This is a genomic window from Paenibacillus sp. 01T443 (genome assembly GCF_056398325.1).
Map to the genome: position 1 here is coordinate 1 of NZ_JBFTPE010000035.1, position 40,905 is coordinate 40,905.

The following is a 40,905-nucleotide window of genomic DNA, read 5'->3' on the forward strand; positions in this document are numbered from 1 at the left end:
ACGTGTCGCTGATTACGTAACCTACTACAACTCCGAGCGGTATCAGTGGACATTAAAAAAGATGACCCCCGACGAATTCAGAGGTCATCTCCTTGCTAGCTAAGCTCTAGGCTGTTTTCTCAACTGTCCACAAATAAGGTCACAGTTCATACAAATGGCTTGGCTCTTTTCTTTAGATTAAATATTTTCAATAATTTTATTATATAGAGGTAGGAAAGGATAACATAATAAAAGAAAGAATTAAGGAAGTCAAAATAAAGGAGGAAGTCATGGGAAGATTAGTTCATTTCGAGATTCATGTAGATGACATGGAGCGTGCAAAGAAGTTTTATGGAGAGGTATTTGAATGGACATTTGAGGATTGGAGCAGTTATGCCGGAATGCCCTACTTTGGAGCTGTGACGGGAGATGCAAATGAACCTGGAATCAACGGAGCTTTGATGCAGCGTCACGGTGCCTCCCCAGAACCAGGCCAGACTATGAATGGTTTTGCATGCACAATGGGAGTGGAAGACTACGATTCTACTGAAGCAAAAATTCTTAATCTTGGAGGCAAGCTCGCATTGCCGAAGTTTGCACTGCCTGGGATGGCGTGGCAAGGGTATTATATTGACACCGAAGGAAATATATTTGGAATTCATCAGCCAGATGAGAACGCAAAATAGCAGCTTGCCCTTTCCGCATATATACAAAAGTCCGACCGCGTGAGGTCGGACTTTTCAGCGTGGAGGAGAAGCGTGGCTGTGCAACACCACAATTCACAAGAGCGTGATGATAAAATTGTTTGGCGAGGCGGCTTGAACATACTATAGAATATGATAATTACAAACCAATACCATCTTTCTGGCGAAAAAGGTGTAGGCGTCTCGATTGCTTATGGTTATGACAATAGGTTTGGACAAAGGTGTATATAGAAAAACAAAAGAGACACCGCTTGAGGTGTCTCTTCTGATAAGGTTTGGTGGAGGCGAGGGGATTTGAACCCCTGTCCGAAAATCACGCCACACAGGCTTCTACGGGTGTAGTCACAGTTTTGATGTCACCCGAGTATCGCCCCGTAACCGGCTATACGTTGGGTCAGCCTGATTGTCTTCTTCAGCTCACCGCAGGCGGAGATGAGACAGCGTATTCCACTACTTGTTAGCCCCTAATCCAGTCACATGGACGATGCTGGGTAGAAGCACGCACACAGTTTCTTAGGCTGCGAAAGCGTAGTTTGTTTGTTGTTTGCCGTTTAATAGGCTTTAGCGTTGATGAAGCAGACGACTCCCTGCTACCCGCAACCCGCGCTCGTACAATCCCCGTCGAATCCATAAACGCCCCCAATTTTGCATAAACGGCTAGCTGCAGATCTACACCACTTTCATGTATAGGCTCGGCACTAACGTTTAGCTCGATTGAAGCTTTAGGATTAAGGAGCAGTTACTGTCAGAATGATCAGATCATCTGGCAGGCCGTTCCGATTGTCTAGCACGAATGCACTTGCTTGCTTACTTTGTTTGTCTTGCCGTTGCTACTACCTTAGTATAACACGAATGCGCAGCATACGTGCATATTTGTTATTGGCAGCAATGGCTGTTTGCTTCCATGGAAATAACCGCTTAACGAGCGACCTTCTGTTTCTCGCGCAAGGCACGCTGGATATCACGCTGAGCGTCACGCTTAGCTGCCGTATCGCGTTTATCGTATTGCTTCTTACCTTTACCTAGTCCAATCAACAGCTTCGCGTATCCATTGCGCACATAGATCTTCAAAGGAACAATAGCGTATCCTTCTTGCTTCGACAAGCCCAAGAGCTTGTGAATCTGTGACTTGTGCATCAATAGCTTGCGAGCACGCGTTGGGTCGGTCGGATTATGGATATTCCCTTGTTCGAACGGGCTGATGTGCATATTGTTTATGAACAACTCACCGTTGCGAATCGTTGCAAAAGCATCACTGATGTTCGCCCTGCCGTTGCGGAGCGATTTGATTTCTGTACCGAGCAGCACCATGCCTGCTTCGAACGTTTCCTCAATGAAATAGTCATGGGAAGCCTTCTTGTTCTGGGCGAGCTGCTTGCCGTCACTCTTCTTACCCATGCTAGTCACCTCGACTTATTTAAGCTAAAATAGTGGTGCACGTATTCTGGTGTTCATTGTAACAACTTTAGGAACGGAAATCAAGGCAGCGGTTAAGCATTCTTCTCTAAAGCCCTGCCAAAAAAGGAGAATCCCCATGCTGCTTGAAATCATTGCTACAACAGCCGATGAAGCGGTTACAGCCTCATTGCACGGTGCGGACCGTGTAGAGCTTATCTCAGCCTTTGATCAGGGGGGATTGAGCCCCAATGAAGATACGATCGTTGCGGTAGTTAAAGCTCTTAAACGACTCGAACAATCAAACAGCACACCCTTTCCAAAAACCACTCCCATACATGTCATGGTGAGGCCACACAGCCAGTCCTTTGTCTATGATGAAGCTGATTTGCGTGACATGATTGCGTATATGGGAAAAGCCCGACGATTAGGCATTCATGCTTTCGTTCTAGGATGTCTGCGCCCGGATGGGGAGATTGATACCGTCGCTTTAGAGCGACTGCTGGAAGCAGCTGGAGACCTTCCTGTCACCTTCCACCGTGCTTTTGACGAAATTGCCGACCAAGAAGATGCTCTGTCTACGCTAATGAAATACCCGCAAATTAAATGGCTGCTCACCTCAGGCGGAAAATCAAGCGTGATTGATGCCGTCGATCAAATCATTAGGTTGAATGATCAAAGTTATGGACATGCTATAACTATAATGCCAGGAAGTGGATTAACCGTTACTTCCTTACCTGCTTTCTTGGCAGCAACGAAATCGCAAGCCGTACACCTTGGAACAGGTGTAAGAAACGGTGGAGTCACGGCATCCATCGATGGCGCACTTGTCCGGACGGCGCGTCAAATTCTAGATCAAATTCGTTAAGATACTGCCTCTACTCACTAAAAACACAAGCTTATTTATATACAAAAAAACCGCCTTCGACCCGTAAGGTCAAAGGCGGTTTTATCAACGTTCGTAAGCTACTACAGCTTTACAACGTTTTCTGCTTGTGGTCCACGGTTGCCTTGAACAACGTTAAATTCTACGCGTTGTCCTTCTTCAAGAGTTTTGAAGCCTTCGCCAGTGATTGCGGAGAAATGTACGAATACATCGTTGCCGCCTTCAACTTCGATAAAGCCGAAACCTTTTTCTGCGTTAAACCATTTAACTGTACCTTGTTGCATGTGTAAAAACCTCCAAAAAAATAATATTAATATGCGCCTGGTTTGTCTTTAAACAAAAAATTCACACATTGGAAAGGGTTTCATGACTATAATGACACCCTTTTCAATATGTGAATTCAGGTTCATATTATCGATTGATTTGAGTGTACTATACCCAGAATTAAAAAGCAAGCGACGAGCTTAAATATATTTTCCCATATTGTCCAGATCACGGCGGCTTCCAATTATGTCATAGATCGGAAACCGCCGCCCCTATTTTCTACTTGCGATTCTTGCGAACGAACGCAGCCGTAGCGTTCCCGCCGCCTTCATTTTTCTTCTTCCGCTTGCTCTTTCCTGGAGCGCCGCCGCTGCCTTCCGCGCCTGTCGCATCCGCATTTCGCTCGCCATTAAACACACCGCTCGGCGACGTATTCTTCCGCTTCGCCGCATCGCCACTGCCTTCGCTCCGCCGCTTCCCGGCTCCGCCTCGGCCATTACCGCCTTGCCCGCCGCCACCGCGGATGGGCAGGCCCCACATATCCGTCCGCGATCCGCTACCGCTTCCGCGCGACTGCTCCCTGCCTTGGCCCGGCGACATATCCGCCTCTTGCCCCGGCCCGCGATCCGCCGGCGAATTCCCGCCGTCGTTCACGCCAGCTCCGGCTTCGCCGGCGCCACCCCGACCGCGCCGCTTTCCGCCTCCGCGGCCGCTGTCAGGCGCATCGATCCGCCACGGATTGGCTTGCTCGACAATACCGACTACGCTGCGGTCGACTCCGCCGCCAAATCCCCCGCGGCCTCCGCCTTTGCCGCCGCGGCCCTTGCCGCCGCGGTTGCTCTCACTTGGTCCGCCTTGGCTGCCCGCGCCCGCACCTCGGCCACCGCGAATTCCTTCGCCTGCTCCGCCGCGGCCTCTGCCATCCTTGCTTGCTCCGCTCTCGCCTTTTCCACCGCGATTGCCCTCGCTCGCTCCGCCGCGGCCCTTGCCGCCCCGACCGCGATCAACGCTTCCGGCGCGATCACCGAAGCCGCCGCGTTTTTTACCTCCGCGATCACCGCCGAAGCTGCTTGGAATGCCTTTGCCGCTGCGCGGTTTCATATCAACAAGCTCGAAGTCGATCGTATGCTCCGTCATGCTGACACGAGTAACGCGAATCTTTACTTCATCGCCAATCCGATAAATTTTAGACGTGCGTTCGCCGACCAGTATCATATGCTGCTCATGGAAGTTGTAGTAGTCGTCTGACATATCACTCAAACGAATCAAGCCTTCGACCGAATTTTCCAGCTCAATAAACATACCGAAGCTCGTTACGCTGCTGATGATGCCCTCGAATTCCTCGCCGACCTTATCGAGCATGAATTCGCATTTCTTCAGCTGTTCCGTATCGCGCTCCGCATCAACCGCCACTCGCTCGCGCTCAGACGAATGTGACGCAATTTCCGGCATCCGCGCCGTCAACGCTTCATGACGCGCCTCGGTCAATTGGCCCTTGCCATTCAGCACCTCGCGAATCACGCGGTGAATGACCAAATCGGGATAACGGCGAATCGGCGATGTGAAATGGGAATAAAATTCTGCCGCAAGCCCAAAATGTCCTAGGCTTTCCGCATCATATTTGGCCTGCTTCATGGAACGAAGCATGACCGTCGAAATCACGGTTGCCTCCTTTGTGCCGCGGATGTCTTCGAGCAGTGTCTGCAGCGCTTTAGGATGAATCGAATTGCCTTTACCCTTCACGGCATAACCGAAGTTTGCCGCAAACTGCACGAAATTAAGAAGCTTTTCCTGCGACGGGTCCTCATGGATCCGGTAAAGGAACGGAACGCGCAGCCAGTGGAAATGCTCAGCAACCGTTTCATTCGCAACTAGCATGAATTCTTCAATGATTTGCTCCGCTACAGAACGCTCACGCTTGATGATATCAACTGCTTTGCCGTTCTCATCCACAATGACCTTCGATTCTTGAAAATCGAAGTCAATCGCGCCGCGCTTCATCCGTTTCGAACGAAGGCGCATAGCCAGGTCCTCCATGAGACCGAACATATCCAGTAAATCCGCATAACGCTCCTTGAGCTCTGTTTGCGGTTCTTCCTCATTCGCCGTCAATATTTTTTTCACATTCGTATAGGTCATCCGCTCTTTCGTACGGATAACGCTCGTAAACACATCATGGCGCACACGCTTCAGCGTTTCTGCATCAAACTCCATCTCGCAAGAAAGCGTCAGACGATCAACTTTCGGATTGAGTGAGCAAATCCCATTCGACAAACGATGCGGCAGCATCGGAATAACGCGGTCGACCAAATAAACGCTGCAGCCCCTGCGGTATGCCTCTTGATCAAGCTCTGAATTTTCTTTTACATAGTAACCTACGTCAGCAATATGTACACCCAGCAAATAGTTGCCGTTCTCCAGCCGCTTCACATGCACGGCATCATCAAGATCCTTGGCATCCTCGCCGTCTATGGTGACAATTACCTCTCCGCGCAGATCACGCCTACCCTGCTGCACGATTTCTTCATCCGTGATGGAATCCGGCGCTGCCTCAGACTCACCCATTACTTCATCCGGAAAACCCTCCGGCAGTTGATGCTTGCGAATAATCGACAAAATGTCGACGCCCGGGTCGTTTTTATGTCCTAAAATTTCGACAATTTCCCCTTCAGCCGCAGATCGTCCTTCCGGATACGAAACAATTTTCACTACAACCTTTTGACCCGATACTGCGCCTTGGTAACCGCCTTTAGGTATGAAAATATCTCGGTTAATCCGTTTGTCATCCGGCACGACGAAAGCATAAACTTCGTGATCCTCGAACGTTCCGACGATTTGCGTTACAGCCCGCTCGACAATACGGACGACCTCGCCCTCCATACGTCCGCCATGCTCGCTCCTTGAAGTGACCCGAACGAGAATAATGTCGCCGTTCATCGCGCTCTTCAGATCATTCGCGTGCAGATACACGTCGCCGTGATCCTTCTCATCCGGAATCAAGAAACCGAATCCCTTCGCATGCGACTGCAGCTTGCCGCGCAATAAATTCATCCGTTCCGGCACGCCGTAATGGTCATTCGGTGTCCGTATGATTTTCCCTTCATCCTCCAGCTTGTTGAGCAGCTTAAGGAATTCCTTGAACTCCGCAGCTCCCTCAATGCCAAAATGCTTCTCAAGCTCTTGGTAAGTCATCGGCTTATAAGCCGTTTCTCTCATAAAATCAAGCAGTTCCTGCTCGTGATTGGTCATTATTATTTATTCTCCTCAGAAACCTGTTCAAATACTCTAGCTACGCTTGCAACAGGTTGATAGATTATCATATACCATGTAGTATACACGAAATGGAACCCGCGCATCCGTGATTATGATGAAAATACAAAAAAAGCGAGGAATATCCTCGCTTTCTGCGTGTGTGTTCGTTATTGTTTTACGAAGTAAGATACAACAAGCGCTAATATAAAGAAGCCAGCAGCCAGAACTACTGTCAAACGCTGCAAGAACAAATCCAAACCGCGCGCTTTCTGTTTGCCGAACAGGTGCTCAGCGCCGCCCGTAATCGCTCCGGACAAGCCTGCACTCTTACCCTTTTGCAGCAATACTACAGCAATCAGGCCGACAGAAAATATAACGAGCACGATCTTCAATAAGATATCCATTCATTCCACCTCCAGCATAGGAGCTCCGTAAAAACACGTAAATCGAGTGTACCATAGCTGGGCACAAATTACAATAGTACAACCCCATAGTACGGCCTTTTATGCAAACCCATGCTCTTTTAGATATTTATAATTGTTGGCCGCACTCTCAAGCGAGCTCGATGCAAACTGTTCCTGCTCAACAAACATAAATTCTACGCCTGCCGGCTCAAGCTCACTAAGGAGCTGTGCATAGCCTACTTCGCCTTGGCCGATTTCCGCATCCTTCAGACCTTTGGCGAAATCCTTCAAATGAACTAAAGGAACCCGGCTTTTATATTTCTTCAAATAGTCAGCTGGCTTATATCCCGCAATATGCAGCCAGCCCAAATCGAATTCCATTATCATAAGCTCTGTCGGCATGCCAGACAATATGTGATCAATAATAGGCTTTTTTTCCACATGTTTAAACTCGAATTCATGATTATGATACCCGTACTGCATCCCCGCAGCCCTTACCTGCTGTGCGCATTTCGTAAACACATCAATTAAGTGCTTCACGTGGTCGATGTTTGGCTGTTCCGGGAGCGGCGCCCAAGGCGTAATAATGTAGGATACGCCAAGCTCCTTGGCATACTCGATTTGTCCTGCAAAATCCGACTCCATATGCTTGGAATCGCTAAAGTTTAAAGGAACATGTACAGAGGGAGCTTTTAACCCCAACTCATCCAGCTTGCTTTTTAACTCGATGGCCGGTGTTTTGAAATAACCTGCAAATTCTACGGCCGTGTAACCCATCTTGGCTACTTTCTCGAGCGTGCCCAGAAAATCAATTTCGGTCTGATCCCTAAGAGAATACATTTGAATGCCAATACCCGGTTTCGCCACGCTCTACACCGCCTAATCTCATAATCCTTTACTTGTTTATTATGTCCTACATCCGAATTCGAACTATCAGGTCAAAAAAAAGAAGGGCATGCCGATTTGGCATACCCTTCTCCACAAGCCGCAAACTGCGTCTTATTTGAAGTTTTTCAAGTTGTAGAATGCTGATTTGCCTGCGTATTGAGCAGTTGAACCCAATTGGTCCTCAATGCGAAGCAATTGGTTGTATTTTGCAACGCGGTCCGTACGGGACGGTGCGCCTGTTTTGATTTGGCCAGCATTTGTAGCTACGGCGATGTCAGCGATTGTGCTGTCTTCGCTCTCGCCTGAACGGTGAGAGATAACAGCTGTGTAGCCAGCGCGTTTTGCCATTTCGATTGCATCGAAAGTTTCAGTAAGTGAACCGATTTGGTTAACTTTAACCAGGATCGAGTTGCCCACGCCTTTGTCGATACCGTCAGCAAGGCGCTCAGTGTTCGTAACGAACAGGTCGTCACCAACAAGCTGTACTTTACCGCCAAGCTTCTCAGTAAGCAATTTCCAACCATCCCAATCGTCTTCAGAGCAGCCATCTTCGATTGTAATGATTGGGTATTTGTCAGCCCATGAAGCAAGAAGGTCAACGAACTCTGCAGGTGTAAACGATTTGCCTTCGCCTGCAAGCACGTATTTACCGTCTTTGAAGAACTCAGTGGAAGCAACGTCCATACCGAGGAATACGTCAACGCCTGGCTTGTAGCCCGCGCGCTCGATAGCGGAGATGATTGTTGTAATTGCTTCTTCGTTCGAACCAAGGTTAGGAGCGAAGCCGCCTTCGTCGCCAACAGCTGTGTTAAGACCTTTGTCATGCAATACAGCTTTCAAGTTATGGAAGATTTCAGCGCCGATACGAAGCGCTTCTTTGAAGCTTTCAGCACCGACAGGAAGAACCATGAATTCTTGAACGTCGATGTTGTTGTCAGCGTGCTCGCCGCCGTTGATGATGTTCATCATTGGAACTGGAAGCACTTTAGCGTTGAATCCGCCAAGGTAAGTGTAAAGAGGCACATCAAGCGCGTCAGCAGCTGCGCGAGCGACTGCCATCGATACAGCTAGAATCGCGTTAGCTCCCAGCTTAGCTTTGTTAGGCGTACCGTCAAGTTCGATCATTTTACGGTCGATTGCTACTTGGTCAAGAGCGTCCAAACCGATGATTTCAGGAGCGATTTCAGTGTTAACATTTTCAACAGCTTTCAAAACGCCTTTACCTAGGTAACGGGATTTGTCGCCGTCACGAAGCTCAACAGCCTCGTATGCGCCAGTGGAAGCGCCGGATGGAACGATTGCGCGGCCTTTGCCGCCGGACTCAAGAGAAACCTCTACTTCTACAGTTGGATTCCCGCGGGAATCAAGCACTTCGCGTGCATATACATCAACGATAATTGACATGAGAGAAAACACTCCTTTTAAAGTTTTATTTTTAATTCTTGTTGATTAATGTAATGCCAGTCATTTCACTTGGCTTCGCCAGTTCAAGAAGATCAAGAAGCGTCGGAGCGATATCGGCAAGAATGCCGCCCTCGCGAAGCGTCTCGCCTGCTTTCGTTACGATAAGCGGAACAGGATTTGTCGTATGCGCCGTAAACGGACGGCCATTCTCGTCAAATACCATATCAGCATTACCGTGGTCAGCCGTAATGATGCAAACGCCGCCTTTGGCAAGTATCGCTTCCACTACTTTGCCAAGACATTCATCCGTCGCTTCAACCGCTTTAATCGTAGGCTCCAGCATGCCGGAGTGACCAACCATATCAGGGTTAGCGAAGTTTAAGATAATCACGTCATGCTTGTCTGATTCAATCTCGCGTACCGTGGACTCTGCAAGCTCGTAAGCGCTCATTTCCGGCTTCAGGTCGTACGTTGCGACCTTAGGGGAATTGATAAGCACACGAGTTTCGCCAGGAAGCTCATGGTCGCGTCCGCCGCTAAAGAAAAACGTAACATGCGGATATTTTTCCGTTTCTGCAGTGCGTAGCTGTGTCTTGTTGTTTTGCACGAGTACTTCGCCAAGCGTATTATCAAGGTTCTTTGGTGAATACGCAACGAATCCCCCTACAGTTTCACTGAATAGCGTCAAACAAACGAAATACAGATTAACTGGATGGTTCACGCCGCGGTCAAAGCCTCGGAAGTCCTCGTTTGTGAATACTTGCGACAATTGAATCGCACGGTCAGGACGGAAGTTAAAGAAAATAACGGCGTCCTCGGATTCCACAAGACCAACCGGCTTGTTTTCTCCATCCACAATAACCGTTGGCATAACGAATTCATCATAAACCGATTTCTCGTAGGATTCAACTACTGCTTGAATCGGATCGAAATATTGAGGGCCTTCGCCGTATACCATTGCACGGTAAGACTTCTCTGTACGCTCCCAGCGTTTGTCGCGGTCCATTGCATAATAACGGCCTTGAACCGTTGCAATGCGGCCTACGCCAACCTCTTCAATCTTCGCCTGCAGGCGTTCTAAGTAACCTTTCGCGCTGTCCGGAGACACATCGCGTCCATCCAAGAAAGCATGGATGTAAACTTCCTCGAGCTCTTCCTTCTTCGCTAGATCCAGCAAAGCGAATAAATGCTCAATATGACTGTGTACGCCGCCGTCCGAAAGCAAACCGTACAGATGAAGCTTCTTGCTATTTGTTTTTACATGACGCACAGCGCCAAGAATAGTTTCATTCTCGTAAAACTCGCCGTCGCGGATCGATTTGCTGATTCGGGTCAAATCCTGATATACGATACGGCCTGCGCCGATATTCAAGTGGCCAACCTCGGAGTTGCCCATTTGACCTTCCGGCAATCCGACCGCTTCGCCGGATGCCGTTAGTGTCGTATGCGGATAAGTCGACCAATAACGGTCGTAATTTGGTTTTTTTGCTTGTGCAACGGCATTGCCGGTAACATCATCGCGCAAGCCGAAGCCGTCAAGAATAATGAGCGCAACAGGTTTTGGAGCAGCCATCTTACTTGGCCCCCTCGACCAGTGCGATATAGGATGCAGGCTCAAGACTCGCGCCGCCGACAAGTGCGCCGTCGATGTCTGCTTGACCCATATATTCAGCTACGTTGTTAGGCTTTACGCTGCCGCCGTATTGGATGCGAACCGCATCTGCAGTTGCTTGATCATAAAGACCTGCAACAACGCCGCGGATGTATCCGATAACGTCCTGCGCGTCCTCGGAAGTAGAGGATTTGCCTGTTCCGATTGCCCAAATTGGCTCGTATGCGATAACGACTTCTGCCGCTTGTGCTGCGGATACACCTTGGAAAGCCGCTTCCGTTTGCACTTTACATACGTCCTTCGTTTGTCCAGCTTCGCGCTCTTCCAGCTTCTCGCCTACGCAAACGATAGGAAGCAAGCCATTTTTGAAGGAAGCATGAACTTTTTTGTTCACGATCTCATCCGATTCCGCGAAATAAGCGCGACGCTCGGAATGACCGATAATAACGTATTTCACGCCAAGATCCTTCAGCATCACACCGCTGACTTCACCTGTGAATGCACCGTTGTCCTCAAAGTGAACGTTTTGCGCTCCGATTGCGATCGAAGTGCCTTTTGCTGCTTCAACAAGCGCCGGAAGCGTTGTGTAAGGCGCGCAAATGACGCTCTCTACACCGTCAACCTCAGCCTTGCCTTTAATTTCGGAGAAAAATGTTACAGCTTCGGATACTGTTTTGAACATTTTCCAGTTACCTGCGATAATCGGTTTTCTGTTGCTCATGCGTAATCCTCCTCATATCATTTTATTTTTGTAAAAATTATTATTTATCGTTAAGTGCCACAACGCCTGGAAGTACTTTACCTTCCATAAACTCTAGGGAAGCGCCGCCGCCTGTCGAGATGAAATCCATTTTGTCAGCAAGACCAAATTTCTCAGCTGCCGCAGCAGAATCGCCGCCGCCGATCACGGAGTAGCCAGTTGTCTCTGCGCATGCATTAGCAACTGCAATTGTACCATGGGAGAATGGTTCGATTTCAAATACGCCCATTGGTCCGTTCCAAACTACCAATTTCGAGTTTTTGATAACATCAGCATAAAGCTCGCGCGTTTTCGGACCGATGTCAATGCCTTCCCAATCAGCAGGAATGCTGTCAACGTCTACGATTTGCGTGTTAGCGTTAGCGCTGAAATCGTCAGTAACAACGATATCTACCGGAATCAAGAAGTTTTTGCCGAGTTTCTTTGCTTTCTCTATGAACTCAAGCGCCAAATCCAGTTTGCTGTTATCAACGAGCGATTTGCCGATTTCATGGCCTTGTGCTTTAAAGAATGTATAAGACAAGCCGCCGCCGATAATAACGTTGTCGGCAATTTCTAGCATTTTATCAATAACTGCGATTTTATCTTTTACTTTAGAGCCGCCAACGATTGCTGTGAAAGGACGCTCAGGGTTGTTCAATGCTTTGCCTAGTACTTCAAGTTCTCTCTCCATAAGCAGACCCGATACCGCGGGCAGGATATGCGCAATGCCTTCTGTTGATGCGTGAGCGCGGTGAGCGGCGCCGAAAGCGTCGTTTACGAACAGATCAGCAAGCTTAGCGAATGCTTTAGCGAGTTCTGGATCGTTTTTCTCTTCGCCTTCGTAGAAACGTACGTTTTCAAGCAGCAATACATCACCGTTGTTCAAAGCGGCAACCTGTGCTTCAACTGCTTCACCGATTGCTTCATCAGCTTTCGTTACTTGCTTGCCAAGAAGCTCGGACAAACGCGCTGCGGAAGCCGTATGGCGAAGCTCTTCTACTACTTGACCATTCGGACGGCCAAGGTGGCTTGCAAGAATCACTTTTGCGCCTTTTTCGATTAGGAAGTTAATCGTAGGAAGCGTTTCACGAATACGCTTGTCATCCGTAATCTTACCATCCTCAAGCGGCACGTTAAAATCAACGCGAACAAATACCCGTTTACCAGCTAGTTCTGCTACATCACGTACACTTTTCTTATTCATCAATGAAACCTCCCGAAAATGTGTTATGGAAAGGCATGGCTATTGAACCACAAAAAAAAGAAGGGCGTTCCTTCAAAGAAGAAACGCCCCCATGATTTACGTCTCCTAGAAGCCGCAAATCAAAGACCTGTGCTCCGCATGCGCGAAAGCCGCGGGTCCGTCCGCCTTCTTTGCTTACAGACCTTTGCTTGCGATGTAAGCAGCAAGATCAACTACGCGGTTCGAGTAGCCCCACTCGTTGTCGTACCATGAAATAACTTTAACCATGTTGCCTTCAACAACCATAGTCGAAAGACCATCGATTGTGGAAGAAGCAGGGTCGCTATTGTAGTCGCTTGATACAAGCGGCAATTCGTTGTAGTTCAAGATGCCTTTAAGAGGACCTTCAGAAGCTTCTTTAAATGCTGCGTTAACTTCTTCTACTGTTACGTTAACTTTAAGCTCAGCAACAAGGTCTGTTACGGATACGTTAGGCGTAGGAACGCGCATTGCCATACCGTTCAATTTACCTTTAAGCTCAGGAAGAACAAGTGAAACAGCTTTTGCTGCGCCTGTGGAAGAAGGAATGATGTTCTCAGCAGCTGCGCGAGCACGACGCAAGTCTTTGTGAGGAACGTCAAGTACGGATTGGTCGTTTGTGTATGAGTGAATAGTTGTCATCATACCTTTAACGATTCCGAATTTGTCGTTCAATACTTTTGCGAATGGTGCAAGACAGTTCGTTGTGCATGAAGCGTTGGAAATAATGGTGTGTGCCGCAGCGTCGTATTTTTCTTCGTTAACGCCGATAACCACTGTAATATCTTCGTTCGTTGCAGGAGCGGAGATGATAACTTTTTTAGCGCCGCCTTGCAAGTGAAGCTCAGCTTTTTCTTTCGCTGTGAAAATACCAGTTGATTCAACTACGATTTCAACGCCAACGGATCCCCAAGGAAGGTCAGCAGGGTTACGCTCTGCGAATACTTTGATTTCGCGTCCGTTTACGATAAGCGCGCCTTCTTTTGCTTCAACAGTACCGTCAAGTTGACCGTGTGTTGTATCGTATTTCAGAAGATGTGCCAGTGTTGCAGTATCCGTAAGATCGTTTACTGCCACGATTTGAACATCAGGGTTGTTCAGTGCTGCGCGGAATACGTTACGGCCGATGCGACCAAAACCATTAATACCAACTTTAACCATTTTTATTTCCTCCTAAGCGTTTTTAAAAGATATTAATATATATTTCAAGATGTTTCGCGCGCGGCCGAGGGCCATTTGCAAATCATCATGATTCCTTAAAATCTGTTAGAAGCTTAATCCTTCTCCTGCTCGATCAACGCTACCATTTCAAGTGCAGCAGCTTCATCGGTAACGAGTACGTCATTGTGTCCGAACCGCATAATTGCCGCAATAGCTTCGCCTTTGCTCTTTCCGCCGGCTACGCCTATGACAACTTCAGTCTTCACAATATCTTCGAGCCGTAACCCCACCGTTTGCATTTTGTGCACGACAATGCCTTTGCGGTCAAAATAAAACCCAAACGACTCCGCCAAAGCTCCTTCAGCTTCCATAGCGTCAATGATCTCCCGATCCAAACGCCGGCGTCTTGCCATGACCATAGCATCTCCGATTCCGTGTACAACGATGCGAGCACTGCGGATGACATCCACGATTTCCCTAATATTCGGTTCCTGCATAATGGACGCGAACGCTTCCTCACCGAGATGATCAGGCACGTGTAGAAGCCTGTATTGCGCCCCTGTGCGTTTCGCCATCATCGAAGCAATTGTATTCGCTTGGTAGTCCAAGCTCTCTCCAAGACCGCCTCTAGCCGGTACGAACAAGTTCGTTTTCAGCTGTGAGGAACTTACCAGTTGATTCGATACCTGGGCAATCGTCGTTCCGCCCGTTACCGCTACGACATCGTTAGGCTGCATAAGCTTGTTTAGCACCTGAGAAGCAGCACGGCCGAGCTCCCGTTTCGTCTGGGCTGAAACTTCCGAATCGCCTGCAACGATAACGACCTGCGATAATCCGTAATGACTGCGTATCGTTTCTTCCAGCTCGGATAGTCCGAACATCGTCTTGTATAATGGCTCAAGCTCCTCTAATAAAAGCTTGCCTGAATCGCTAATTCGCATGCCCCCCGAATGAATCTCGAGCAATCCCTGCGATTTCAGAAAATCGGTCTCTGCCCGAAGCATCCGCTCCGTCATCGATAATGTTGTCGCCAAGGTTCGGCGCCCGATTAAATCCGACAGCATCACTTGATGCAAGATCGAATACCGTTTCTTCATGACTTCGAGCAGTTCCGGTACAAGCTGCTGCTGCAGTTCAACGATCTGACGCATCTCTCATCCTTCACTCCATCGGCCTAAAGCGTATTCGGTTCAAATGCATTGGACTTAATACGTCCCGCGGTATCATTTCAAGTCCCACCTTTAGTTTATCGGAAATTTCCGATTGTAGCAATAGTCGTTTTCGCTTTGTAAACGGTTTCTGACACATTTTTAACAAATTTAATTTTTGAACGCCTCTTGCTTTAAAATCTTAAATATCATATAATAATTTTTGCGACAATTTTCTAATGCGCCCGTGGTCCAATGGATATGACGCAGCCCTCCGAAGGCTGAGATCTAGGTTCGATTCCTTGCGGGCGCGCCACTACGACATTTCAGCCATTAAGGCTTGCAACTCCTATAATGATACAGATGAACCGTTCCTATACGCTGGAGCGGTTTTTTTTATTTCGCCTTTATAGATCGTTTCCTCGCCAGAAACTCCCTTCCTGAGTCCCAGAAAATATGACCCGGACAGCACTGTATTTCCTTATCCAAGCGCCGACAATCACGGTTTTTTTCTTATATCGAGAAAGGGATTTTAGGACTTGTTTGACTATCTTTGACTTTTGCTTTTTCATCCGTTATTATGATAATACGATTTAACCATTCATTGTTTTTTTAGGAGGGGGCTTACGTTGGATATGAATTTCGTTCCTATGGTTATTGAGCAAAACAATCGAGGTGAGCGTGCGTATGACATTTACTCTCGCCTATTGAAAGACCGTATTATTTTTCTAGGATCCGGTGTAAATGACGTGGTGGCCAACTCCATCATCGCTCAATTGCTTTTCCTGGCAGCAGACGACCCAGAGAAAGATATTTCCCTTTATATTAACAGCCCAGGCGGTTCGATTACGGCAGGCATGGCTATTTATGATACGATGCAATACATTAAACCCGATGTGTCTACGATCTGTGTAGGTATGGCCGCTTCCATGGGTGCCTTCCTGCTTACAGCAGGCGCTATAGGCAAACGTTACGCGCTTCCGAACAGCGAAGTAATGATTCACCAGCCGCTAGGCGGCGCAGAAGGCCAAGCAAGCGATATCGCCATTCGCGCGAAACGTATTATTGGCATGCGCGACAAGCTGAACGGCATCCTGGCAGAGCGCAGCGGACAATCGCTTGAACGCATCGAGAAGGATACGGACCGCGATTACTTCATGAGCGCAGTCGAGGCCAAAGAATACGGTCTTGTCGATAAAGTTATTGAGAAGCTTGCTTAATAACAAGAAATAGGGCATTTTACAAAACAGAGCTATCCCTACTGGTCTGCAAAGACCTAGGGGATAGCCCTGTTTTTTTTAATATGGCGTGCAAATAGCATTAAAAAAAGCCTCCCTTGGTCATCTAGACCTTGGACGGCTTTTATTTAATTTGTGATGAATTATTGGTTTTCCAGCTCTTCTTTGCTTACCAAAGCGACTAAAGCGTTTACAGCCTGTTCTGCATCCGAACCCTCAGCACTTATGGATACTTCAGTGCCTGAGCTGATTGCTAAGCTCATAATTCCCATTATGGATTTAGCATTCACTTTTTTGTCGTCTTTCTCTACAAATACTTCGGAGGAAAATTTGTTCGCTTCTTGTACGAATAATGCTGCTGGTCTTGCATGTAGTCCCGTCTTAAGACGAACAACAACCGGAAGCCTTGTCATGGAAACCATACCCCCTATATTTTACTTAAGCATTAGCATGCGGCACAAGCTTATACGGCTTATCGCCGTCTACTGGCTGCAAAAGCTCTTTTCCCGGTCAAAGACAAGAATGCATTTGATTATTGCTTAGCATTCTTATCTTCATAAATAAAGCCATTTTGAATTATTATATCATTATACCAGCTGATACACTAGGATGAAAGTTCATACGCCACGGATTTTTTCCGCAAGCTCGTCGATTTTGCGCAAACGGTGGTTTACGCCTGACTTACTGACCTTTCCTCCCAGCATTTCGCCGACCTCTGTCAGATTCATATCCGGATGCTGAAGTCTGATCTCAGCTACTTCCTTTAGCTTGTCAGGCAAGCTCTCTAGTCCTACTTCACGCTGCAGCAGCTTGATATTCTCGATCTGCCGAACTGCCGCTCCAATTGTTTTGTTCAGATTCGCCGTTTCGCAGTTCACGATCCGGTTAACTGAATTGCGCATGTCGCGCATGATTCGAACATCTTCAAACTTGAATAAGGCTTGATGCGCGCCAATAATATTGAGGAGCTCGATAATTTTCTCGCCCTCTTTGATATAGAAGATAAAACCCTTTTTCCGTTCAATGCATCTAGCGTTTAGATCAAATTTGTTCGCAAGGTCAACCAAGGACTCACAGTGCTCTTGATACAGCGAGGAAATCTCCAAATGATACGAGGAACCCTCCGGATTGTTGACCGAGCCTCCCGCAAGGAACGCACCTCGCAGATACGAGCGCTTGCAGCAAGGCTTGCGAATGATTTCCTTGTCGATGCCAAGGTTGAACATAAAACCTTCGGATACAATTCTGAGCTCGCTCAATATTTCCTGTACCCCGGCAGGGATACGTACGATATACACGTTATTTTTCTTAAGTCTCATCTTCTTGCGGACAAGCAGCTCGACGTGTATCTCATAATGTTTTTTGAGCAGGGAATAAATTCTTCTGGCAATCGCGGCATTTTCCGTTGAGATGTCCAAAACGACTTTGCGGCTAGACACACTAACCGAACCATTCATCCGTATAAGCGCGGATAACTCCGCTCTCTCACAACAGCTGTCCGCCTCGATTAGTGTCAGCTCTTTCTTCGTTTGCGCCGCAAATGACATTGTGTATCACCTCTTTCGTATCATCCAGTTCTCTACCAGTTTATAAATATGATGGCTTAAGCGCTCGGCGTCATGCCGAAGAAAAGTACGGAATAAAACAAGGCGATCCGCAATGACTTCATAGCCCTTTTGCGTTACCGCATCCAAATCCAAATGAACGGCCTTCGCACCCATCTCCGCATACTTGCTCTCGATTTGGGGCGGAATCTCGCCGTCGTTCACAATCACGTAATCAAATAAATGATGGCCGATATGCGCATGTATCGCATCCAAATGGTCACCTACCGAATAATTATCGGTTTCGCCCGGCTGCGTCATAACATTACAAACAAAAAGCTTAACAGCCTCAGACTCTACAATGGCAGTCGCCAGCTTTGGAACAAGCAAGTTTGGGATAATGCTTGTGTACAAGCTGCCTGGCCCAATTAAGATCGCGTCTGCCTGCTCGATAGCTTCTACCGCCTCCTGCAGCGGTTCCACATCCAGCGGCTCCAAAAACACACGCTTAATTACTTTGCCAGCCTTCGGGATCATAGACTCGCCGGTAACAATCGTTCCATCGACCATTTCTGCCTTAAGTACAATCGCTTTACCCGCGGCGGGAAGCACCCGCCCTCGAACAGCGAGAACCCGGCTTAACTCGCGGATACCCGTAACAAAATCACCGGATATATCCGTCATCGCTGCAAGCATAAGATTACCAAGACTATGACCTGCAAGTCCCGGCACCGTTTTGAAACGATATTGCAGCACCTCGGTCAAAAGCGGTTCCGCATCGGCAAGTGCCATCAGCACATTGCGAATATCGCCTGGAGGAGGTATTTGAAGCTCGTTGCGTAAAATGCCGGAGCTGCCTCCATCGTCGGCAACCGTAACAATAGCCGTAATATCAAGCGGCTTCTCTTTAAGACCGCGCAGCATGACAGAGAGACCTGTACCGCCGCCAATGACAACGATCTTCGGTCTTCTCAGTATCTTATGCCTACTTTGCATTCTCTCACCCCGTCAATGCTTGTCACGTTCGGCATCGCGATGACTGACACGCACACGTTCCGTATCGCTGCTGCCGAGCATGCGTCCCAAGTATTCAGCTATGGCAACGGAACGATGCTTCCCGCCAGTGCAGCCAATACCAATAACTACCTGGCTTTTCCCTTCCTTGCGATAGAGCGGAATAAGGAATTGCAGCATGTCTAACAGCTTTGTCAGGAATTGCTGTGTTTCAGGCCACTTCATTACATATTCGTATACCTCAGGAGTTTGACCGGTATTCGGACGCAGATGCTCGACATAATGCGGGTTAGGCAAGAAACGAACATCATAAATCAGATCCGCATCAATCGGAATCCCATATTTAAAGCCAAACGAGGTTACATTAATCGAAAGACTGTTTTGCTCGAGATTCGTAAAGTGAGAAATAATCCGTTCCTTCAAATGAGCCGGCTTCAATATGCTCGTATCGATGACCTGAGAGGCCCAGCCTTTCAGATCTTCAAGCAGGCGGCGTTCATTCTTAATGCCTTCAAGCGGCATACCATCAGGGGCAAGCGGATGGCGACGACGGCTCTCTTTGTACCGCTGCACAAGTACGCCGTCTGTAGCATCCAAAAACAAGATTTCACAGCTTATCGTGTAATGCTCCTTGATATAAGCGAGCGACTCCGAAAGCGCCGTAAAAAATTCTCTTCCGCGCAAATCAATAACAAGCGCCACGTTGCCGATTTTACCGTTCGATTGTTCGATCAGCTCCGCAAATTTCGGGATAAGAACGGGCGGTAGATTGTCGACGCAGAAGAAACCGAGGTCCTCTAGGCTTTGGACAGCAATGGTTTTGCCCGCGCCAGACATCCCGGTTATAATGACAAGCTTCGCTACTGTTGCTGCCGTTTCCATGATCAAACCTCCTAAAGACTTTGCGTTAGCAAAGTCACTTCGTAAGGATATGCTTAGACTTTGCGTTAGCAAAGCCGTTTCGTTAATCGCCTGCATTTGCTTTTAAGATTAACCTCTTAGAATAAGTCCTGCCGCGCCTACTACGCCCGCATTGTTGCCAAGCGTTGCCGCAACGATTTTTACATTTTCTTTCGCTTGCTCCTGCGTATACTTCTCAAATACTTCGCGAATTTGATCGAATAAGAAATCTCCCGCTTTTGAAACGCCGCCGCCGATGATAAAATATTGCGGATTCAAAACGATCGCAATCATCGCCATGGATTTGCCCAAATAATAAGCAGCGCGGTTCACGATACGCGTCGCAACCTCGTCGCCTGCTTTCGCTGCGTCGAGAACATCCTTCGCCATGATGTTTTCTACCATCGAAAGCGATGTACGGTCACCGCGTTCAACGGCATCCTTCGCCATGCGAATAATACCGGTCGCCGAAGATACCGTTTCCAAGCAGCCCATTTTGCCGCATCCGCATTGAATGGCTTCAAGATCAGGCACGATTGCCATATGGCCCAGCTCGCCTGCCATGCCCATATAGCCCTCAACGATTTTACCCTCTATAATAATGCCGCCGCCTACGCCTGTTCCGAGCGTATAGCATACGCAGTGGTCGATGCCTTTACCCGCTCCGCCCCAAGCCTCGCCTAGTGCCGCAACATTTGCATCATTGTTAACTTTAACCGTCTTTTTTAACTCTTGCTCCAAATAAGCCTTCAGATTGACATTCTCAATCTTCAGGTTCGGCGCAAATTTCACGATACCGTTCGGAATATCCAGGAAGCCTGCAATACCAACGCCTACCCCGTCAACTTGCTCCCAATCATAGTCCGATTCGGCTACGATCTGCTGTGCATATTTTGCAATATTTTGAAGGATAGTGTCCGTTCCTTTACTCGCTTCCGTCGGCCCCTCATACGTCTGGAGCAATTGTCCATCCGCATTGCAAATGCCTAACTTAATAGCAGTTCCGCCGACATCGACTCCAACGTAAATCTTTTCAGACATCACTAGTCCACCTCATCAATATGTTAATCTTCTCTGTAACACTATAAGCGACCTTTATGCTCTGGTCAAGATAGCTTAATACTGGTAAAAGTGCTGCTCCCACCTATCGAAAAGGCTATACCTTCAAGCAAATCGCTCTGCCGGTATAGCCCCTTTCTCTATCTTATGATGCTCATCGCCAAGTATTAAAGCGATTTGCTCCAATCATGCGTCACTGCGCCTTCTAGGAATCTTTCGCAATCCAGTGCAGCCATACAACCGCTGCCTGCTGCCGTGATCGCTTGGCGGTACTTACTGTCTTGCACGTCGCCGCAAGCGAATACGCCTGGTATGTTTGTTTCGGTTGTGCCCGGTTTCACAACAATATACCCGTGATCGTCCGTATCGATTTGTCCTGCAAGGAATTTCGTATTCGGTGTATGGCCGATAGCAATGAAAATGCCGTCGGTCTCAATAACATCCTCTTCGCCTGTTGAATTGTCACGGACTTTAAGACCCGTAACGCCCATGCCTGTAGCTACCACTTCGACCGGTGTACGGTTTAGGCTCCAGCTAATTTTCTCGTTTTCGCGAGCACGATCCTGCATGATCTTGGAAGCGCGCAGTTCATCACGACGATTAACCAGCTCAACGTTCGTCGCGAAACGCGTAAGGAAGCTTGCTTCCTCCATCGCTGAGTCGCCGCCGCCGACTACGATAATTTTCTTGCCGCGGAAGAAGAAGCCGTCACAGGTTGCGCAGGTGCTTACGCCTTTTCCGACATTTTCTTTCTCACCCGGAATGCCCAAGTATCTAGCAGATGCCCCTGTAGAGATGATGATGCTCTCGCCCACCAGTTCTCCATGGCCTTCTACTTGAAGCTTGAAAGGACGCTCCGACATATCCACGCTGTTTACCCAGCCGGTAATAAACTTAGCGCCAAAGCGCTCCGCTTGTTTGCGCATATTTTCCATGAGTTCTGGACCCATGATGCCTTCCGGAAAACCAGGAAAGTTCTCCACCTCTGTTGTCGTCGTCAATTGCCCGCCTGGCTCAGGGCCTTCAATAATTAGCGGATTCATATTGGCGCGTGCCAAGTAAATAGCTGCTGTAAGTCCGGCAGGACCGGTACCGATAATAATGGATTTGTACATAGACATTCACCTCGTAAAAGTTTATTCGTCCTGCAATTCCTGCGTGAAAAAGACGGAGCTCATCGACTTCATCTTTTCTTTGATGCCGCAAACCTCGTCAATCAGCTTTACGTTCTTGCTTACTGTAGCGATCGAAGTCCCGTACCGAAGCGAAACCTCATGGTACGAAATGGACCTCCGATGCATCTTAGCTGTCAAATATTCTAACGCAGCTGCCCAGCCCTCAGGCTTTGCCAGCTTCGGAACGTCCGGGTATACGCGTGACAAGAACTCTACCCATAAAGTCATCAAATCATGCTGCTGGACCAAATCGTATTGCTTGCTCATGCGACCGAGCGCCGTTTCAACAACATCCTGCCATTTTTCCTCCCACACAGGAAGCCTCGAAGGAACACGATTCGGTTCGATTACCGTTTCTTTCCCTTCAAGCACGATATGCAATGGCTCTTGAACACCCATCGTACGAAGCACGAAGATTGCAATCCGCTTTAAGTAGTCATCCTCATCGCGCTCCATCAAAAACGATTGCAGCACGTCCTTTACCTCGCTGTCGGCAATCATGCCTAAAGCCTGGATAACCTGCAGCTTCGTATGCTGGTCGCCATGGCGCAGCGCCCAGAAAAATGAGGAACGAACAAGCGGATCACGCTTGAGATGGTCGGGAATGCCGTCCGAGGACTTCTCCCAGAGCTTGAACTGCTCTTCAAACGGCAGATGGTAATGGTAGCTGATGGATGCCGTCTGCTCCCCGCTGCGAACGAGCTCAAGCTGCTCCATATAATAATGAGGAATGCCCGATTTCGGATCGAGCTTTATCGTTTGCTTCCACAGCCGCTCTGCTTCCTGGAAACGTCCTATATTGCAAGCGGCGACAGCGGCATAGTGATACAAACTAGGATCCTGCGTAAGCTCGGAGTCTTTGAGAAGCCTAATGAAATGCTTATATGCAGCACCATGCTCTCCTAAGATGCCCATAGTTGTTGCCAGTTTAAACACATGTTCCTGATGGAACGGCACGGTCTTCGCAAGCAGCTCTACAAGCGGCTGCAGGCTTTGCTCGTCATTCTTGTGCTGATAGAAAATAGCAAGATTGCAAAGCGCATGCAGGTTGCCCGCTTCAAGCTCAAGCACCTCATGAATGGTATCCATCGCCTTTTCGAACATGCCCATATAATAATAGGCTAACGCCAAATTATTGCGCGCAGCGAGAAAATCCGGCTGGCCTTCAATAATTTTTTCTAAAATGCGCACAGCCTCCGTGAATTTGCCTTCTTCCAGCAAGGTGCGAGCCAAATCATGCTCGACCATGCCCTCGCGCGACTTAATATTCGTCAGACGCGTAGGACGCTCAAGCTCGTAATGCAGAAGATCCATCATATCCTCTGCTTCATCGAGAAACTGCCCTTCCGAATCCTCTTCTAAATATCGAATAAGCGAGCCCTCAGCCGCTTCATATTGCTCCATATTAGCAAAATTGTTCGCCATGTAGAAATGGCATTCCGTCATCGTCGGATCAAGCTCTTCCACAATCCAGCCTAAAATCCGATTCGACTCCTCATAATTGCCCATTTCAGAAAGAATGCCGGCCATATTGCAATGGTTTACCGGATTTTCCGGCTCGTATTCCACGGCGCGACGAAAATATTTAAGTGCCTTGTCATAATGGAATCGATCTAGTGACCGAACCGCACGCTCGAAAAAAAACGTCGCGTCCCATTGAACCGGTATGACTTTCGTCTGTTGATCTACGGCAACACGTTTCTTCTCTTTCACTGGCAAGGCACCTCCCGTTACTTCCGATTTTCTAYGATTATACCATAGCCATACACTCGAGAACATGAAAGAATATGTGGCAAAATCGCGGACAGCAAATACGCCGCCCGCGATTTCCCGCGTCATTGCTATTCGATTCGTGTGCTCAGCATTCAGAACGGGCGCTTATACGCCATTGCTTTTGAACAAGGTACTGATGGATCCGCCCTCCAAAATGATCCGCGTTGCTTCTGCAAGCAGAGGGGCAACGGAAAGCACTTTGAAGCGTTCCGGCGTTGATTCCGGCAAGCTGATTGAGTCTGTAACGATGACTTCTTTAATATTTGGATGATCCAAACGCTCAATGGCCGAGCCGGAGAATAACGGGTGCGTTGCGCATACATATACATCCTCTGCGCCGCGCTCCTTCAAGCCTTCCACAACGTTTACAATCGTAGAGCCTGTATCGATCAGATCCTCAATAATGATTGGCGTCTGACCTTCGACATCCCCGATAACGTGTGTGATAACCGATTCATTGTGCGCAGGGCGTTTCTTGATCATAATCGCAAACGATGTATCCAAGTAGTTAGCCAGCTTCTCGGCAGTTGAAGCACGTCCTGCATCCGGCGATACAACAACCGGGTTCTTGATGTTTTTTGACTTCAAATAATCGCTGATAAGATCAAGCGCAGTCATATGATCGACCGGAATATTGAAGAAGCCTTGAATAGCTGGAGCATGAAGGTCGATTGTGATTACGCGGTTCGCTCCAACAGTCGTGAGCACATCCGCCAGCATTTTCGCTGAGATCGGCTCCCGTGGTGCTGCTTTGCGTTCCTGACGCGCATAACCGTAGTACGGCATGATGATGTTGACCGTTCTCGCGGATGCACGTTTCGCCGCATCAATCATAACGAGCAATTCGACAAAATGCTCGTTGATCGGATGCGAGAATGATTGTACGAGAAAAACGTCGCAATTCCGAATCGTTTCCTCATAATGCACGTAAATCTCACCGCTTTTGAAACGGGACATCTTGATCGCGCCTAGCGTCAGACCAAGCTCTGCACTGATTTTCTGAGCCAATACCGGATTAGACGAACCCGAAAAAATACGCACCTTGTCGCTTAACATGATACCCTCCTGAGCGTTAAAACCAATTAATTTTACGGAACTAGTACTCGTCCTTGTCGGATCATTCGACAAAGCTTGTTTGATCTTTCTATATTATACATGTAATTTACGATATTTCAAAAATCAATCATCACTAATTTTCGACAATTAAATGTCGCGAGCTGTGTAAAACCCACTTCTTTAAGCACAGTGTACGCTTGATCCAAGTATTGGCCTAGTCTTTCCGGCTGGTGAGCATCTGATCCAACGGTCAGCGGAATGCCCAAATCCCTTGCGTATTCCAGCATTCTGCGGCTTGGAAACATCTCAGCGGCAGGTGTACGGAGGCCGGAAGCGTTGAGTTCAATGGCGAGGCCGTGACGCTTAACCGCTTCAAGCGCAGCATTCTCCAAATGGCTGACATCACCTTCTGGTTGAAAGCCAAAACGCTTGATCACGTCAATATGGCCAATGTAGTCATAAAAGCCGGTTGCAGCCGCTTTTCCGATGGCATCGTAATATTGCTCATACACCGCCATGCGGTCGCGGCCTTCCCAGCCCGCCGTTTGCCGGAAATCGGTAATATCCCATTCGCCCAGGAAATGAACGGAGCCGATCACGTAGTCCCATGGATAAGCTTTCACGATGGCTTCGATTTGCTCCTCGCAGCCTTCGATATAATCGCCCTCCAGACCTACGCGAATGTCAATCTGCCCTTTGTACTTTTCCTTGAGCATCAGGCATTCCTCTACATAACGGGGAAGCTCATCCATAGGCATCGCCATCTCCGGGTAGTATGTGGCTGGATCAACATGCAGCAGCGGCATATGATCGGAAAGGCCGAGCTGCACGAGTCCGATCTCAATTCCCTTCCGTACGTATTCCTCCAGCTCGCCGACCGCATGGCCGCAGCGAGCGTGATGGGTATGGTAATCGATAAACATGTGCGTACCGGCCTTTCTATTGTGAATTTTGAGATAAGCGATGACCTATCTCATTTTATTGGTGGTTGGCTTCCCATGACGGCTGTTGATTTCACTTATCACGTCATCAAAAGGCAGCCCTCTCTCGCGAAGCAGTACCATCAGGTGGAAAATCAAATCGCCGGTTTCGCTGCGAAGCTCGTCGTTATCTTTGTTTTTAGCTGCAATAATGACCTCGGACGCTTCCTCGCCAACCTTTTTCAAAATTTTATCCACGCCTTTGTCGAACAAATACGACGTATAAGACCCCTCAGGGCGCTCTGCGTATCGTTCTGCAATAATGCTCTCCAGCTGCCCGAGCGTTGCGAAGCGATCAGCAGACGTCGGTGCAGCCTCTGAGGATGCATTTTCGTTTCCGCTTACTTCAACCGCATTGAAGAAGCAGCTGTAACGGCCTGTATGGCAAGCCGGTCCCTTTTGCTCCACCTTGACGAGAAGCGTGTCCCCGTCGCAATCATAGGCCAATGAAACGATGCGCTGCGTATGGCCGCTTGTCGCGCCTTTATTCCACAGCTCATTTCGTGAGCGGCTCCAGAACCAGGTCACGCCCGACTCCACCGAAAGCTGCAGCGATTCCTTATTCATATAAGCCATCATAAGTACTTCTTTGCTTTGCGCATCCTGCACAACGGCAGGAACGAGCCCCGCGTCGTCCCATTTGATTTTCGAGATAAGCCCGCTCTGGTTGTTTTCCGTCATCGTACCTCTACTCCCTTCAACCGCAAATCGTCCTTCACTTCCCGGATCGTCATTTCTTTATAGTGAAAAATAGTCGCAGCCAGCGCCGCATCCGCATGAGCCTGCTGAAACACATCGTTAAAGTGCTCGATTCTTCCCGCTCCGCCCGAAGCGATAACCGGGATGCCCAGCGAGTCGGAAACGGCCTGCGTAAGCTTAATATCGAAGCCGTCCTTCGTTCCGTCCGCATCCATGCTCGTCAGCAAAATTTCCCCAGCGCCGAGACGCTCCACTTCACGCGCCCACTCCAGCGCCTTTATGCCCGTCGTCTTACGGCCGCCGTGCGTATAAACCTCCCACTCGCCCCACTCTGCATTGAACTTGGCATCAATGGCCACTACGATGCACTGCGAGCCGAACTTGCGTGAGCCTTCCTGCACGAGCTTTGGATTCAATACCGCCGCCGTATTAATGCCGATTTTGTCCGCTCCGGCGCGGAGCAGCCGCTTCATGTCATCCACATGGGAAATGCCGCCGCCTACCGTAAACGGAATTGTAATTTCGCCTGCCGTCCGTTTGACAACCTCTATCATCGTTGCGCGCCCCTCGACCGAAGCCGAAATGTCCAGAAATACCAGCTCATCCGCGCCCTCTCGGTCATAGGTAGCCGCAAGTTCGACGGGGTCGCCCGCATCGCGCAGGTTTACGAAATTCACGCCTTTCACAACGCGGCCGTCCTTTACGTCAAGGCACGGAATGATACGTTTTGCCAGCATGTTTCCCTCTCCTTATTGCCCGTTAGCCGAGCTCGGTCTATTGTCTGCTATACAAGCGTAAACGGCTGACGCCGTCTTTAGCGGCAGAAGCTCGTTTCGCGATGAAATATAAGCATTATAAAAGGTTAAAATTTATACTTTCTTATATTTTAAAAGAAGCTAAGCTTGCTTAATTTTGGTAAGCGCAAGGAAACTGCCAAGCAGCTGCATGCCCAGATCCCCGCTTTTTTCCGGATGGAACTGCATGCCGTATACGTTCCCGCGTCCGACAATCGCCGTCACCTGCTGGTGATAATCGGTCGTCGCAAGCAGGTCGGAGGCTTGCTCCGGCTTCGCATGGAAAGAATGCACGAAATATACATGTCCCTCGGTTAGACCGCTGAACAGCGGCGACTGCTCCTGCAGGAACGACAGCTTATTCCAGCCCATATGCGGAATTTTGTAATCACCAGCGAAACGGACCACTTTGCCTGGGAGCAGGTTCAGACCTTCGTTCGTGCCGTACTCCTCACTTTCCGTGAAAAGCAGCTGCATGCCAAGGCATATGCCCAGCATGGGCTTGCCGGAGGCCGCATAGGCTTTGGCTACCTCATCCAGCTTCGTTTCGCGCAGGTTTAGCATTGCATCGCCAAAAGCGCCGACGCCGGGCAGGATCGCTCCGTCCGCAGCTGCAATCGTCTGCGGATCATCGGTAATGACCGCCTCGTAGCCAAGCCGCTCCACAGCTTTGCTTACGCTGTGCAGGTTGCCCATGCCGTAATCGATGATTGCGATCATGCTACAGCACTCCTTTCGTCGAAGGCACTCCTTGTACGCGAGGATCAATGCTCGTTGCTTCGTCCAGTGCACGTCCTAGCGCCTTGAACACCGCCTCAATCATGTGATGCGTGTTTTTGCCATAGTGTACAATTACATGAAGCGTGATGCGCGACTCCAACGCCAGCTTCCACAGAAACTCGTGAACAAGCTCCGTCGAGAAGCTGCCTACTTGCGCGGAAGGATATTCAGCGCGGTATTCGAAATGCGGACGGTTGCTGACATCGATGATGACCTGCGCAAGCGCCTCATCCATCGGAACGAATACGCTGGCATAACGTTTGATGCCGCGTTTATCGCCAAGCGCCTCGCGTAGCGTATGACCGATACAAATGCCGATATCCTCTACCGTGTGGTGATCGTCTATGTCGATATCTCCGCGCGCTTCCAGCTCCAGGTTGAACTGGCCGTGCTTCGTAAACAAGTCAAGCATATGGTTAAGGAAAGGCACATCTGTTTCAATTTTCGTTTCGCCTGTTCCGTCTACTGCAAATGTAAGCTTAATGTCCGTTTCATTCGTCTTGCGTGCCACCGATGCTTCACGTACCCGATTTTCCGACACTTTCATTCCTTCTTCCTATTTTATTATATCTTTCACGGCATAACCTCGGATGAACGGGTCGTCTAAAATAGACCATTACTTCGGTTTGCCGCATCAATTGTTTTTTTTCGCTGCTGAAACGCCCGCCATCTAGTCGAAGAAAAGTAGGACAGCAGCGGTAACAGGCGATTGAAGCAGGCGCATTTCGGCGCCATCCTCCATTAACCGCGTTCCTTCTCCAGGCGAATCTCAATTGCGCGAGCATGGCCCTCGAGCCCTTCATGACGCGCAAGCGTCATGATTTTTTCGCCATTGGCAAGCAATGCTTCTTTGCTGTAGTAAATCAAGCTCGACTTCTTCAAGAAGTCGTCGACGTTTACCGGCGACGAGAACCGAGCGGTGCCGTTTGTCGGTATGATGTGATTCGGTCCCGCAAAATAATCCCCTACAGGCTCCGAGCTGTAAGGCCCAAGGAAAATCGCGCCGGCATTCTGGATATAACCGAGCAGACGCATCGGATCAACCGTCAGCACCTCCAGATGCTCAGGCGCAAGCTGATTGACAACGTCGATACCCGCTTCAAGCGAGTCGACGAGCAATACAGCACCATAGCTGTCAATGGAGCTGCGAGCGATGTCCTGGCGCGGCAGCGTCGACAGCTGGCGTTCTACTTCCGCTGCAACAGCTTCCGCAAGCTGATGCGAAGGCGTCACCAGGATCGCCGATGCCATCTCATCATGCTCTGCTTGCGACAGCAGATCCGCGGCTATGTACGCGGGATCGGCTGAATCGTCGGCAAGCACGACGATTTCACTTGGCCCGGCGATACTGTCGATATCGACGGCACCGAATACGGCGCGCTTCGCCAGCGCCACATAAATGTTGCCCGGTCCGCAAATCTTATCGACCGGAGCAATGCTGGCCGTGCCGTACGCAAGCGCGGCAATGGCCTGAGCCCCGCCGACCCGGTACATCTCCTTAACGCCCGCTTCCGCTGCGGCAACGAGAATATACGGGTCGATGCCCGCAGTACCGCCGGTTGCAGGCGGCGTCACCATAACAATCTCCGGCACGCCGGCTACCTGCGCCGGAATCACATTCATCAGCACGGACGACGGATAAGCCGCCTTGCCTCCGGGCACGTATACGCCGACCCGCTTCAGCGGCCGCATAATTTGCCCGAGCAGCGTTCCGTCCTGCTGCAGATCCATCCACGAGGTCCGCATTTGCTTCTCGTGGAAAACCCGGACATTCACGGCCGCTTCGCGAATCGCCGTAAGAAAATCGGCGTCGACCAGCGCATACGCCGCCYGAATCTCCTCCTGCGTCACGCGCAGCGATGCCGCATCCAGCTTAACCCGGTCATGCAGCTCCGTATACCTCAGCAGCGCCGCATCTCCCTCGGCCTTTACGTCTGCGACGATCCTTAAGGCCGACTCATTTTGCTCCGGTGTTCCATACTCCACCTCGCGTTTCAATCCAAACTGCTCCGCTCGCATAATACGCATATTATCCACTCCTTCCAATGACTCTCCATGCTTTATCATTCAAATTATCCTTTTAGGTATCGTTCCCTACCTAAGCGCTCTATCCAGTATGCTTATTACGTTGTGCTGCTCATCTATCTGCAATATGCATCATGCTATAACCCGCCAGCATAGGCCTTAGCGTTCTGTTCTATCGTTTGGAATCACCATTAACAGCCTCTAAATTCCGTTTAGCCAGCGTCTCCTGCAAACGGTCGCATAGGCCTTGAATCACATCGTTTTTCATCCGGTAGCTTACCCGGTTCGCAATCAAGCGGCTCGTTATGCCGAAGATCGATTCCATTTCGACAAGTCCGTTTTCGCGCAGCGTTTGGCCTGTTTCCACCATATCAACGATCCGATCCGCCAACCCGATCATTGGCGCGAGCTCAATTGAGCCGTTAAGCTTAATAACCTCTACCTGCTGACCGAGCTCACGGAAATACGCCGAAGCTACATTCGGATACTTGGTAGCTACCCGCGGATTCATCGTCGGCTTCCAATCCGGCATGCCGATAACTGACATCCGGCATTTTGCTATGCCTAGATCAAGCAGCTCGTAAACGTCCTTATTTTCCTCCATCAGCACGTCTTTGCCGACGATACCGATATCCGCCACGCCATATTCCACATAAGTAGGAACGTCAACAGGCTTCGCCATAATGAACTCCATTCCGACCTCAGGAAGCTCGATGATCAGCTTGCGCGTATCATCAAAATCACTCGGAATCGGCAGTCCTGCTTCGCGGAACAGCTTCGACGCCACCTTGTAAATGCGGCCCTTCGGCATCGCCACTTTCAAAATATCCTTTGTCTGTCCGCTCATGTGGCGCTGCCTCCTTTAATTCCGTTGCCGTCGTACGACAGCAAAGCCGTGTATGCTACACCTTTATAAACAAACGGTTGCTGCTCATCCGTATTTTTTCCAACATCAAGCAGAATGCTGCTATCATCCAAACGCTCCGTTACAACGTTTACACCCTGCGCGCGCAGCTCCTGCGCTTTGACAAGCGCTTCGCCGCGGCCCTTTGTGTCATAGACAACAAGCGTCCGCTTGGTTTCGCTTTCGGCTTTATCGCCGAGCAGCTCCAAAATACGCGTCGTCTTAAGGGCAAAACCAGTCGCCGGTGCCGGTCTGCCGAACTGTGCCAGCAAATTGTCATAACGTCCGCCGCTTACAACCGGGAATCCAAGATCAGCAGCGTAACCTTCAAAGGTCATGCCTGTATAGTAGGAGAAATCCCCGATCATCGTCAGATCAATAAGCACATGCTCGCAAACGCCGTACGCCTTCAGCACATCCCAAATTTCGCACAAATGGCGAATCGACTTCCGCGCTTGGTCATCCACGCTCAGCTGCAGCGCTTGATCGCAAATTTCTTGGCCTCCGCGCAAGCGCAAAACGCCTTCAAGCTCGTTCTTTACGGATTCATCCAGCGAAAGCATGCGCAGCTGCTCGCGGTATCCTACGAAATCGCGGCCCAGCAGGCAGCTCTTCAGCTGCTCTTGCGCATCCTTACGGTCTGGCAGCGATTCCTCCATTAAGCCGTTAAGGAACCCGACATGCCCGATGGCAATTTTGAAGCGCTCAACGCCGGCTGCCTTGAGCGATGCGATCGCAAGCGCAACAACCTCGGCATCTGCTTCAGCCGAAGAGTCCCCAACAAGCTCCACACCTGTTTGGAAGAACTCTGCCTCACGGCCAGCCTCCTCTTCAATGGCCCGGAACACATTGGAATGGTAGGACAAGCGCTGCGGGAAATCTGCTTGCTTCAATAAGGATGAAACGACGCGAGCGATTGGCGCCGTCATATCTGAACGGAGTACAAGCGTCGTTCCGCGATTGTTCAGAAGCTTAAATAACTTCTGGTCCGAAGTTGAGCTCGCTACGCCCACTGTATCGTAGTATTCCATAGTTGGTGTAATAATTTGCTCATAGCCCCAGCCCTGCATGCAGGCCAGAACCTGGCGTTCAATATGACGCAGCTTTGCAACGGCGCCAGGCAGATAATCTTTAACGCCAATCGGCTTCTCGAATACTTTTGGTTTAGACATATAATTTCACCTTCGTTTACTTTAGTGGTTTAAAGCGATACCATGTTACCATATTAACAAAATAAAGAGTTTAGTCGTAATATTAGCATGAAAAGCTTATTTTCGTCAAGCCAACTACCACCCGCTTTGGACCAAAAAGAAAGCCCCGGCCGACTGCGAAACGAACTCGCGCGGACGAAGCTTTTTAAAGCCCATTAATTTAAAATATTGCGGACACTCTCGTCATACTCGTTTGGCGTAACCATCTCGCTCCGTCTGATTTCCCGCATCGGATTGCCGCCGACAAACGCATAAGCGGGCACATCCTTATGAACAACCGAGCCGGCAGCCACTATCGCGTAATCGCCGATCGTCACGCCGGGCAAGATGGTCGTATTCGCGCCAATCATGACATTAGAGCCAATATTGACATTGCCGAGACGGTATTCCTTGATTAAATACTCATGAGTCAGAATCGTTGTATTATATCCAATAATCGAATTATTGCCAACCGATATACGCTCAGGAAAGAATACATCGACCATGACCATAAGCGCAAATGCGGTATGCTCTCCTACCTTCATGCCGAGCAATCGGCGGTAAATCCAATTTTTGAGCGGAAGGACCGGACAATAACGCGCAAGCTGGATAAAGATGAAATTACGGACCGACTTGAATCGGCTTACCGTCGAATACACCTGCCAAAGCGCATTTGGTCCTTCCACTGGATATCGTTCAACTTTGCGCAAGCGTCTCCCGCTCCAATCCTACAAACGTATAAAGATCACGCATGTCATTGATCACATGATGAGCTCCCGCATCCATAAGCCTTTGCTCGCCTTTTAGTGACCATGCTACACCTACAGCAATGGCGCCCGCAGCAATCGCGGATTCAATATCTACTACGCTGTCGCCTACCATCAATGTCGTTGCCGGATCTGCTCCGAGCAGTTCGATGGCTTTGCTAACAGGTTCCGCATGAGGTTTAGGGTTAACAACATCATCAATTGTTACAATGGCATCTACATAGTCGTAGAGTCCAACGAATTTCAACCCGCGTTCCGTGGTTAGCCGCATTTTGGTCGTCACGACACCGATTTGGATGCCTTGTCCATGCAGCCTTGCAATGACTTCATTTACGTAATCGAATGATTTAACGTAATCATCATGCAGGCGCAAATTCACTTCGCGATAGGCTGCCACAAGATCTGTGACATCTTCAAGGCCTGAGAACCGCTTCATTTGATCTGTTAGAGGCTCTCCCATACTCGGAATAATGTGATCTCTTCCAAAGCCTTCAGGTGCTACGCCCTGCAAAGATTCTATGAACGAGCGGATAATAAGCTCATTGGTGTCGAGAATTGTGCCGTCCAAATCGAACAGCATCGTTTTGATCATGCTCGTCATCGTTAAACCTCCCTGAATTACACTTATCGTTTGCTACCTTCATCTTCTTTAATAGAAACTGTATTGTTATCTACACTTGTTGAATTTGCATCATTGCCGCCATTACGCTCTGGCTTGCTTGTTGTAATGGGATCTAGGTAGTACGCAGATGCAAGACCTGTCTTGCGGCGTACGATAATGAGCGCGATGGCTCCGATAATCAAAAGCAAGGCCAGTACTTGTGAAATCCTAATGTTGCCGTAAGCGGGGTCCAAATAACCTTGTTTGAATAAAACCTCCATCGGCGCCCATAAGCCATTAATGAAAGAAGCCAACCATGATGGCCCTCTAAATGCCAAGCTGTCGGTACGGAGCGCTTCAATGAAGAAACGGCCGATAGAATACCAGATAAAATAGCTGGCCATCAGCTCGCCTGCACGCAGAAACTTCTGACGGCGAAGCACGAACAGGATGATAATACCGACTAAGCTCCATATCGACTCGTACAAAAACGCAGGGTGGCGATACACGCCTTGAACCAGCATCTGATCCACGATAAAGGATGGCAGGTGAAGCGTATTGCGCAGGAATTCCTCGGAAACTTCTCCGCCATAAGCCTCTTGATTCATGAAGTTGCCCCAGCGCCCGATCATTTGGCCCGCAAGCAGTCCGGGTACACAAATATCCACTAAGCGCCAGAAGTTATAGCCCTTATAACGGAAATAGAAGAACCCGCAAATGAATGCTCCAATAATCGCGCCATAAATGGCAATTCCGCCGTTCCATATTTTGAATACATCAACGAAGTTACCCTTGTAATCTTCCCATTTGAACGCTACATAATAAATTCGCGCTCCGATAATGGCAGAAGGCACGCCGAGCAGGAGCAAGTCCATAAAGAAGTCCGGCTTAATACCGAACCGCTTCCCTTCCTGCACGCAAAGAAGCAGCCCGACCAACGCAGCCGTTCCCAAAATAATGCCATACCAATGCACTTCGATTGCACCTAACGAGAAGGCAATTGGATTAAGTATCAATGTCTTCATTCTTTTATATCCCCTTTAGGTTCAATCGTATTCATCCATATCATCGGCAATCGTTTCCGTCAGCTTATTCGTGAATTGCAGAGCCGCATTGTAGCCCATCCGTTTCAAACGGAAATTCATCGCTGCTACCTCGATAATGACGGCCAAGTTCCGTCCTGGACGTACAGGTACGGTAACGAGCGGAACATCTGTCTCGATAATTCTCGTCGTTTCCTCATCCAGTCCTAGGCGGTCATACTGCTTATCCTGCTGCCAGTTCTCAAGCTTTATGACAAGACCGATACGCTTCTGTGTGCGCACTGCCCCTGCTCCAAACAGCGTCATAACATTAATGATCCCTAGTCCCCTAATTTCAAGCAAGTGTCGGATAAGCTCGGGCGCGCTGCCATGCAGCTGTGCGTCCGAGGTTTGCATAATTTCTACCGCATCATCGGCAACAAGCCGATGTCCGCGTTTGACAAGCTCTAATGCCGTCTCGCTTTTACCGATGCCGCTTCCGCCTGTAATGAGCATGCCTACGCCATATACGTCTACAAGAACGCCATGAATCGTTGCCGTAGGAGCGAGCTTTCTCTCCAAGAAATCAGTAATTCGACTCGATAAAATCGTCGTTGCAATGTTGCTCCGCAGCAATGGGATTTGCATCTCATTGGATTGCTCGACAAGCTCTTGAGGCGCTTCCAATCCCCGTGTCAAAATAATGCATGGCGTATCCTCGTTGCAGAGGCGAACCATCCGATCCTTACGCTCTTCGCTTCCCAGCATATTTAAGAACGAGATTTCCGTTCGGCCAAGCAGCTGCACCCGCTCACTTGGATGGTAGTGGAAATAACCGGCCATTTCAAGACCCGGACGATACAAATCATCTACCGTAATCGCACGCTTCATTCCGTCCTCGCCAGCTATGATTTCGAGCTGAAATTGTTTGACGAGCTCAGATACTTTCACTTTCTTCGGCATCGTAGGGCCTCCCTCATATGACAACTGCTTGTGTGTATGTAAGTTTTTTTCTAATGTCTTCATCGTAAAGGAAAAAGGCTCCAAACGCAACGTTTGCTGCACTGCACAGCGCCTATCGGAAGCAATCGGAGGGTTTTGCATTAATCCACAAAAAAAGAACGGCCGGATAATCCGGCCGTTCTTTTTCCATACTATTTATTAACCTTCGAAAATGTTAAGTTCTGTCGCTTTGTCGAACAAGTGTGCTTTGTTCATATCAAGCGCAAGTTTAACCGTCGTGCCGTCACGTAGACCGGAGCGGCTGTCAACACGCGCGATAGTTGTGTCAGTTCCGATACCGTTCAGGTACAAGTACATTTCGTGACCAAGGTTCTCAGCAACCTCTACATTTGCGTTCACGATTGTTTGTGGAGAAGCTTCCAAGAACACAGGCTCTTCGTGAAGATCCTCTGGACGAATGCCGAGAATTACTTCCTTGCCGATGAAACCTTTCGAGCGAAGAACTGCTGCTTTGCCTTCAGGAACAACTACATCAACGCCGCTTGCTTTGAAGCGAAGCGCGCCGCCTTGTTCTGTAAGGGATCCGCTGATGAAGTTCATCGATGGAGCACCGATAAAACCAGCAACGAAGATGTTTACAGGGTGGTTGTAAAGCTCTTCAGGAGAAGCTGTTTGTTGAATGAAGCCGTCTTTCATAACAACGATACGGTCACCCATTGTCATTGCTTCGATTTGGTCATGCGTTACGTAGATAGTTGTTGTTTCAAGACGTTTTGTAAGCTTGCTGATTTCAGCGCGCATTTGTCCACGAAGTTTCGCGTCCAAGTTGGAAAGCGGCTCATCCATCAAGAATACTTGCGGCTCACGAACGATTGCGCGTCCTAGAGCGACACGTTGACGTTGACCACCGGAAAGTGCTTTAGGTTTACGGTCAAGCAAATGCTCGATGTCAAGAATTTTAGCAGCTTCACGAACACGTTTGTCGATGTCTGCTTTTTTAAATTTACGAAGTTTAAGGCCGAAAGCCATGTTTTGGTAAACGTTCATGTGCGGGTACAACGCGTAAGATTGGAATACCATCGCGATGTCGCGGTCTTTAGGAGCAACATCGTTCACAAGGCGGTCGCCGATGAACAATTTGCCTTCGGAAATTTCTTCAAGGCCAGCAATCATACGAAGAGTTGTCGATTTACCGCAACCAGATGGTCCGACCAATACGAGAAACTCTTTGTCTTTAATATCTAAGTTAACGTCAGTAACCGATGCTTTGTCAGTACCCGGGTATTTTTTGTAAATGCCTTCTAAACGTACGCCTGCCATGATAATTTTCCCCCTAGAAAGAAATTTCGATATGCCTATATCTTATCCCACGGAGGCGCTTATGACTATGCACATACTTTACAAAAAAACTAATTTCTTTTCGTAACTTTGTACAATAGTAATATAATTTTGACTAGAACGGCCTCTCTAAACTGACGAACATCAAGACCAGTCTCCTGTTTAAGTTTGTCTAAACGATATAATAACGTATTACGATGTATATATAATTTCTTTGCAGTCTCGCTTACATTGCAATCCAATGTGAAAAATGTATCCAGTGTGCTCAGCATTTCTGATTCCACGAACAGATCCGCTCTTTTTAAAGACTGCTCTAAATATTTGGCGCGCTGTGCTTCAGGAATCGAATTAAGCAAACGTTCCAGCTGAAGCATCCACGGCAGATGTATATTTGTACCCACATGAAATTTACGTCCAAGATTAATCGTTTCCCGAAGCAGCATCGTCGTTTCAATCATTCCCTTTGCCGGCGATGTGGGGTGAGCAACCGCTAAGTGGCACTCACCGATCCATTCGCTTGCAAGCATCTCGTGAAGCCCAAGCCCGATCGAAGCAAGACTTTCCTCAAGTGACTCCTCTTCCTGTTCGTCGAAAGCATCTGAATCCTCATCCCTTAATAATGACATAGAGCCCCATATGAGCCATTCCTGACTTTTAAGAGGTATGAGCAAAATATCATCGGACATAAAGGACCGAAGCAGCTTTTCCAAATCTGAATAGGTAGCTTGCTGGGTACCAGGCTGCTCCGTGACGAGCAGAAATGGAATCATTTCATTGAATAAGCGGCTGCCAACCGTCAGATGATCCGGTAAAGAATAGGCAGGCTCATCTGATTCCAGCTGTTTCTGAATCCAGTCGCCAAGCTTAAGGGCTTGTCTCTCCGTTTCGGTAAGCGCCGCGTTTTTTTTCTCGGCTAATGTTCCAAGGTTAAGTCGGAGTGTCCAGCTGATCAGCTCTTTTTCAGTTGCTTGAAGGGAAGACCCTTCGAGTTCTAGCAGGTCTACTTCATAATCATTAGAAGAAATGACAATCCAAGTTTTATCTTCCTTTTCTACACGTTGGCCTTCTATGGGAGATGTGACCGTGTTATCGCCTAACCACACCTCATCGGCATTGCTTATTAAATCGTTCCACTCCGCTATCGATTTCGAAACAGCATGCACCGGACAGTTCAAAATGTGCTGCAGCGGCTTCAACCAGTCTGTCGTGCTCATTTCTCTATCTCCAATCTCCGTAAGCGTTAGCGGCTATGCGCGGACCTCATTCAGGAGGCGCACAATGATAATTAGCAGCTCCATATAAGCGGATTAATGATTAAAAAAGCTTATTCCTATTTTGAAATAGAATATCGCTTTTTTCCGTCATTGTACCATATGAACCTTATTAATTCAGCCTATAGCTAATAAAAGAATGATCGACAGCAGCGCAAATAGTGCAGCAATCAAATAAAGGAACGATACCGTTTGGACCTGGCTAAGCCCCCATTTCATCAAAAGATGATGCGTATGAAGCTTGTCCGCGCGATGCAGGCCCTTACCGCTTATTAATCTCCTCAGCATGACATATATCGTATCGAAAATAGGCAATCCAAGCGCTAGCAGCGGAACAAGCAAAGTAATGAACGTAGCTCTCTTGAACGTTCCGTCAACCGCAATGACCGCTAGTGTATATCCCAAAAATGTAGCACCGGCATCCCCCATAAATATCCGGGCAGGATAAAAATTGTGCACCAAAAAACCAAAGCATGCCCCTGCAACAATAATGGCAAGAATTGCAGTGCTCGGCTGCCCCTTTATTAAGGCCACCGTTAATAACGTAAGGGCAGATAATGTACAAACGCCTGAAGCAAGTCCATCAACGCCATCTATAAAATTGATCATATTGATCAAAGCAAATACCCAGAGCATGGTCGTAAGCCATGAGAGCCAGTCCGGAAACGATAGGAACAGATTGGTAAACGGATTAGCGATCCCCGCAATTTTAATGTGAAATAAAGTCGGTATCGATGCCGCTCCCATATAGAGGATAACACGGGGCCATACCGGAAAGTCCTTTCCCTTTGCTTTCGAAGCATCATCCAGGAGACCGACGATGACGAGTACCGATCCTCCGGAAACAATGGTCCAAGTAAGCGGCGTAAATCCAATAAAAATAAACATAGCAATTACGCAGCCAACAAAAATAGCCGCTCCCCCCATCAGAGGAATCGGCTTATTATGTATCTTCCTTTGATTTGGACGATCAACAAAGCCAAGGCGCAGCGCAAAGACCCGAAGCGGTGGTACGCTTGCAAATACAATCGCAAAGCTGATCAAAGCCGCCAGTCCATATATCATTGCAACTACCCCTTTATCTGTTTATTTACCTTGTATATACATTGTTCCCTTATATCGATAAAATACAAGAAACAATTCATACCTGTTTGACCGATATGGGCATTCATGGTACTATTTATTCATAGTTAACTCATCGGATTAATACATTATTTAATCTCACCATTATCGAGTCGAAAGAGGAGTGCGCACATGCCGAAAATTGTAATCATTTCCGGAAGTCCAAATGCTTCGTCACGCTTAAACGGGATCACGCAGTATGTTGAACAGCAGCTTATTGAGAAAAATCTTACAGTAGATTTAATTACGGTTGTTTCTTTGCCTCCTGAAGATCTCATTCATGCAAGGTTTGGGAGCCCGGCTATTGTAGAAGCCAACAAATTAGTTGAAGATGCCGATGCTGTCATCATTGCTAGTCCTGTCTACAAAGCTTCATTCACTGGTGTACTTAAGACGTTTTTGGATCTGCTTCCGCAAAAAGGTCTTGACGGCAAAATCATTGCTCCGCTTTTTATCGGAGGTACCATTGCACATCTTCTTTCTATTGACTATTCCCTTAAGCCTGTACTCGCATCCATGGGCGCTAAAATATATGTAAGCGGCGTTTATGCGGTCGACTCCCAAATCAATCGAACCCAGGAGCCTAATGAAGCACCTGTTTTTGAAATAAACGAAGAACTGACATTGAGATTAACCGAGACGGTAAATGAACTTACGCGTGAGCTGGCTCTTCGCAGCAAATAGCTTTAATTAACAAAAAAGGTGCATGCTGGAGACAACTTCTGTCTTTAAAAGCATGCACCTTTTCTTTTTTTGTTTCATAAAATCAAAAAAACCGAAGATCCGGGGATCTTCGGTTACGATGTCGATGTAAGAAAAATGGTGAGTCATGTAGGATTCGAACCTACGACACCCTGATTAAAAGTCAGGTGCTCTACCAACTGAGCTAATGACTCATGATGTGTAAAAAAACTGGTGGAGGATGATGGATTCGAACCACCGAACTCAGAGAGAGCAGATTTACAGTCTGCCGTGTTTAGCCACTTCACTAATCCTCCATGCTATTACCTATTCTCCGTATTAACGAAAAATAAAGTGGTGGCTCGGGACGGAATCGAACCGCCGACACGAGGATTTTCAGTCCTCTGCTCTACCGACTGAGCTACCGAGCCTTACTTTAAAGAAAAATGGCGGAGCTGACGGGATTCGAACCCGCGGTCTCCTGCGTGACAGGCAGGCATGTTGGGCCACTACACCACAGCTCCAAGTGGATTCGGTCATAATACCGAATAAGTAAATATGGTGGAGGATGACGGGATCGAACCGCCGACCCTCTGCTTGTAAGGCAGATGCTCTCCCAGCTGAGCTAATCCTCCAGATGTTACAATAAAAAAGGTAATGGTAGCGGCGAAGGGGATCGAACCCCCGACCTCACGGGTATGAACCGTACGCTCTAGCCAGCTGAGCTACACCGCCACGCTTGTCCCCCGAATAGTTGTCGTTTGCAGCGTTCGGGGACGTTTGCAAAGTCAGAACATTACGCCCTGAAAACTGGATACGAAAGTTAGGTTTGCTGAAACCTTATATAGCTGCTGTCTGCCGGATGTATGGGTCCATGCAAACGTGTTTAGGATAAGCCCTCGACCGATTAGTATTCGTCAGCTACACACATTGCTGTGCTTCCACCCC

At 48.5% G+C, this 40,905-nt stretch carries 39 protein-coding genes, 7 tRNA genes and 1 other RNA gene; 6 read left to right on the plus strand and 41 right to left on the minus strand.

The window, feature by feature from the left end:
• Window positions 1-103: IS3 family transposase (locus AC1DLI_RS31975; RefSeq protein ID WP_477607401.1), on the plus strand; the 103-nt coding region annotated here is incomplete at its 5' end.
• A 166-nt stretch (window positions 104-269) separates the two neighbouring features.
• The gene (locus AC1DLI_RS31980) at window positions 270-665 is read left to right on the plus strand and encodes a VOC family protein (RefSeq protein ID WP_477609393.1); all 396 of its coding nucleotides are present in this window, start codon (window positions 270-272) and stop codon (window positions 663-665) included.
• Between the two features lie 294 nt (window positions 666-959).
• Here AC1DLI_RS31980 and ssrA read toward each other — a convergent pair.
• Both ssrA and smpB read right to left on the minus strand, forming a co-directional pair.
• Window positions 960-1,324: a transfer-messenger RNA gene (gene ssrA, locus AC1DLI_RS31985) on the minus strand.
• 277 nt (window positions 1,325-1,601) lie between these two features.
• A complete protein-coding gene (smpB, locus tag AC1DLI_RS31990) occupies window positions 1,602-2,081 on the minus strand; it encodes an SsrA-binding protein SmpB (RefSeq protein WP_308996218.1) in 480 nt (159 codons plus the stop codon).
• Between the two features lie 136 nt (window positions 2,082-2,217).
• On the opposite strand from smpB, the gene AC1DLI_RS31995 reads away from it, so the two are divergent.
• Window positions 2,218-2,946, plus strand: a complete 729-nt coding sequence (locus AC1DLI_RS31995) for a copper homeostasis protein CutC (RefSeq protein WP_477609395.1) — start codon at window positions 2,218-2,220, stop codon at window positions 2,944-2,946.
• A gap of 101 nt (window positions 2,947-3,047) precedes the next feature.
• Here AC1DLI_RS31995 and AC1DLI_RS32000 read toward each other — a convergent pair whose 3' ends face one another.
• The 10 genes from AC1DLI_RS32000 to AC1DLI_RS32045 all read right to left on the minus strand — a co-directional run bounded on the left by AC1DLI_RS32000 (window position 3,048) and on the right by AC1DLI_RS32045 (window position 15,064).
• The gene (locus AC1DLI_RS32000; protein WP_028609190.1) at window positions 3,048-3,248 is read right to left on the minus strand and encodes a cold-shock protein; all 201 of its coding nucleotides are present in this window, start codon (window positions 3,246-3,248) and stop codon (window positions 3,048-3,050) included.
• 259 nt (window positions 3,249-3,507) lie between these two features.
• Window positions 3,508-6,477, minus strand: a complete 2,970-nt coding sequence (rnr, locus tag AC1DLI_RS32005) for a ribonuclease R (protein ID WP_477609397.1) — start codon at window positions 6,475-6,477, stop codon at window positions 3,508-3,510.
• 170 nt (window positions 6,478-6,647) lie between these two features.
• Window positions 6,648-6,884: a preprotein translocase subunit SecG gene (secG, locus tag AC1DLI_RS32010; protein WP_183570711.1), complete on the minus strand. Its 237-nt coding sequence runs from the start codon at window positions 6,882-6,884 to the stop codon at window positions 6,648-6,650.
• A 99-nt stretch (window positions 6,885-6,983) separates the two neighbouring features.
• Window positions 6,984-7,751 (minus strand): sugar phosphate isomerase/epimerase family protein, encoded by a 768-nt coding sequence (locus AC1DLI_RS32015; protein ID WP_477609400.1) that lies wholly within the window; start codon window positions 7,749-7,751, stop codon window positions 6,984-6,986.
• Window positions 7,752-7,883: 132 nt separating this feature from the next.
• A complete protein-coding gene (gene eno, locus AC1DLI_RS32020) occupies window positions 7,884-9,176 on the minus strand; it encodes a phosphopyruvate hydratase (RefSeq protein WP_308996222.1) in 1,293 nt (430 codons plus the stop codon).
• 31 nt (window positions 9,177-9,207) lie between these two features.
• On the minus strand, window positions 9,208-10,749 hold the full coding sequence (gene gpmI, locus AC1DLI_RS32025) for a 2,3-bisphosphoglycerate-independent phosphoglycerate mutase (protein ID WP_477609402.1): 1,542 nt from the start codon (window positions 10,747-10,749) through the stop codon (window positions 9,208-9,210).
• A gap of 1 nt (window position 10,750) precedes the next feature.
• A complete protein-coding gene (gene tpiA / locus AC1DLI_RS32030) occupies window positions 10,751-11,509 on the minus strand; it encodes a triose-phosphate isomerase (protein WP_477609404.1) in 759 nt (252 codons plus the stop codon).
• Between the two features lie 40 nt (window positions 11,510-11,549).
• Entirely contained in the window at window positions 11,550-12,734 is a 1,185-nt protein-coding gene (locus tag AC1DLI_RS32035; RefSeq protein WP_477609406.1) for a phosphoglycerate kinase, read from the minus strand.
• A gap of 174 nt (window positions 12,735-12,908) precedes the next feature.
• Entirely contained in the window at window positions 12,909-13,913 is a 1,005-nt protein-coding gene (gene gap / locus AC1DLI_RS32040; RefSeq protein ID WP_308996226.1) for a type I glyceraldehyde-3-phosphate dehydrogenase, read from the minus strand.
• Window positions 13,914-14,026: 113 nt separating this feature from the next.
• Window positions 14,027-15,064: a sugar-binding transcriptional regulator gene (locus AC1DLI_RS32045; RefSeq protein WP_477609409.1), complete on the minus strand. Its 1,038-nt coding sequence runs from the start codon at window positions 15,062-15,064 to the stop codon at window positions 14,027-14,029.
• A 238-nt stretch (window positions 15,065-15,302) separates the two neighbouring features.
• On the opposite strand from AC1DLI_RS32045, the gene AC1DLI_RS32050 reads away from it, so the two are divergent.
• Window positions 15,303-15,377, plus strand: a tRNA-Arg gene (locus tag AC1DLI_RS32050).
• A 319-nt stretch (window positions 15,378-15,696) separates the two neighbouring features.
• The gene (gene clpP / locus AC1DLI_RS32055) at window positions 15,697-16,281 is read left to right on the plus strand and encodes an ATP-dependent Clp endopeptidase proteolytic subunit ClpP (RefSeq protein ID WP_308996253.1); all 585 of its coding nucleotides are present in this window, start codon (window positions 15,697-15,699) and stop codon (window positions 16,279-16,281) included.
• A 161-nt stretch (window positions 16,282-16,442) separates the two neighbouring features.
• On the opposite strand, the gene AC1DLI_RS32060 is transcribed toward clpP, so the two are convergent.
• The 23 genes from AC1DLI_RS32060 to AC1DLI_RS32170 form a co-directional block, all read right to left on the minus strand.
• A complete protein-coding gene (locus tag AC1DLI_RS32060) occupies window positions 16,443-16,712 on the minus strand; it encodes an HPr family phosphocarrier protein (protein WP_028609180.1) in 270 nt (89 codons plus the stop codon).
• Window positions 16,713-16,916: 204 nt separating this feature from the next.
• Window positions 16,917-17,846, minus strand: coding sequence for a DNA-binding protein WhiA (gene whiA, locus AC1DLI_RS32065; RefSeq protein WP_477609411.1), 930 nt, complete (start codon window positions 17,844-17,846; stop codon window positions 16,917-16,919).
• A 6-nt stretch (window positions 17,847-17,852) separates the two neighbouring features.
• Entirely contained in the window at window positions 17,853-18,839 is a 987-nt protein-coding gene (locus tag AC1DLI_RS32070; protein ID WP_477609413.1) for a gluconeogenesis factor YvcK family protein, read from the minus strand.
• 12 nt (window positions 18,840-18,851) lie between these two features.
• Window positions 18,852-19,739: an RNase adapter RapZ gene (rapZ, locus tag AC1DLI_RS32075; protein WP_308996230.1), complete on the minus strand. Its 888-nt coding sequence runs from the start codon at window positions 19,737-19,739 to the stop codon at window positions 18,852-18,854.
• Between the two features lie 108 nt (window positions 19,740-19,847).
• Window positions 19,848-20,798: an ROK family glucokinase gene (locus AC1DLI_RS32080; protein ID WP_477609416.1), complete on the minus strand. Its 951-nt coding sequence runs from the start codon at window positions 20,796-20,798 to the stop codon at window positions 19,848-19,850.
• Window positions 20,799-20,983: 185 nt separating this feature from the next.
• Complete coding sequence (gene trxB / locus AC1DLI_RS32085; RefSeq protein ID WP_477609418.1) at window positions 20,984-21,931, minus strand: thioredoxin-disulfide reductase; 948 nt, start codon at window positions 21,929-21,931, stop codon at window positions 20,984-20,986.
• Between the two features lie 21 nt (window positions 21,932-21,952).
• Window positions 21,953-23,704 carry a tetratricopeptide repeat protein gene (locus AC1DLI_RS32090; protein ID WP_477609420.1) on the minus strand — a complete coding sequence of 584 codons (1,752 nt, stop codon included), beginning with the start codon at window positions 23,702-23,704 and terminating at the stop codon, window positions 21,953-21,955.
• A gap of 165 nt (window positions 23,705-23,869) precedes the next feature.
• Window positions 23,870-24,820, minus strand: a complete 951-nt coding sequence (locus tag AC1DLI_RS32095; protein WP_308996234.1) for a ribose-phosphate diphosphokinase — start codon at window positions 24,818-24,820, stop codon at window positions 23,870-23,872.
• Between the two features lie 116 nt (window positions 24,821-24,936).
• The gene (gene hisJ / locus AC1DLI_RS32100) at window positions 24,937-25,743 is read right to left on the minus strand and encodes a histidinol-phosphatase HisJ (protein WP_477609422.1); all 807 of its coding nucleotides are present in this window, start codon (window positions 25,741-25,743) and stop codon (window positions 24,937-24,939) included.
• Window positions 25,744-25,788: 45 nt separating this feature from the next.
• On the minus strand, window positions 25,789-26,481 hold the full coding sequence (gene hisIE / locus AC1DLI_RS32105; protein ID WP_477609424.1) for a bifunctional phosphoribosyl-AMP cyclohydrolase/phosphoribosyl-ATP diphosphatase HisIE: 693 nt from the start codon (window positions 26,479-26,481) through the stop codon (window positions 25,789-25,791).
• Window positions 26,478-27,236 (minus strand): imidazole glycerol phosphate synthase subunit HisF, encoded by a 759-nt coding sequence (gene hisF / locus AC1DLI_RS32110; RefSeq protein WP_477609426.1) that lies wholly within the window; start codon window positions 27,234-27,236, stop codon window positions 26,478-26,480. The genes hisIE and hisF overlap by 4 nt, the downstream gene beginning before the upstream one ends.
• 159 nt (window positions 27,237-27,395) lie before the next feature.
• Window positions 27,396-28,013, minus strand: a complete 618-nt coding sequence (hisH, locus tag AC1DLI_RS32115; protein ID WP_477609428.1) for an imidazole glycerol phosphate synthase subunit HisH — start codon at window positions 28,011-28,013, stop codon at window positions 27,396-27,398.
• A 1-nt stretch (window position 28,014) separates the two neighbouring features.
• Window positions 28,015-28,620: an imidazoleglycerol-phosphate dehydratase HisB gene (gene hisB, locus AC1DLI_RS32120; protein ID WP_477609430.1), complete on the minus strand. Its 606-nt coding sequence runs from the start codon at window positions 28,618-28,620 to the stop codon at window positions 28,015-28,017.
• 194 nt (window positions 28,621-28,814) lie between these two features.
• Window positions 28,815-30,101: a histidinol dehydrogenase gene (hisD, locus tag AC1DLI_RS32125; protein WP_477609432.1), complete on the minus strand. Its 1,287-nt coding sequence runs from the start codon at window positions 30,099-30,101 to the stop codon at window positions 28,815-28,817.
• Between the two features lie 169 nt (window positions 30,102-30,270).
• Window positions 30,271-30,945, minus strand: coding sequence for an ATP phosphoribosyltransferase (hisG, locus tag AC1DLI_RS32130; protein WP_308996240.1), 675 nt, complete (start codon window positions 30,943-30,945; stop codon window positions 30,271-30,273).
• Window positions 30,942-32,174, minus strand: coding sequence for an ATP phosphoribosyltransferase regulatory subunit (locus tag AC1DLI_RS32135; RefSeq protein ID WP_477609434.1), 1,233 nt, complete (start codon window positions 32,172-32,174; stop codon window positions 30,942-30,944). Before AC1DLI_RS32135 ends, hisG begins: the two co-directional genes overlap by 4 nt.
• A gap of 194 nt (window positions 32,175-32,368) precedes the next feature.
• On the minus strand, window positions 32,369-32,902 hold the full coding sequence (locus AC1DLI_RS32140) for an acyltransferase (RefSeq protein ID WP_477609436.1): 534 nt from the start codon (window positions 32,900-32,902) through the stop codon (window positions 32,369-32,371).
• The gene (gene ppaX, locus AC1DLI_RS32145) at window positions 32,889-33,560 is read right to left on the minus strand and encodes a pyrophosphatase PpaX (RefSeq protein WP_477609438.1); all 672 of its coding nucleotides are present in this window, start codon (window positions 33,558-33,560) and stop codon (window positions 32,889-32,891) included. The genes AC1DLI_RS32140 and ppaX overlap by 14 nt, the downstream gene beginning before the upstream one ends.
• 23 nt (window positions 33,561-33,583) lie before the next feature.
• Window positions 33,584-34,585, minus strand: coding sequence for a prolipoprotein diacylglyceryl transferase (gene lgt / locus AC1DLI_RS32150; RefSeq protein ID WP_477609440.1), 1,002 nt, complete (start codon window positions 34,583-34,585; stop codon window positions 33,584-33,586).
• Between the two features lie 21 nt (window positions 34,586-34,606).
• Window positions 34,607-35,545, minus strand: a complete 939-nt coding sequence (hprK, locus tag AC1DLI_RS32155; RefSeq protein ID WP_477609442.1) for an HPr(Ser) kinase/phosphatase — start codon at window positions 35,543-35,545, stop codon at window positions 34,607-34,609.
• A 198-nt stretch (window positions 35,546-35,743) separates the two neighbouring features.
• Entirely contained in the window at window positions 35,744-36,865 is a 1,122-nt protein-coding gene (locus tag AC1DLI_RS32160) for an ABC transporter ATP-binding protein (protein ID WP_477609444.1), read from the minus strand.
• 89 nt (window positions 36,866-36,954) lie between these two features.
• Window positions 36,955-38,097: a PucR family transcriptional regulator gene (locus AC1DLI_RS32165; protein ID WP_477609446.1), complete on the minus strand. Its 1,143-nt coding sequence runs from the start codon at window positions 38,095-38,097 to the stop codon at window positions 36,955-36,957.
• Window positions 38,098-38,271: 174 nt separating this feature from the next.
• On the minus strand, window positions 38,272-39,219 hold the full coding sequence (locus AC1DLI_RS32170; protein ID WP_308996248.1) for a glycosyltransferase family 4 protein: 948 nt from the start codon (window positions 39,217-39,219) through the stop codon (window positions 38,272-38,274).
• A gap of 189 nt (window positions 39,220-39,408) precedes the next feature.
• On the opposite strand from AC1DLI_RS32170, the gene ssuE reads away from it, so the two are divergent.
• Window positions 39,409-39,960 (plus strand): NADPH-dependent FMN reductase, encoded by a 552-nt coding sequence (gene ssuE / locus AC1DLI_RS32175; protein ID WP_308996249.1) that lies wholly within the window; start codon window positions 39,409-39,411, stop codon window positions 39,958-39,960.
• A 136-nt stretch (window positions 39,961-40,096) separates the two neighbouring features.
• On the opposite strand, the gene AC1DLI_RS32180 is transcribed toward ssuE, so the two are convergent.
• From AC1DLI_RS32180 to AC1DLI_RS32205, 6 genes are all read right to left on the minus strand, one after another.
• Window positions 40,097-40,172: transfer RNA gene (locus AC1DLI_RS32180), tRNA-Lys, on the minus strand.
• A 17-nt stretch (window positions 40,173-40,189) separates the two neighbouring features.
• A tRNA-Tyr gene (locus AC1DLI_RS32185) sits at window positions 40,190-40,274 on the minus strand.
• A 38-nt stretch (window positions 40,275-40,312) separates the two neighbouring features.
• Window positions 40,313-40,388, minus strand: a tRNA-Phe gene (locus AC1DLI_RS32190).
• 16 nt (window positions 40,389-40,404) lie between these two features.
• Window positions 40,405-40,481 (minus strand) — tRNA-Asp (locus AC1DLI_RS32195).
• Window positions 40,482-40,516: 35 nt separating this feature from the next.
• A tRNA-Val gene (locus AC1DLI_RS32200) sits at window positions 40,517-40,592 on the minus strand.
• A 23-nt stretch (window positions 40,593-40,615) separates the two neighbouring features.
• Window positions 40,616-40,692: transfer RNA gene (locus tag AC1DLI_RS32205), tRNA-Met, on the minus strand.
• Between the last annotated feature and the right edge of the window lie 213 nt (window positions 40,693-40,905).

Coding starts and splice junctions, on each gene's coding strand:
- AC1DLI_RS31980 (WP_477609393.1), top strand. CDS start 270: ATGGGAAGATTAGTTCATTTCGAGATTCATGTAGATGACATGGAGCGT.
- smpB (WP_308996218.1), bottom strand. CDS start 2,081: ATGGGTAAGAAGAGTGACGGCAAGCAGCTCGCCCAGAACAAGAAGGCT.
- AC1DLI_RS31995 (WP_477609395.1), top strand. CDS start 2,218: ATGCTGCTTGAAATCATTGCTACAACAGCCGATGAAGCGGTTACAGCC.
- AC1DLI_RS32000 (WP_028609190.1), bottom strand. CDS start 3,248: ATGCAACAAGGTACAGTTAAATGGTTTAACGCAGAAAAAGGTTTCGGC.
- rnr (WP_477609397.1), bottom strand. CDS start 6,477: ATGACCAATCACGAGCAGGAACTGCTTGATTTTATGAGAGAAACGGCT.
- secG (WP_183570711.1), bottom strand. CDS start 6,884: ATGGATATCTTATTGAAGATCGTGCTCGTTATATTTTCTGTCGGCCTG.
- eno (WP_308996222.1), bottom strand. CDS start 9,176: ATGTCAATTATCGTTGATGTATATGCACGCGAAGTGCTTGATTCCCGC.
- gpmI (WP_477609402.1), bottom strand. CDS start 10,749: ATGGCTGCTCCAAAACCTGTTGCGCTCATTATTCTTGACGGCTTCGGC.
- tpiA (WP_477609404.1), bottom strand. CDS start 11,509: ATGAGCAACAGAAAACCGATTATCGCAGGTAACTGGAAAATGTTCAAA.
- AC1DLI_RS32035 (WP_477609406.1), bottom strand. CDS start 12,734: ATGAATAAGAAAAGTGTACGTGATGTAGCAGAACTAGCTGGTAAACGG.
- gap (WP_308996226.1), bottom strand. CDS start 13,913: ATGGTTAAAGTTGGTATTAATGGTTTTGGTCGCATCGGCCGTAACGTA.
- AC1DLI_RS32045 (WP_477609409.1), bottom strand. CDS start 15,064: ATGCGTCAGATCGTTGAACTGCAGCAGCAGCTTGTACCGGAACTGCTC.
- clpP (WP_308996253.1), top strand. CDS start 15,697: ATGAATTTCGTTCCTATGGTTATTGAGCAAAACAATCGAGGTGAGCGT.
- AC1DLI_RS32060 (WP_028609180.1), bottom strand. CDS start 16,712: ATGACAAGGCTTCCGGTTGTTGTTCGTCTTAAGACGGGACTACATGCA.
- whiA (WP_477609411.1), bottom strand. CDS start 17,846: ATGTCATTTGCGGCGCAAACGAAGAAAGAGCTGACACTAATCGAGGCG.
- AC1DLI_RS32070 (WP_477609413.1), bottom strand. CDS start 18,839: ATGCAAAGTAGGCATAAGATACTGAGAAGACCGAAGATCGTTGTCATT.
- rapZ (WP_308996230.1), bottom strand. CDS start 19,739: ATGGAAACGGCAGCAACAGTAGCGAAGCTTGTCATTATAACCGGGATG.
- AC1DLI_RS32080 (WP_477609416.1), bottom strand. CDS start 20,798: ATGTCTGAAAAGATTTACGTTGGAGTCGATGTCGGCGGAACTGCTATT.
- trxB (WP_477609418.1), bottom strand. CDS start 21,931: ATGTACAAATCCATTATTATCGGTACCGGTCCTGCCGGACTTACAGCA.
- AC1DLI_RS32095 (WP_308996234.1), bottom strand. CDS start 24,820: ATGTTAAGCGACAAGGTGCGTATTTTTTCGGGTTCGTCTAATCCGGTA.
- hisJ (WP_477609422.1), bottom strand. CDS start 25,743: ATGTTTATCGATTACCATACCCATCACGCTCGCTGCGGCCATGCGGTC.
- hisIE (WP_477609424.1), bottom strand. CDS start 26,481: ATGACGGAAAACAACCAGAGCGGGCTTATCTCGAAAATCAAATGGGAC.
- hisF (WP_477609426.1), bottom strand. CDS start 27,236: ATGCTGGCAAAACGTATCATTCCGTGCCTTGACGTAAAGGACGGCCGC.
- hisH (WP_477609428.1), bottom strand. CDS start 28,013: ATGATCGCAATCATCGATTACGGCATGGGCAACCTGCACAGCGTAAGC.
- hisB (WP_477609430.1), bottom strand. CDS start 28,620: ATGAAAGTGTCGGAAAATCGGGTACGTGAAGCATCGGTGGCACGCAAG.
- hisG (WP_308996240.1), bottom strand. CDS start 30,945: ATGAGCGGACAGACAAAGGATATTTTGAAAGTGGCGATGCCGAAGGGC.
- AC1DLI_RS32135 (WP_477609434.1), bottom strand. CDS start 32,174: ATGTCTAAACCAAAAGTATTCGAGAAGCCGATTGGCGTTAAAGATTAT.
- ppaX (WP_477609438.1), bottom strand. CDS start 33,560: ATGACGAGCATGATCAAAACGATGCTGTTCGATTTGGACGGCACAATT.
- lgt (WP_477609440.1), bottom strand. CDS start 34,585: ATGAAGACATTGATACTTAATCCAATTGCCTTCTCGTTAGGTGCAATC.
- hprK (WP_477609442.1), bottom strand. CDS start 35,545: ATGCCGAAGAAAGTGAAAGTATCTGAGCTCGTCAAACAATTTCAGCTC.
- AC1DLI_RS32160 (WP_477609444.1), bottom strand. CDS start 36,865: ATGGCAGGCGTACGTTTAGAAGGCATTTACAAAAAATACCCGGGTACT.
- AC1DLI_RS32165 (WP_477609446.1), bottom strand. CDS start 38,097: ATGAGCACGACAGACTGGTTGAAGCCGCTGCAGCACATTTTGAACTGT.
- AC1DLI_RS32170 (WP_308996248.1), bottom strand. CDS start 39,219: ATGATATATGGACTGGCGGCTTTGATCAGCTTTGCGATTGTATTTGCA.
- ssuE (WP_308996249.1), top strand. CDS start 39,409: ATGCCGAAAATTGTAATCATTTCCGGAAGTCCAAATGCTTCGTCACGC.